Origin of the sequence: Syntrophomonas palmitatica JCM 14374, assembly GCF_001311885.1 — a bacterium.
Lineage (GTDB): Bacteria > Bacillota > Syntrophomonadia > Syntrophomonadales > Syntrophomonadaceae > Syntrophomonas_A > Syntrophomonas_A palmitatica.
In genome coordinates, this window is the sequence record NZ_BBCE01000014.1 from 1 (window position 1) to 57,671 (window position 57,671).

The following is a 57,671-nucleotide window of genomic DNA, read 5'->3' on the forward strand; positions in this document are numbered from 1 at the left end:
TGACACCCTGACACCTGGTTTTTGGCGTCCGGTTCCTTTAACCTGAACCAGATCAGGCAGCAGGCGGGCAGAAAAGACTCTAATCAACAATACAGTGATATAACTTATAATCCGCAAATTGTTATTGGCGATTTATAGAAACTATGGGGAGGAAAATAAAAACAATAGTAGAATAATATTTTTATAAGTATAAAAAAGGAGTGAAACTGTATAGTGAGGGGAATTTTTAAAAGAGCTGTGGTTTTGGGCCTGGTTCTAGCCTTAATGTTGTCTGCCTGTGCGGCGGCACTGGCGGTCGATCCTCCCAAAACTGACAGCCAGCTTCCCGCAGTAGTGCCGTTGTTTCCTGATGTAAAGGCTGCGGACGGCAATGCGGTATTCATTAATTATGCTGCCAAAAGGGATCTAATCAAAGGGTTTCCCGATGGAGGTTTCCATCCGGCGGAAGCTTTAACCAGAGCCCAGGCAGCCGTACTCCTGGTTAAAGCTGGAGGGATAAAAACCGGGACCAAGCAAACCACCACTTTTAAGGATGTGCCTGCTTCCCACTGGGCATTTGCCAGCATAGCGGCAGCCAGTGAAGCGGGTTATCTCAAGGGCTTTCCCGATGGGACTTTCAAGCCTGAGCAAAAACTCAGCCGTGCCCAGGGGATAAGCCTTTTTTTGCGCCTGTCCAAACAGAGAATGGATCAGGCTGAATTACCTGCCTTACTCGATATGAGTAAGGACCACTGGGCAGCGCCTTCGGTCGCTACGGCTCTAGAGGCTAAAATGATAGGGTTAAGTTCGGACAAGAAGAATTTCTATCCGGATGCTGATCTTAGCCGCGGGGATCTGGCTCGGGCTTTAGCCATACTGCTGACAAAAGACCCCGGTTTATACCAGACTCCTCTTAGCCCCAGCCTTAGTGTTAAAAGCGGGGATGTTAAAATAGGTTCTGCAAACGCCAGCGGGGCTGCGGTTCTAAAAACAGGTGACATTATAGATACTGGCGATAAAGGGGAGGCAGAAATAACTTTCCCGGACGGCAGCGGTTTATTATTGAAAAGCAATACTATACTTGTAATAAAGGAATCCAAAGGCCGGGCTTACATAAAGGCTGATGGAAATCCTGGAACCGCAGTGGAGAGCTTGAACGTAGAATTAAAACAAGGCAAAATCTTCGGCGCTCTGGCTTCCAGGATAAATGCTAATCCCGAAACCGCCAGGGCGGATGATCTTCGCGGTAAAATATCGTCTCTGGTAGCCAGCCTGGGAGACAGACTTGCCAGGATGCTGGCTGCCAATGATAAAGAAGCACCCTGGTACAAGACCGCTGAACAAAAAAAGGTTAAAGTCAAGGTGGATATGCCCTGGGGTATTGCCGCTATCAGAGGCAGCTTCTGGAGTAATACGGTCTCATCATCGTCATGTTCCACTTCTCTTTTGGAAGGCGATGCCAGCATGACAGCAGGAGGGGGCAGCCAGTCGCTGGCGCCTGGACAAGCCAGTACGGTAGGTTCAGCAGGCGGAACTCCCTCTGTTCCTACAGTAATGTCCGCTTCTGAAAAGAGCGCCTGGGCTCAAGAAAAGGGTTGGGTGCAGAGCCGTGCGGAAGCCATCCAGAACAACCAGGAATCCATTCAGACCCAGATAGCCCCGGGAGAAAAAGCCGCGATTCCAAGCACATCAATAGTTGAAACTGTAAATCAGGCTTTGAGTCAGGCTCAAACCGGAGCAGTGCCGACTACCCCCGCTTCGGGCGGAACCGGAGGCGGCGGCAGTTATACGCCTTACGTCAGTATCAGCGGATTAAGTGATGTTAGTATGTCTGTTTACAGCGCAACCTATCAGACCGTAAGTTTCACTACCAGCCCAACAGCGGATGTAGTAACTGCCGTATATGGCACTCCTGGCATTGTTTGCCTGGGAACACCGACAATTAACAGTTTGGATATATATCCCATCACAGCCGGAAAAACCACTGTAACGATAACTGCCAGCAAAACCGGCTATACCAACGGCAGCGGCACATTTAACGTAACTGTTTACAACCCATTGGGTCAAGTTACGGGCGTAGCCTGGCAGCCATCTCCCAACTGCCGTAAGATTTCCTGGAATACAGTCCCCAACGCTTCAGGTTATCTTGTCAAACTGTTGAAAGGGGCTGCGGTTGTATATCAGACCACCGTGGCTTCAAGTTCATGGGAAGCTGATTTTACCACCCAGATAAACAACGACATCATAGCCAACGGAGCTGGTGCCTATACGGCCAAAGTCACAGCTGTCGGCAGTATGACCGCACCTGACTATTATGGTAATGGACCTGAGTCTGCGGCCTCATCACCGCGCAGTTTCCTGGCTCAGGTAGGTACCCCGACCTGGACTTCAAGTAATCAAATTAGCTGGAACGATGTATCCAATGCCACCTGTTACACAGCCAGTCTATATCAGGATGGCGGGACAACAGCAATTGAAACCCAGAATATAAGCCCAGGCGTACAAACATGCACTTTCGCTGGAGTGAGCACCGGGCATACTTACACCGCTACTGTACAAGCAGTTGGTGATGGAACCAGCTATTTTGATGGACCGATATCAGCCCAATCGGGTGCAAAAACACTGCTGGGTCAGGTAACGGGCCTGAGTTGGTCCGGAACTAACTTGAACTGGACGGCATTAACAACTGCACCTTCCAGTTATGAGGTAAAGCTTTACAAGGTTGGCACTCCAGATACCCTATCAGGTACCTTCTCTACAAGCGGTACTACCAAAGACCTGAGCAGCAGTTTGACAGTTCCGGGAGAATACTATGCTACTGTTCAAGCTAAAGGGAACGGGTCCGATATGTCGATGGTCAAGTTTCAGCTGCTTCTACCCATATTATTGTTCTAGATAAAGTTGCCACACCAACATGGACGGCAAAAACCAGACAGTTGAACTGGGGGTCAGTTGCAGGCGCTTCTAGTTATCAAGTTGTACTAACGGGGCCTAGTGGAACAAAGACCTACAGCTTTGCTGGCAGTCCGCAATTTATACCTGACAGTGATATGTCTGCTGCCGGGGCTTATACTGCAACTGTTCAGGCTATAAGCAATAATCCCGCATACCTGAATGGCCCGGCTTCTGATAGTTCAACGCCAATGACAGTACTAAACAAAGTTGCTAAGCCCACCTGGACAACCGATACAGGTATTATTAACTGGGTGGATGTGGATAACGAAACGTCATATACGGTAACCTTACTGAAGGATGGAGCACCATTAGAAACTGTTACAAAAACTGCAGGAAGCATATCACATCCCTTTGGCGGTACTATTGCATTGAATGGAGCAGGCAATTATAGCGTAACTGTCCAGGCGATAAATTCTGGTACTGATTATATCGATGGCCTGGCTTCGGATGCATCTGAGGAAAGGACCGTGGTACAACTTGATTTAGGAGCAGATCCTTGGTGGGGAGGAATAACAGGACATGTTATTTACTGGAATAATATAGACAATGAAACAGGCTATCAGGTCATACTTAAAAAAGACGGTAATGTAGTTGAATGCCAAAACATCGAAAGTACTACTGCTTACTGGTATGATTTTGATTACCGAATGAATGGAGTAACCGGATCATTTACAGTTGATGTTAAAGCTTTAGGTAATGGAACAAATTATGCCAATAGCATTCCCAGGACATCAGCAGCACATGTTCATTAAAAAACAGTAAAACCAATTTTTTGCCCTCGCTTCGGCGGGGGCTTTTTTTTGGACAAATACACGGGAATGGTTTATGGCGCGAAAAGAAATTGGTGAAGTAGAATTTTTAAGCGGATTAAATCATCTTTTATATCTAATGGCTATATAATTTTAGATATTATGGTTGATATTGTAATTAAAATATAATACATTATATTTGATAGTAAATAGAAGTGTAAGTAATATATGTAAGATATAATCCGGGATAAGCTGATTAAGGCGAGAGGGGATATTATGATAGGGATAACCGGGTACTGGCGTGGAAAGAAACTAGGGAGATTAACCATGGTCATTTTGGCCTTGCTCATTCTGTTGGGCTCGTGTCCCATGCCCCTGCAAGCCGGCAGAATCTCCCTTCCCCACCCATCAATGCTAATGCCATACCAATAGTAAATACTACTCCTGCTGCAGGAGCTAATGCTGGTCCAGCAGGAAGTTCTGCTTCTACCCCTTTGCCTTTACCCGCCATATCCTTGTCCGCTGCAGATACACCCGGTTTTAGCACAGAAACCAATTCATTTTCATCTCCCTATTCCAGCCTTAATAATTCCGCTCCTCCCGATGCTACTACCGAGGCTAAAGTTGAAAGATTATTAGTTAATATGCCCCTGCTATTTATCGAAAATCAGGGTCAGACAGATAAACAAGTCTCCTACTACATACAGGGAAGACAGGGCAGTGTGTACTTCACTTCGCAGGGCATGACTATGACCTTTGTGAAAAAAACGGATTTTCCTGAGCAACCCGAACGGGGCTGCCCATTCGGAATAGACAAAACGGAAAACATTCCCCGAAGCTGGACCGTGAAGCTCGACTTCATAGACGCCTACCCTGGCGTAATTCCCCGGGGCCAGGAAAAGGCTGAAACCCAAATATCCTATTTCAAAGGTGAAAAAGATAAATGGAAAACCGGACTCCCCACTTATACCCGGCTGGTCTACGCGGACCTGTGGCCAGGCATCGATCTCGTATTTTACTGTGAAGGCAGTACCTTGAAATATGAATTCATTGTTCAGACAGGAGCCGACCCTGCGAATATCCGCCTGGCCTGGCGGGGCGCGGAACAGGTCAGTGTCAACCAAAAGGGCCAGATGGAAATTAAGACCCCCCTGGGCAGTTTCGCCGATGACGCCCCCCTTGCCTGGCAGGTAGAGTCAGGAAAGCGGTCTGCAGTTAAAGTCAGTTATTGCCTGAACCAAAGTCAACAAGATAATACCCAATGGGGATTCAATCTGAACACCTACGATACAAACAAGCAGCTTATTATTGACCCGGCAGTAATAGATTACTGTGGCTATATAGGTGGATCCGGAATGGACTGGGGTAGTGGTATAGCGGTGGACAGCTTAGGGCGGGCTTATGTAACGGGACGTACGGATGACGGTACAGGATTTCCCGTCAGCGCAGGAGCATTAGATGATAGCCATAATGGCAACCCAGATGTTTTTGTGGCCCGGGTAAATGTTAACGGTACGGCTTTTGAATACTGCGGCTTTATCGGCGGTTCACAATGTGAATGGGGCGAGAGAATTGCAGTGGACAGCATCGGGCGGGCCTATGTAATTGGACCTACGAATTCGACCCAAAATCTTGGTTTCCCTGTCAGCGGAGGTCTGTGTATTACTCATAAGGGTATGTATGATACTTTTGTTGCTCGAATAAATCCTGATGGTTCAGTATTAGAATATTGCGGTTATATCGGAGGCTCAAATTCAGACTGGGGTAAAGGTATCGCGGTTGATAGCACCGGGCAGGCATATGTAACAGGTTATACACAGTCAGCAGACTTTCCTGCCAGTGTTAGGGGGCTGGATAGCAGCTACAATGGAGGATGTGATGCCTTTGTTGCCCGGATAAACGCAAGTGGCACCGCGCTGGACTACTGTGGCTATATTGGCGGTTCAGGGGATGATATCGGACGAGGTATAGCTGTAGATAGTATCGGGCAGGCATATGTAACAGGAAATACAGAGTCTAACAGTGGATTTCCAATTGGTCTGGGAGCATTTGACAACAGCTATAACGGGAATCGGGATGCTTTTGTGGCAAAGGTCAATGTTAATGGTACCGCCCTAGATTATTGCAGTTATATCGGCGGTTCTCAGAATGATGAGGGTTTTGGCATCGCGGTAGATGGCAGCGGACGGGCTTATATAACAGGAGATACATGGTCAGCGGATTTTCCCTTTATAGTCGGGCCAAACGCCAGTTTTAATGGCGGAGTGCAGGTATTTGTTGCTCGCATAACTTCTGATGGAAGCAACTTAGAATATTGTGGCTATATAAATGAAATTACTGCCCGTAGTATTGTGATTGACAGCAATAACCGGGCATATATAACCGGCGGTTGTTACGCCTTTGTTGCACGGGTGAAGGATGATGGGAAGGCACTCGATTACCTCATATATATCATGGGCACCTCAGGAAACCATCACAGTCAAGGGATAGCATTAGACAACAGCGGTCGAATATATGTAGCAGGTTCTACCGACAATTATAACTTTCAACCCGTTGTGGGGCCCGATACCAGCTTTAATGGTGGACAATCTGATGCCTTCGTAGCACGGGTTTGTTTTCTAAGCAGCCAAAGTGATATTATATCCTTTACCCTTCCTCAGCAGACCGGGGCAGCGACCATAAATACTACTGCCCATACCGTAAACATCGAAGTGGCCTATGGCACTGACCGCAGCAGCTTGATACCTACGATTGGCATATCGGAAGCGGCGGTTATAGATTATACCTACGGAACACCCTTAAACTTTACCAATCCTGTTAATTTTACTATCACAGCCGAGGATGGCAGCATCCAGACCTGGACTGTCACCGTTACCGTTCATCCACCATCTACAAATGCTAACCTTTCCAACATTACTATTAGTGATGGCACGATTACACCAGGTTTTAACCCTGCTTATGCAAGCTACAATGTCAGTGTTCTTAATAGTGTAACTAGCATCAAAATAACCCCCACAGGGCAAGATTTTACAGCCAATATAAAGGTAAACGGCAATGATGTTGCAAGTGGTGCAGCCTATGGTCCGATCAATCTGAATGTGGGTAATAATCTCATAACAATCCTGGTAACAGCCGAGGATACAAGTATAACAAAAACCTATAATGTCACCGTCACCCGCGCGGCTTCAAACAACGCTTATTTATCCAAGCTTGATCTCAGCTCAGGCATACTGAATCCTGGATTTTCTGCTGGTCATTACAGCTATACTGCCAGTGTTGCTAATTTGGTCAGCAGTATAAACATAACCCCCACAACACAGAACAGTAACGCAATTGTAAAGATAAACGGCAATGCTGCCGTTAACGGGGCACCCTATGGACCTATCAACCTGGTGGTAGGGCCCAATACCCTAACGATTTTGATAACAGCCCAGGATACGATAACAACCAAAACCTATACCGTAACCGTTACCCGACTTCCTTCCAGCAATGCCGGCCTGTCAGGTTTGAGCCTAAGCAGCGGCATTTTGTCTCCGGGTTTTAATGCAGGAACTACTACATATACCGCCAGTGTGGACAACGATATAGCAAACGTAAGCATAACTCCCACTCTAGATGACAGCAACGCTTCAGTAAAAGTAAATGAGAGTATTGTCACCAGTGGCACTGCTTCCAATCCCATATACTTAAATGTGGGAGACAACATAATAACAGTTTTAATAACAGCCCAGGATATGACAACAACCAAAACCTATACCTTAACCGTTACCCGACTTCCTTCCAGCAATGCCGACCTGTCAGGTTTGAGCCTAAGCAGCGGCATACTGTCTCCCGGCTTTGACGCAGGAACTACTAACTACACCGCCGTAGTCGGCAATGAAATAACCAATCTGAATGTAACCTGTGTAACTGAGAGTGTTTATGCTACATTAACTATAAACGGCAACATCGCTTTTAGGGGTGTACCTTATGGCCCTGTCAATCTGGCAATAGGGGCCAATCCTATAACTATATCCGTAACCGCCCAGGATAATGTTACCACTAAGGGTTATACACTAACGGTTCATCGTGCTCCTTCCAGCAATGCCAGGCTTTCAGAACTGAGCCTCAGTCAGGGTGATCTGATTCCAGCGTTTGATCCTGCTGTTATGAACTATAGTGTAAATCTGCCTTACACCGCAGATCGACTCATCGTCACCCCCACCGTATCGGACAACGTATACGGAGCTGTGACTGTAAACAATCAGGCTACAGTCAGCGGAGTGCCTTTCGGGCCTATCAGCCTCAACCACGGTAGCAATATCATTGATATTAATGTAACCGCCCAGGATGGCAGCAGTCAGACCTATACCATAAATGCCAACCGCGCTATCAAACCTTTAAGCAATGCCGATCTGGCCAACTTAAGCCTCAGCCAGGGAAGATTGATCCCAACATTTGCCCCCGGTATAACTTCATACCGTGCCTATGTGACCCCAAATAATACAAGTATTAATATTACCGCTACCGTGGCCGAATCAGTTTATGCCAGAGTCACAATAGATAATACCCCTGCGATCAGCGGGTCAGCTTTTGGGCCAATAAATTTAAATATAGGTAACAATAATGTGGTTATTAGGGTTACCGCCCAGGATGGCAGCCTAAAAGACTATAACCTTATTGTTATCCGACTTAACAACAATAGCGATTCTTCACCCCAGGGTAATAACGGAGTTATAGATTCTAGAGGCGGCAGTGCAACTGGGTTAAATGTAATTGTAACCATACCTCCCGGTGCGGTGGAAGAACGTATAAGAGTAGAAATCAGCAGGGTTGTCGATACCAGTTGGCTCAAGCTTGTTGATGGGGCCAAAATAATCAGCGATGTTATGGAAATCGTTAAGGATAAAAGCTGCAATTTCAAGAAAAATGTAACCATCAGCATTAAATTTGATCCTAGTAGTGTAGATGAAAGCAAATATGATCTTAAAATATGTTATTATGATAACGATAAGCAAAGCTGGGTTCCTTTGGATAATAATATGATTGACAAAACCACTCAACAGGGCAGCGGTGAAATAAACCACTTAACTAAATTCGCCCTGATAGCCTTTCCGAGAACAGCCGCCGTCCCAACAATACAGCCATCGTTAGCAGTCTCTGCCAATAGTGAAGGCGTTGAACTAAATGATATTTCCGGGCACTGGGCAGAAAAGACAATTCAAGAACTAATAGACATGGAAATAATAAGCGGCTACCCGGACGGTAGTTTTAAACCTGACAAAATTATCAGCCGGGCCGAATTTGCGGTTATACTGGTGAAAGCTTTAAGATTGCAACCTTCTTCAGGTAAAACCTTTAAAGATTCCTATTTACACTGGGCCAAAGATTATATCAGCGCTGCTTATGCAGCAGGAATTATTAAAGGATTTAATGAGGATAACTTTGGTCCTGATGAAAACATCATTCGCGAAGAGATGGCGGTAATGATATTTAAAGCAGCCCAAATTGCCCCTGTCAGCGAAATTAAAAATTTCAAAAATCTTATCAAGATTTCAGGCTGGGCCAGGGAGGCCGTGGCTGCAGCTATTACTGCAGGCATAATAAAGGGTTATCCTGACGGGAGTTTTAGGCCCAAGGCCAAAACTACCCGGGCCGAAGCGGCCAGCATAATTATTAGGATAATAAAATAAAAAGTATTAGTACCCAAGTATAGCACCCAAAAACCATGAATCCCCTTTAGAAAGGGGATTTTTTCACGCAGGGCTTAACTGACAGGTTAATCATGTTTTGCATTTTGAGCACAGAAAGATTACAAAAAAACAGGGAATGCGGACCTGTAAAAGCAGGGAAAAACATCCTGGATAGCGAAATAAGGGTTAAAGTTTCTGATTTTTCTGGCAAGATGCCATATTGCCGGCAGGGAATACCGTAATAATTTATAGTGGGGGTTTGAGCAATGAATAAGGAGCAGACAATGGATTACCATGTTAATGCTATCAAAGACCTGGCCAGAACCCAGCCCCGTTCATTGGGTGCGGAAATCGAAAAGCTAGCCCGGGATAAACCTCTGCATACAGCCATTTATTATGAAGAACGTAAAATAAATTATCAGGAATTTAATAAGCTGGCCAATCGCTATGCTAATTATTTTTTCAACCAGGGCTTTAAGAAAGGTGATGTAGTAGCCCTGCTCATGCCAAACCGCCCCGAGTATTTGACAGCGGTGGTCGGCCTTAGCAAGTTGGGCGTGATCGTCGCGCTTATTAACAGCGAGGTGCGGGGCGAAGTTTTGGCGGCAGGAATCAATATGGTTGAGGCCAAGGCCGTTATCATGGGGCATGAATTCGTGGAACTATACCAGACCATAGCTGAGAGGATAAGGCTGCACTTCCCGGCCCGCCTTATGGTGGAAACGGAAGACCAGGCGGTTTTGCTACCCGAACATTATGAAGATTTGAATAAACTTTTAAAATCAGCTGCTGAGGATAATCCTCCTGTCACTGCTGATATTAACAGTGATGATATTCTGGCCATAATCTTTGCCGCAGGGACCTTCGGAGACCGCAAAGCGGTACCGGTCTTGCAGAAGAGATTTTTAAGCGTTGGACATAAAGCCGGCGCTTTTTGCCATATGAATGGTGATAGGGTCTTATATATGAGTCTGCCGCTGCATCTGAACAGCGGTTTCAATGTTTGTTTTGGCAGTATGGCAGTCAACGGCTGCAGTATGGTTATAAAGAAGCGTTTTTCGGTGCACCAGTTCTGGGATGACATCCGTAAGTACCAGGCTGATTACTTCGTAGGTGTGGGCGAAATGTGCCGCTATATTTACAGTTTGCCGGAGCTGCCGGGGATGCAGATAATCCGCTGGATACTGTAATTTGCAACGGCATGTGGGGCGGTCTGATTGAACCATTTCGCAAGCGTTTTAATTTGCGGCATGTTATAGAAATTTACGGTACTACTGAGGGAGTGGGGAGTTTTATAAACCATGAGGAAGTCTTGGACAAATGCGGCAACCTTACTTTGGGAGGCATGCGCCAGGGAGAAGTAGCCCGGTGCAATTTTGATACCGGTGAATTAATGCGCGATGATAATGGCCGCGTTTTAAAATGTGAACCAGGCCGCGTGGGGGTATTACTCTGTGAAATCAATGATTTGAATCCGTTTACGGGTTATATCAACGATGAAGAAGCCACTCAGGCTAAAATAGTCAAAAATGCCTTCCAGGATGGCGATGAATATTTTAATACCTATGATCTGGTTGAACTTGACGAGGGTGAATACATTTCCTTTGTGGATCGCCTGGGGGATGCCTACCGCTGGAAAGGCAAAACCGTGTCTGCCCATCAGGTAGCTGATGTTATTATGAAATATTTTGGTCCAATAGAAGATGCGACGGTTTACGGGGTGAAAATACCGGGATTTGAAGGTCGCTGCGGTATGGCGGCGATTAAGTTCCTCGAAGGAGAGAAGATGGAATGGCCCAAGTTTCTGCAATATTTGAACAACCGTATGCCTGAGCATGCCCGGCCCCTGTTTTTCCGTGTCATTGACCAGATCGAAGGGGATGAATTACTGGAGGACTGGAAAATGAACTTTAAGAAAGACGGTTTCTCGCCTGAAGTGGTCAAAGACCCTATGTTTTACCTGGACCCGGTGAAAAAAGCCATTATGCCTCTAACCCCGGAGGTATATAAAGACATCGTGGATAATAAGATTCAGTTTTAGAACATTATACACCTGTTGATTGAGCCGAAGACGGAAAGGAATGGTGTGAATGAAATTCGATAATATGGATGAACTGCTGGATATCACCCACGACTATCTTTTAAAAGTAAACCCTTTTTATCGGGAATTTCTCAAAGCCTATCGTTATTACAGCATATTGGACAGTATACAGCATTCTGATCAGGGTTGGTCGACAGTGAATAACGTAATCTATGAGAATCAAACCCTGCGTCTCAGGCATTTTCCCAACCGGCGGAAAAAAAGTGAGGAAAAAAGGCCGGTCCTGATTTTGCCTCCTCAAGCCGGACACCATTCTAATTTGGCTGACTATTCGGCGGCTCAAAGCCTGGTAAGGGTCTTTCACCAGTATGGTTATGATGTGTACGTTTGCCACTGGCTGTCAGCAACTCCTGAATATAAGGACCTGGGAATGAATGATTATATTCGCCTAACCGATGAGGCTGTAGACCAGATTCGTGAACGCACCGGGGTTTATAAAATACACATAGTGGGGCAGTGTCAGGGAGGATGGCAGTCGGCTATTTATACCTCCCTGCACCAGGATAAAATATCGACCCTGGTAACAGCCGCTGCGCCTATTGACCTTTATGCCGCTCCTTCGGAAATCGTGGACAATGCCCAGCTGCCGGATGAGTTTTTTGAGTTCCTGGTGGCCCGGGGCAATGGACTTATGAACGGCAAGTTCATTCTCTGGGGCTTTAAAAATATGCAGGCTGAGGAACATTATGTACGCAAATACTTCAGACTGTGGCAGATGATTAAGGACGGGGACGAAGACGCCATTAAGCGATTTATCCATTTTGAGAATTGGTATGAGTATACCCAGTATTTGCCGGGTCGTTTTTACCTGGATATAATCAAACACATATTTAAAGGCAATAAGCTTACCAAGCCGGGCAGTTTTTCTCTGGATGGCAAGCCCGTAGATTTGCGCAATATCACTTGCCCGGTTATCATTATGGCTGGCAAGAAAGATCATATTACCCCGCCGCCGCAGGCCTTTGCCCTGAAAAACCTGGTAAGCACACCGCCCGAGGATGTAGTGGAAATACTGACTGAAGGCGGGCATATAGGCACTTTGATGGGAACTGAAGCCCTGCGTGAAGATTGGACCGCGGTGAATGAGGTATTAAAGCTGGCTATATAATCCGCATATTGCATGAGAGCATTTGCGATATTTATCATATAATAGAACAATATTATTATACCGGTTATATACCGGTATTACTTTTGGGAAAATGAGTGATTCACCACAGATTTGCACAGATGTCCTTCACAAATGGACACAGATTCTAATTAAAAACTAAAACGCAATCATATTCTTTTCACTAAGAGCTTTGATAATACAGTACCTTTTTAGGTTGAATCATAAATAATTATCTGTGTACATCAGTGTTAAATCTGTGTTTATCTGTGGTTAATCGGGTCCCTAACTTTAAGGTTAATCTAAACTGGAGGATGGGTGTTTGCGCAGAATCAGGATGGTCATAGAATATGACGGCAGTAATTACCATGGGTTTCAAATCCAGCAAAATGCTCACACCATACAGGCTGAGCTGGAGAAAGCCATCCAAAATCTTACCGGCGAAAAAACCACCTTGATGTTTGCGGGGCGCACCGATGCTGGAGTACATGCCCTGGGGCAAGTAGCCGCCTTTGATACCAACTCCAGTATCCCCCCCGAGAAATGGCGTTTTGCCTTAAACAGTTTTTTGCCTCCGGATATTATAATAGTACATAGTGAAGAAGCTCGTCCCGATTTTCACCCCCGTTTTCATGCCGTGAAAAAACGGTACCGTTACTTGATTTACCGACAACGGGAAGGGGCCGTATTTTATCGCCGTTATGCCTATTGTAATGATGAAATTCTGGATCTGGCAGCAATGAATCAAGCCTGTCAGCATATTAAAGGGCTGCATGATTTCAGTTCTTTTTGTGCCAGTGGCTCTGCGACCAGGACGTTTGAACGCGAGGTCACAGAATGTTATGTAATCGAAGAAGATGGTTTTATTAAGCTGGAAATAGAAGCTAACGGCTTTCTATATAATATGGTGCGCATAGTCACCGGAACGCTTCTAAATGTGGGCCGGGGAATATATACTCCCCAACAAGTAGCCGATATAATCGCTGCCCGCGACCGCAACCGGGCCGGAGCCACCGCCCCCCCGCAAGGCCTCTACCTGGTGCACGTAACATATCCGGAAAATTAACCACAGATAAACACAGATTTTACACAGATACACACTGATGAATCCATAATCGACATAAAAAAGTAATTAAATTTAAAAGTGGTGCGCTATCAAAACGTGCAATGTCAGGAGAATGACTGCATTTATTTTTTAAAATAAAATCTGTGTCTATCTGTGAAATCATCTGTGTGCATCTGTGCTGAATCGTACTTTTAAATTTTTACCGGGGTTTTATTGACAAGCGGGCTGGATTTTGGCTATCATATAAAGGCAGTCTTTATACCTGTGCCTGTTTCCGCCCCGTTAACAGGTTGGTGACCAGGTAGAAAAGGCCATGATCGTTTAGCTACAGGAGGGGAAGACGTTGAAAAGCTATATGGCCAAGGCCGAGGAAGTCGACCGTAAATGGTATGTGGTAGATGCCTCAGATCAGACATTGGGTCGTCTGGCTTCCGAAGTAGCCGCCATCTTAAGAGGAAAACATAAACCCATCTATACCCCGCATGTTGATACCGGGGATTTCGTAATCGTTATCAATGCTGAGAAAATCAAGCTTACCGGCGATAAATTAAACCAAAAAATGTACCGCCATCACAGCGGCTATCCCGGTGGCCTGAAGGAAATGGATTATCGCACTTTGCTGCAGAAAAAGCCCGAAAAAGCTATTGAGCTTGCAGTAAAAGGAATGCTTCCACATAATCGCCTGGGGGACAAAATGTATCGTAAACTCAAGGTTTACAAGGGCAGCGAACATCCCCACCAGGCTCAAAAACCTGAAATTCGCGAGCTTAGAGGTTAAGGAGGGTCGATATGGCAGCCAAGGTACAATACTGGGGAACCGGAAGAAGAAAATGCGCTGTAGCCCGGGTTAGATTGGTACCGGGTAACGGCAAAATTATAATCAATAACCGCAATTTCGAAGAATTCTTTCCTAATCGCACCAGCCGCTTAATAGTTCAGCAGCCCCTGGAGCTTACCCAGACCATGGGACGTTTTGATGTCCTGTGCCGTGTACAGGGCGGAGGGGTATCCGGACAAGCCGGAGCGGTGCAAATGGGCATTGCCCGCGCGCTTACCAGGGCTAATCCTGATTTGAGGCCTTCACTCAGGAAAAACGGTTTCTTAACCCGCGACCCGCGTATGAAGGAAAGAAGAAAATACGGTCTGCACAAAGCCAGAAAAGCTCCGCAGTATTCCAAACGCTAAAATGCAACCAAAAACCTCCCAGACAGGGAGGTTTTTATTGTATAGGAAAGAATGGTTTACAAACAGCTGTGGATAAGTGTACTCGGGGCGTGCGTGGGCAGGGCAGAGGTCATCGTGAACGGCAGAACCGCCGCCCTGTCATGGCTGCAAAACCGGGGAAAGATTGCTTTGCTGTGCTCGCAACGACCCAATAAAAAATTACCTTCGGGAACAACCTTACTGTCCTTGCGAAAAGCGCTGCCATGCGGCAATCTAAAACTATAACCCTGATCGCCCGGAGGCGAATCGGTTCTTTGTATAGAAGAGTATGCTTCACAAAAGGCTATTGATGAGAGACTCGGCTTAATACTCCACGCGGTTGCGACCGTTATTTTTAGCCTGGTATAAAAGGCTGTCCGCCCGGCCGATGAGCTTGTCCAGCTTATCACCGTTATATTGGGCTGCACCAATACTGATGGTAACCTTTAAACCTTTTTGGCTAAATGACGCTTCCTGGACCTCCTTGCGAATCCTCTCCGCCACCTGCAGACCATCTTTAATATCAGTCATCGGCAAAATCACTAAAAACTCTTCTCCGCCATAGCGACCCACCATGTCGGTTTCTCGCAGATTGGATGCAATTATACGGGCCACGGATTTAAGCACGTGATCCCCAACCTGATGTCCCCACCTGTCATTAACGAGCTTAAAATGGTCAAGATCCAGCATCATCACCGTTAAGGGATGTTTATAACGCTTGGCCCGGCGCAGTTCCTGCTGCAAACATTGAAAAATATAGCGATGGTTGTATATCCCAGTAAGGTCGTCGGTTATGGTCTGCATCTTTAATTTCTGATTCAGTTCCTGCAGGCGCTGGTTTTTTTCCTCCAGTTCCTTTTCCATAAGACGGCGTTCAGTGATATCGGTAACCATAGTCAAAAGGTAGTCTTTGGTATCTATACGCAGTATATCTGCGGACATTAAGCCAATTATGATTTTTCCGTTTTTTGAACGGAAATTCACTTCGATGTCACGAATACTGCCTTTAGCCAGTAAAAGATTGAGGATAACATCCCTTTGTTTAGCATCCGCATATATACCCAGTTCTTCAGTGGTTCGGCCAATAACCTCTTCCCGTTCAAATTCCATGGTACGCAGGCAGCTTTCATTAATGTCTATGTATTTGCCTTCATCCAAAGTTGTTATCGTCATCATAGAGGCATTAATATTAAAAGCCCGGGAAAATTTTTGCTCCGATAACTGTAATTCCGATATATCCCGGCATATAACGAAAAAAACCTCTTCTCCATTCCAAAATCCTTTTTTATTCGCGCCTCGGTGGGAATGAGTTTTTTTCTATCTTTGCTGCGCATCATCATAGTAATGGTATTGCTGCCGCTTATCAGAGCTGATTTAAAGAATTTACAGCCATCTTCATTAAAATCCTCGGGATGAATAATTCTGATGTTCTGCCCGCGCAGTTCACCCGAACGATAGCCCAGAACTTGCAGGGCGGTGGCATTGACCTCAATAATATTACCTTCCAAATCAATTACAAATAAACTGGAATCAACCGTATTGAAGAAGGAACGCAGGTTGCTTCCTGCCCCAATAATGATTGCTCCAGCCGTTTACGGCGGTTTATATCGGTAAGGGTACCCATCATATGTGAAGGTTTTCCTTCAGCATCATATTTTATCACCATGCCGCGGTCGAGAATCCACTTATACGTGCCGTCCTTGCAGCATAAACGATGTTCATTATAGTACATTTTAGTTTCTCCGCTGAGGCAGCGATTAATATCGTCCAGGGCCTGCTGACGATCATCCGGATGCACCCGGTATTCCCACTCTGCCAAGCTATTGCTGATTTCATCTTCCGCGAAACCCAGGATATTCTTCCACTGCCGGGAATAAAACACTTTATTATCTTTGACATTCCAGTCCCACACCCCGTCTCCGCTGCCTTCCAGGGCATATTTCCAGCGGGCTTCGCTTTCGCGCAGTTCTTCCTCTACCTTTTTAAATTCGCTTATATCACTTAAAATAGCCACGATAAAACCAGGTTCGGGGCTGTAGGCCGCAATACGAAACCATTTTTGCAGACCATAGAAATATACTTCACAATTCTCTTTTTGTCCCCGCAAAGCAACATTGCCGCAACGGGAAAGCAGATCAGCATAAATTTCTCTAAAATTGGGAACCAAACGGCTTATCAACTGCCCTTTGACATCTGACCTTTTCCATCCGGTGAGCTTTTCGAAGGCGGGGTTAACGTCAATAAACTCATAATCTACAGGGTGGCCGTCTTCATTGGTGATTAAACGCTGATAGGCATAACCGGTATCGGTATTATCGAGAATAGTTCGGTAAAAAGAAGATGAGTGCGGCAAATTATCCCCTCCAAACAGTTTGCATGCGGGAATGGTTTGATTACATAATAAGGCAGGTAATTTTGCTATTTTTTTACCTATATTCATTATATAACGGCATAAAGTCTCGAACAATGACAAATTATTTCTCAGAAAATGAACAATTCAGGAGGGCGGGAGCATGACTGGAGGATGGCCTATGTCATAGTATATTTTTGTAAACGGTGGTTAGCAAATTATTGATGAAAGGATGATGGCCCTTTAAAGGCTTAATATAGCTTTTTATTGCTCCTTAAACCATTAGACCTTATCACCTTAAACTCAAAATGGTAAAAATAATTAATTATTAAAATAAATTCCTGTATCCGCCGTTCCAACTTATTCATTTAATAAGTCCTGCGTAAAGTGGAATAATAGGAATGTCTCCCGAAAATGATCATTTAGAGGAGGTGCCCAAGATGGCGAAAAAAGCCAAGAAAGATGACAAAATATTAGATGATGCGGCTAGAAGATTGGAAGATCAGCATGATAAACAAATGGGGACTGGTTCGCGTAAGGATAAGAAAGTTAAATCCTAGGCGGGCAGTGAAAACCATTATTCCCAATCGTTCAGCCAGCGCGAAGCCGCAGATAAAACTGCGGCTTCGTCGCAGCCGGGCAGCTTATCTTAAAGATATATTGTGAATCAAGAGGTGAAAAAATGGGGGCTAGGTTTTTCATAGTCAGTAATAATGGCTTTATTCTGCCGGTGGAATATAAAAATTATGAATCAGCCTGCGCCAACTGCGAGTCCAATGAAATGATATATATGGCGGATAGTATGGAATTGCTGGAACAGTGTTTGCAGCCGCCGGAAGATAGTGCTGAACAGTCGTTTTAATCAGGGCGTCTCCTGCATATATAGTATAGATTAACAAATGCAGGAGTGAGTAAATTGAAAAAAGGCAGAGTCTACGTTATATCACTGCGCCGCGCTGGCATTATAGCCAGTGCTTTAATGGTGATATATTTATTTTTTCTGGCCTGGGAAGAACCCGAAACCAGTGTATTATCATATGGAGTGGCCAGCAAGATCATTGTGGTAGACCCCGGACATGGGGGTGTGGATTCCGGCGCGTCGCGGGGGAATGCAGTGGAGGAAGAGATCACCCTGGCTATAGCCAAGCGTTTGACTGAATATCTGAGCCAGGCCGGGGCCATGGTTATACTGCTGCGAGAAAATGAAAGTGATCTGGCAGGAGATGAGTTTAGCGGCCGCATTAGAGACCGCAAACGCAAGGATATGAATACCCGGGTTCAGAAAGCCAATGAGGCGAATGCTGATTTATTCATAAGCATACATACTAATGCGGAAGCAGGAACCAGCTGGTCGGGCGCCCAGACATTCTATCTGGCCGGAGACGAAAAAAGCAAGCGGCTGGCAGCTTCCATCCAGGAGGAATTAAAGAGGGTATTGGGGAATACTAGAAGAAAATCGGCTGCCGGTAATTATTTTGTTTTGAAAAAAACCAAAATGCCGGCGGTAATAGTTGAGGTAGGTTTTATCTCTAATCCGGCTGAAGCTGTTAAGCTTAGACAACCGGGGTACCAATCCAAAATCGCATATGCCATTTTTATGGGCGCCGCTGCCTCTATACAGGAGGAAAAAACCAATACTAATGATAATAAACCTGGTAAGCCGTGAAAATAAGAGAGGTGTAAATAATGATAACTTATGGTGTATTATCGCCCCACCCGCCTTTGTTGATCCCGGATATCGGAGGATCGAGAATAAGAGAAGTGGAGACAAGCCGCCGGGGTATGCGGGAAATGTCACGCCAATTGGTGGAAAGCTGCCCTGAAACGATCATTTTCCTGACTCCTCACGGCAACGTATTCAGTGATGCCCTGTCAGCATTGGGGGAAAATCTTTTGCAAGGTGATTTTTCTAATTTCGGCAGCCGGGTAGGGACAAGCGTAACCAATGATTTGGAATTGCTGGCGGAAATCGAAAAACGCAGCAATGACGCGGGAACCAATTTTGTCACCATTAATAAAGAAATGGCTCGTAAGAATAACCTGCAATGGAATTTGGATCATGGCATATTAGTTCCGCTTTTTTACCTGCAGGAAGCCGGGTTATCTCAGGTGCAGGTGATTGCTGTAAGCATAGGCTTTCTTCCCATTTTAGAATTATATGCCTTCGGCCGCATTTTACGTGAAGCATCGGAAATTATGGGACGACGGGTAGCTATAGTGGCTTCAGGGGATATGTCACACCGCCTCAAAGACGAGAGACCGTATGATTATCACCCGGATGGAGCACGTTTTGATGCTGCGGTTAAAGACAATATAACCAGGGGAGATGTAACCTCCATTATAGAATTGCCGGAAAAACTGCGGGATAATGCCGGAGAGTGCGGCTATCGCTCCCTGGTTATCCTGCTGGGCGCTTTAGACGGCTGTGAGTTTAAGTCCCAGGTATTCAGTTATGAAGGACCATTCGGGGTGGGTTATTTAACCGCTGGTTTTTTGCCTGTGGGAGATAGGGATAGTCTCTTGCAGGAATTTAAGCGTCGTCAGCTTCAGGATATTTCCCGCCGCCGCCAGGAAGAAAGTCTGCCGGTGCGGTGGGCGCGTATGACGTTAGAAAACTACATAAAAACAGGACAAGTTCCTGCTGTACCTTATGAGGTGGAAAATTTACGCAAAAGTCAGGCGGGAGTATTTGTTTCTCTTAAGAAAAACGGACAGTTGAGAGGATGTATAGGCACAATTATGCCTGCTTATGGGGATTTGGCGGAAGAAATATCTCATAATGCGGTAGCGGCTGGAACCCAGGACCCCAGGTTTTCTCCGGTACAGATTGCTGAATTGCCCGAATTAGTATATTCAGTCGATATACTGGGCGAACCCGAACCGACCAGCCGGGAAGAACTGGACCCGCATCGCTATGGGGTAATTGTCAGTGCCGGCCGCAGGCGGGGATTATTACTGCCGGATTTGGAGGGTGTGGATACGGTCGAGGAGCAGATCTATATTGCCCTGCATAAGGCCGGAATAGATCCCAGCGAAAAATATAAGCTTGAACGTTTCGAGGTTAAAAGATACAAGTAGATAAAACGTCACAGATGAATACGGATTGTACAGTACACATATAATGTTTGCTGCGACCTTCGCAGTTTGAATCTGTGATCAAATGCGAAATCCGTTATAATTACCATGAAAAACATAATGTAGGGCTATCTTTTAGAATTAGAAACTGAAGAAATTGATATTCTGTAGTAGTTTTTCTTTTAATTAATCTGTGTTTGTTATTGGAGTATTAAAAATGGTGCAGCATGAAGCGTTGTATTATGAAAAAATCGATAAAGATGATGTGGAGTGCTGGTTATGCCCTCATCACTGCCGGATTCACGAGGGGCGGACAGGTTTGTGCGGCGTACGTCAAAACCGGGGGGGAAGACTATACGCTTTAAATTATGCAGAAGTGGTATCCATAGCCCTGGACCCCATCGAGAAAAAACCCCTTTACCATTTTTATCCGGGAACCAGTATCCTCTCCGCTGGCACTTTTGGCTGCAACCTCTTTTGCCCCTTTTGCCAGAACTACTCCCTGGCCCGGGGAACAGGCTCAGAATATCCTCGTCCCCAAACTTTGCCGATAAGCGGCGACAGACTGACACAAGAAGCGGTTAAGGCTCGCCCAGATGGCTCCATTGGATGTGCTTTTACCTATAATGAACCAACCATTTGGTACGAATATATAAAAGAAACCGCTGATAAATTGAAAAATCATGGACAAAAAGTGGTTCTGGTCAGCAATGGCTATATAGAAAACCAACCATTAAGAGAACTCCTGCCTTATATTGATGCTATGAATATCGATGTCAAAGCATTCAGCGAAGCCTTCTATCACAATCACTGCCGGGGAAAACTGGCTGCGGTTATGCAATCCGTGGAAACGGCTATGCAAAAAGTGCATGTGGAAATTACCACCCTGCTTATTCCCGGGGAAAACGACAGCAGGCAAGAAATATCCCAACTGGCCAAATGGCTGGCTTCTCTGGATAAAAATATGGTTTTGCATCTATCCCATTATCACCCGGCCTACAGATTTGACATAGAACCGACACCTCTCAGGAATATGCAGGCTGCCAGGGACGAAGCCTTAAAGCACTTGAATTTTGTTTACCTGGGCAATATAGGCCGGGAAAATGATACCCTGTGCCTTAACTGCGGCAAAGTTCTGATAGAACGCCAGGGATATTATACACGGATATGCGGCATTAAGGCGGGACAATGTGAGTATTGCCATAGTCCGGTAGACTATATCGTGAGTTAATCTGTGCTGATTAAATAACCTTCGCTTACTTGCCCAAGTTTAGTCATTAATAAAAGACAGGGAAGAGCCTGAGCTCTTCCCCCTCTATATGAAAGCCACCGGAAGAATAATTCCGGTATGCTGTCAAATTTATAATACCCACAATCCAGGATATGAATTCATCCGGCAATATGTTACCACCGGGTGGAAATAATTGATTTTTTTCGGGAAATAATAAAAAATAATATTCAGGAGGTGTTGTAATGTCCTACAAATATTTAATACTGGAGAAAGAAGACGGAATAGGAATTTTATTTATCAATCGCCCTCAAGCATTGAATGCCCTGAACACTGAGGTTCTGAAGGAATTAGGACAGGCAGCCGCGGATATTGCCGGTGATGATGAAATTAAGGTTTTAATTATTACCGGAGCAGGTGATAAAGCCTTTGTAGCCGGGGCCGATATCAAAGAAATGTCCGGTTTCACTGGAGTCGAAGGGCGAGAATTCGGGATTACCGGGAACTGGGCGTTCCGCCAGTTCGAAAAGATGGAAAAGCCAGTCATTGCAGCCATTAATGGATTTGCTCTCGGCGGCGGGTGTGAATTGGCTATGACGGCCGATATTCGTCTGGCATCGGAAAAAGCTAAATTCGGGCAGCCCGAGGTGGGCCTGGGGATTACTCCCGGTTTTGGCGGAACCCAGAGACTGCCGCGCCTGGTGGGCGAAGGCCGGGCTATGGAGCTGATTCTAAGTTCTAACCAGATAAATGCCGAAGAGGCTTACCGCATAGGCCTGGTAAACCATGTATACCCGGCGGAAAGCCTGATGGATGAAGCCAAAAAGCTGGCCCGCAAGATTATGAGCAATGCGCCCTTGGCAGTAAAATATGCCAAAGCGGCTATAAACAAGGGATTGCAAACAGATATTGAAACAGGGGTAGCCATTGAGGCGGACCTTTTTGGTCTGTGTTTTTCCACAGAAGATCAGAAATCAGGCATGAATGCGTTCTTGAACAAAGAGAAGGCTGTTTTTAAAGGGAAATAGAAAAACAGGAAAAAGGACTGATCTTCTTATAGAGGATTCAGTCCTTTTTTAATGTTTGAATATATTTTCTGATTAATTTAACTTGAAGGTATCGGTAATTTCTTTTAGTTTGCGGGCTATTTCATCCAGATTGCGGCTTATTTCGATAATCTTATGAACGGCTGCCAGCTGGTTCTGGCTAATGGCGGTTGATTCTTCGGCTGAAGCCGCGGATTCTTCTGTAACCGCCGAAATATTTTCGATGGCTCTGATAATTTCATCATTAGAGGCCATGACTTCCTCGAAGGTTGCCGACATATCCTGAATGGAATTGTCAATCTCATTGGCTCCTCTTTCAATATCATCAAATGCCTGCATACTTTCGTTTAAAAATTCGCCCTGCTCCCGCATAAGCCGGTCGGCAACTGAGACTTTATCGACAGCTCTGGCTACCTGAGCTTGAACCTGACTGATGATAGAAGATATGTTCTGGGTGGCGCGCCTGATTCTTCGGCCAGTTTGCGAACCTCCTCGGCTACCACGGCAAACCCGCGTCCGGCTTCGCCGCGCGCGCTGCTTCGATAGCCGCGTTGAGGGCCAGGAGGTTAGTCTGTTCAGCGATGTTGTTGATCAGGGTAATTATTTCCCCGATCTGCTCTGTATACTGGTTAAGTTCAGTCATGACCTGGAAAACCTGTTCCGCTGATACAATGGTTTCCCCCATTTTATCCTTTTGTTTGATCATGGTGTCAGTAACCCGCCGCACAATATTCTTAAAGTTTATTGATTGTTGAGCAATTTTTTCTGATTCAGTTCCGACATTCTGCATACCTATGCCTACTTGTCTGGTTAATTCCGTAGTTCTTTGCGCGTCTTCAGCCTGAGAAGCCGCCGCTCGGGCTACTTCGTCTGCGGTGGCGCTGACCTGTTCAGAGGCGGTGCCGGTTTGCTCGGCATTGATTAATAACTCTTGGGAAACTTCGGTAAGTTTATCTGAACCGGCAGAAATTTGATTCATGGTTTCACGCAGGCTCTGGCTCATTTCCCCGAATGAATTCAACAACAGGCCAAATTCTGAGGTTAAATTGCTGCTGATATTCTGACTCAGGTCACGATTGGCCATCTTGCGTATAAAACCTACCATTTCCGTTAGAGGATTAAAAAATTTGGCGCTGATAAACCAGAGAATGATTATGGAAAATACCAGCACGAGTGCGGTCAGAAGAGTAATTTTTACCAGCAGGCCGTTTACGGGACCATTTACTTCACTAACGGGAACCGCTACGCCCAAAGACCAGCCTGCCAGCTTTACCGGGGCGTAAGCCAGGTATTTTTCCACTCCGTTTAATGTATAAGTATCAAGCCCGCTTTCCATGGCGATCATCTTACGGGAAACTGCTGCCAGGCTGTCACTAATTTGCAAGGCGTTTTTCTTGAGCACAAAACTGCTGTCAGGATGCACCAGGAAGGTGCCGTCATTGCTGATTAAATAGGCATAGCCGCTTTGGCCCACCTTGATATCCTCCAGCATGCTGGTCATTTTAGCGCTCTTTATCGATGCGGCCAGTACGCCGGCAACCTTATCGTCCTGGTAGATAGGAACTGCTATGGGGATAACGATATTGCCGCTGACTTTGGAAACCAGGGGGATGTCCACGGCCTTTTTTCCTTGTATTGCGGTTTGAAAATAATTACGATCTTTAACATTTACTACCGCCCCGTTGTTTAAATAGGCTGTGCCGTCAGGACGAATGATAAACATATTCTCATAATCACTGGAAATAATATCCTGAAGTAATTCAACCGCGTCTTTTTGATTCATCGCGGTTATGTAATCTGATTTGCTTATGGTTGTCAGTTCATCCAAGCGCGCGCTGAGGAAGAAATTCACCTGCTCGCTGCCGGTTTTGGCCAGACTCATACATTCCTTTTGTATTTCAGATGTTAAAAGGCCGCGGCTGATATAAACGGAGGTGCCGTTTTGCGCCACAGCGCCAACAATAACTATTGACACGACCCATACTACTAATTTGAATCGCAGGCTTTCATAGAATTTCAAAACAATACCCCCTCAACACTTACTTATAAAAAACAATTCGATGAATTACCATATATTCCTTCAAGAATAAACAAAATTTTTGCAAGATTTTAGCCAAACTATAACCCGATAATTTTTCCCAATAAATATTCATTTGCCATAATACAGAAAATGTTATGCTTCAACAAATAAAAGGGACCCCAAACATTTATGGTTGCAAAAATATACACATGTATGTATAATTATGAATGTTCCAGTACATTTGATAAGGAGATGACTAAGGTGTATAAAGTCGGTATTGTTGGTGACGGGTATACTGCAGCCGAATTGTTGAGGCTTATGGCAGGGCATAATGAATTGGAGGCGGTCTGCATATTGTCCGCCGATAATGGGGGCAGAAGAATAGACCGTATCTATCCTCATCTCACCGGCTTTTGTGACCTGGTCTGTGAACCCAGTGAGATTGAACGGTTAAAAGGACGTTGTGACGCTGTTTTCCTGGCTTTGCCCCATGGGCTTTCAGTTCCGTTGGCTATTAAACTCCTGGAAGCGGGTATAAAATGCGTGGATCTGGGAGCCGATTTCCGCTTAAAGGATGCGGCGATATATAAAAAATATTATGAAAAGGAACACGAGGCTCCGGAGATGCTGGCTGAGGCTGTATACGGGCTGCCTGAACTCTACCGCGATAAAATAAAAACTGCCAGCCTGACAGCCAATCCCGGCTGCTATCCGACAGGAGCTATTTTACCGCTGGCGCCGCTTCTGGCTGCGGGGGTTGTGGAAACGCACGGAATTATCGTCGATTCCAAGAGCGGCGTCTCTGGCGCGGGGCGTACGCTAGAGAGAGCAGCCATTTCTGCGAGGTAAATGAAGGCATACGTGCTTATGGGGTTGGGACCCACCGCCATGGACCTGAGATCAGCCAGGAAATATCTTTTGCGGCCAAAACTGCGGTGGAGATGATTTTCACACCGCACCTGGCGCCTATGAATCGGGCCATTTTAACAACTATCTATGCTAGCCTGCGCCCCGGAATATCTGGCGGTCAGGTGAGAGAGACCCTGGAGGCTAGGTATAACCAGGAACCCTTTATACAGGTCTTGCCGGAAGGCGTTATGCCTCACAGCAAGTGGGTTTATGGCAGCAACCAGGTTCACATAGGAGTGTATGTTAATGAAGAAAGCAGGCGGGTTATACTAATTTCAGTTTTAGATAACCTTACCAAGGGAGCATCCGGGCAGGCTATACAGAATTTGAACCTGATGCTGGGGATAGAAGAAACCAAAGGACTGCTTTTCCCGGGGTTACATCCTTAATATTAAATAATTTACGGAGCAGGCGCGAGTAAGAAGTGGATTTTATGTCAACTGCGAGGCCTGAGTAATAAATGGGAGGTTGAATTTTAATGGAGAAGATGATTTTGATTGAAAATGGCGGTATAACCAGTGCCAAAGGCTTTATGGCCCAGGGTGTTTGTGCGGAAATAAAAAAGAAGGATAAAAAAGATATAGCTGTGGTTTATTCTGACCGGAGGGGCAGCGCCGCAGCCGTTTACACCACAAACAAGGTCAGGGCGGCTTGTATTGACGTCACCCAGGAGCATCTGGCAGACGGAATGGCTCGGGCTATTGTAGTAAATAGCGGTAATGCCAATGCCTGCAACGGGGCGCAGGGTTACAAAGACGCTCAGGCCATGACCCAGATATTGGCCGATGTAATGGGAATGGGAGTGAGTCCGGAAGATGTTATCGTAGCTTCTACAGGAGTGATCGGGGTACCTTTGCCCATGGAAAAGGTTGAAGGCGGAATCTATGAAGCGGTAATAACCATGAGCCGTGCCGGAGGGCATAATGCGGCTTTGGCCATTATGACCACCGACCTTAAATGCAAGGAGATAGCTGTAGAAATAGAAATACAGGGGAAACCGGTGCGTATTGGCGGCATGGCCAAGGGCTCAGGCATGATACATCCCAATATGGCCACGATGCTGGTTTTTATCACAACAGATGCTGCTATAGACAGCAAATGTTTACAAAAACTGGTAAAACAGTCGGCGGACCTGTCGTTTAATATGATCAGCGTTGATGGTGATACATCTACAAATGATATGCTGGCGGTTTTGTCAAACGGCCTGGCCGGTAACCCGATAATCGCAGATGAAGAATCAGATGATGCTAAGAAATTTGCCGAGGCACTGAATTATATAAATATCGAACTGGCAAAAATGATTGCCCGTGATGGGGAAGGGGCCAATCACCTCATTGAAGTGCGGGTCTTAAATGCGGCAGATAAAGAAACTGCCCGGGTGATTGCCCGTTCGGTCACGTCTTCGAATTTAACCAAAGCTGCAGTTTTTGGCCATGATCCCAACTGGGGACGTATTCTCTGCGCTGCCGGTTATTCAGGAGCTGAATTTGATCCTTCCCGCGTAGATGTCTATCTGGGGAAAACGCAAGTCGCTCAGAACGGAATGGGTCTGGCCTTTGATGAAAGGCAGGCAGTAGAGGAACTGCAGCAGGAAAACGTGGTAATTACCCTGGACCTGAAAGCCGGGGAGCATAGTGCCACCGCCTGGGGATGCGATCTGTCTTATGAATATATAAGCATAAATGCCGATTACCGGAGTTAGCACAGATAAACCTGATCTCATCGAGTTAATCTGGTGTATAATCCAGGCAATCCGCGCCCAATTTATGAGGAGGAACGAAAATGCTGAATCCGGCTATGCAAAAAGCTGAAATTCTGGTGGAGGCCTTACCTTATATTAAAGACTTTTACGGCAAGAGAGTAGTAATAAAATACGGCGGCGCAGCTATGACTGATTGTGATCTTAAAAACAAGGTCATGCAGGATATAGTCTTGATGAAATTTGTGGGCATGCACCCTATTGTTGTTCACGGAGGCGGGCCGGAAATCAACCAGATGCTGGCTCGTCTGAACATAAAAAGTGAATTTATAAACGGTTTACGGGTTACGGATCAGCCTACTATGGAAGTGGTGGAAATGGTCCTGGGAGGCAAGCTGAATAAGGAGATAGTTGCTGGTATAAATGCCAGCGGCGGCAGAGCCATCGGTTTATCCGGCAAAGACGACAGGCTTATCGAAGCTTCTTTCCTGGACCCCAGCGGGAAGATGGGCTTTGTGGGCGCTGTCAAGAAAATAAACCCCGCCATCATTGATGTCTTGATAGAAAACGGCTATATACCTGTTATCGCTCCCATTGGTATTGGGGACACAGGTGAAACCTATAATATAAATGCTGATCTGGTGGCTTCCGCAATTGCCGTAGCTATCAAAGCTGATAAATTGGTGCTGTTGACTGATGTCCCCGGACTGCTGCGCGACCCCGAAGACCCTGATTCATTAATTTCCGTCCTGCACCTGGACCAAATCGAAGGTTTGAACCAGGAAGGAATTATTGCCGGGGGTATGCTGCCCAAAGTCCAATGCTGCGCGGAATCAGTTCGAGGCGGAGTGGGGCGCACTCATATCATTGATGGCAGGCTGCCTCATTCCATACTTTTAGAGATATTTACCCGCCAGGGGATAGGCACCATGGTGGTAGACCACTGAGCTGCGGTTATTTTGCAGGCAGGTTAAGAAAGGATGATAAACAATGACCAATAACGATATAATGGCCAAGGGACAAGAATATGTGATGAATACGTACGGGCGCTTCGCCATAGCGCCGGTTAAAGGCAAAGGCTCCTATCTCTGGGATGCCAATGGCAAACAGTATCTTGATTTCGTGGGCGGCATTGCGGTATGCGCACTGGGGCACAGCCCGCAGCCCCTCATCAAAGCCCTGCAGGAACAGGCGCAGCAGCTCTGGCATGTTTCCAACCTGTATTGGATTCAGCCCCAGGCGGAATTAGCGGAGAAATTGGTCAAAGCTTCAGGATTGGATAAAGCCTTTTTTTGCAATAGCGGAGCCGAAGCCAACGAAGCCGCTATCAAGCTGGTGCGCAAGTATTTCTACCGCCGCCAGGAAGCTCATAAAAATGAAATTATAGTCTTCAACAATTCATTTCATGGCCGGACGCTGGCAACACTGACCGCCACCGGGCAAAAAAATACCAGGAAGGCTTTGCTCCCCTGCCGGAAGGATTTAAATATGCGGAATTCAATAACCTGACTTCTGTAGAGAAAGTCATCAGTGACGCCACCGCCGCTATACTGGTGGAACCCGTGCAGGGTGAAGGGGGAGTCAAACCGGCTGATCCCATGTTCCTGAGGGGTCTGCGGCAAATCTGCCAGCGGGAAGGATTGCTGCTGGTCTTTGATGAAGTTCAATGCGGCATGGGGCGCACCGGAACCCTCTTTGCTTATCAAGGTTATGATGTCAAACCTGATATAGTAACCATGGCTAAAGCCTGGGGGGAGGATTTCCCATAGGAGCCATGCTGGCCAGCGCAGAGGCTGCCAGCGGTTTTGCGCCCGGCGATCACGCCTCGACCTTCGGCGGCAATTATCTGGCTGCCGCCGTGGCCAATAAGGTAATAGATATCATGACGGCGGAAGACTTTTTCCCCCAGGTAAAACAAAACGGCGCCTTCCTGATGAAGGGGCTGCAAGCTATCAAGGACCCGCGCATAGTTAAGGTCAGGGGCAGCGGACTCATACTGGGGATGGAGTTCGACCAGGAAATTAAAACGCTGGTCGACATCTGTTTGGAAAAAGGCCTGCTGCTGGTGGGAGCAGGTCCGCAGGTACTGCGTTTTGTGCCGCCCTTAACCGTGAACCAGACTGAGATTAACCAGGCCTTGAACATTCTTAAAGAATCCCTGAAGGATTGGCGTTAAGGAACGTAAAACGCGAAACGCCTAAAGTTCAATCTTTAATATTCGGTCTTACCCCACAGTTAAAAAACCTGGGTTAATCAATGACTGTTTTTATATTATTCTGAAATAATCTGTGATAATCTGTGGCTATTAGAATTCATTTTAAGGAGTGGAGATTTGATGATGGAGCTAAAAGATACCTTGCGGGGGCGGGATTTTATATCGATCCATGATTTTACCGTTGACGAAATCGCTTATTTTCTGGAGGTGGGAGCCCAGCTTAAAAAAATGCAGAAGAGCGGCATAGCTCATCCCTACCTGGCCGGAAAAACCCTGGGTATGATATTTCAGAAGGCTTCTACCCGCACCAGAGTAGCCTTTGAAGTAGGGATGTACCAACTGGGCGGGCATGCGCTCTTCCTCAGCCCGCGCGATATACAGCTGGGCAGAGGCGAAACCATCAAGGATACCGCTCTGGTGCTTTCCCGCATGCTGGATGGGATTATGATACGTACGTTTGATCATGATGAGGTTCTGGAATTAGCGCATTGGGCATCTATTCCGGTTATAAACGGTCTGACCGACCTGCTGCATCCCACCCAGGTTATCGGCGACATGATGACTATAATGGAACATAAGGGCAAACTGCAGGGTTTGAAACTGGCCTTTATCGGTGACGGCAATAATGTGGCGCATGAACTGCTTTTCGGCGGAGCCAAGACCGGTATGGATGTAGTTATTGCTTCCCCGGCCGGTTTTGAACCTGATAAAAAAGTGATGGAACTAGCTCAAGCCGATGCACGGGAAACCGGCGCCCGTTTATGGGTGGTGGAGGACCCGGCCGAAGCGGTAGAAGGCGCTGACGCGGTATACACTGATGTATGGGCCAGTATGGGCCAGGAGGGTGTTGCCGAGGATAAGGAAAAGAACTTCTTGAAATACCAGCTTAACAGCAGCCTGTTGGCTCTGGCGAAAAAGGATGCGGTAGTTCTGCACTGCCTGCCTGCCAAACGGGGCAAGGAGATAACTGATGAGGTTATGGACGGACCGCAGTCGGTGGTGTTTGACGAATCAGAAAACCGTCTGCATGCCCATAAGGCCATAATGGCCCTGGTAATGTAAAACGTAAATATACGTTAACAAAGTAAATTTAATAGAAACGCAGATGTATGGGTAGTTTAATTGCACAGATATGTAAGGTGGAGTTTAGATGAAAGACTTTAATTGGACCATCCGTTTGGCCACGGAAGAAGATATAGAAAATATGCTGCTCCTGTGGGAGGACGTTAGTGAATTTATGTCCTCAGTTCCTGATACACCTGAATCGGTTAAAAAGTTTATGCAATACAATCTTAAAGGATGCCTGGTGGCCGTAAGCGGTACAGAACTGGTTGGCAGCGTCATGGCAGCCTATGACGGCTGGCGCGGCTGTATATACCACCTGGCGGTTAAACCCGAATATCAGGGACATGGCATCGGCAAAGCTTTGATGGAACAGGCTATGCAAGAATTTAAACGCCTCGGGGCTGTCAGGGTTTATCTGTATACCAAAGCAGGCAACAAGAATGCCCGGGAGTTTTATCGTCATCTTCGCTGGGTGGAGAGAGATGATATAATTGTTTTCAACTGGGATATAACCGGCGATTCGAACTGTTAATCAACAGGCAGGGGGAGCGTCTTTTGCCTGCATTATAAATGGGAGGTTTGATGTATGGATAAAGTGGTACTCGCATACTCGGGCGGTCTCGATACTTCAATAATTATTCCCTGGCTGAAAGAGAATTACGGTTATGAAGTTATCGCCTTTTGCGCCGACCTGGGACAGGGGGAAGAACTGGAACCAGTTAGAGAAAAAGCCTTGAAGTCGGGAGCATCAAAAGTATATATCGAAGACCTGCGCCAGGAATTTGTGACCGACTATATCTTCCCCGTACTTAAGATGGGCGCTATATACGAGAGAAAATACCTGCTGGGCACCTCATTTGCCCGCCCCCTTATTGCTAAGAAGATGGTGGAAATAGCCGCTAAAGAGGGTGCGGTAGCGGTTGCGCACGGAGCCACCGGCAAAGGTAATGACCAGGTGCGTTTCGAATTGACCACCCGGGCTTTTAATCCTGATCTTAAGATTATAGCCCCCTGGCGGGAATGGGATATCCGCTCCCGCGAAGACGCCATTGATTATGCTATGCAGCATGGCATAGAGATCCCGGTTACTAAAGAGAAAATCTACAGCCGCGACCGTAACATCTGGCATATCTCCCATGAGGGCGGGGAACTGGAAGACCCGGCCAATGAAGCCCTGGACCGCGTCTATGTTCTGACTGTACCGCCGGAAAAGGCGCCTGACCAGCCGACCTACCTGGAAATCGGTTTTGAACAGGGTCGGCCCATAGCCATCAACGGGAAAGAATACGGCCCGGTAGAACTATTGGAGGAATTAAACCGCCTGGGCGGAGCCAACGGGGTAGGTATAATCAGCATGGTGGAAAACCGTTTGGTAGGCATGAAGTCACGCGGAGTATATGAGACTCCCGGAGGCACCATACTCTATGCCGCTCACCAGGAACTGGAGCGCTTGACCCTGGATCGCCGCACCCTGCAGTTCAAAGAACAAATGGCCATAAAATACGCAGAATTAGTGTATGACGGCAACTGGTTCAGTAAACTGAAAATGGCTATGGATGCCTTCGTGGACGAGACTCAGAAGACGGTTACCGGCACCGTAAAGGTTAAACTATACAAGGGCAGCGTTACTGCCGTAGCCTCCTGGTCGCCCTATTCGCTCTACAATGAGGCCCTGGCGACATTCGGAGCCGATGAAATCTATAACCATAAAGACGCGGAAGGCTTTATAAAACTATTTGGGCTGCCGCTTACCGTGCAGGCCTTACTCAATCGCAGAATTGACGGCAAATAGAGTTAAAGATATAAAACAGGACTCTTGGCAGAGGGTCCTGTTTTTTTGCATTATCGGGTTGGAAAATATTTTTCCTTGTATTGAAAACAGGATATTTGGGCAGGTATTATGTAGTACATCGATCTAAAAATCATTTTGGGACAAGAGTTCTATTTGCATGTTTTGGTATATTGGTTATAATAAAACCACAGCATATTGTGGTCAAAAAAAAACATACCATATATATTGTGGTTTTGGGGGAGGCAGCACAGGGTGGAGTTCAGTGAAGTCAGGAAACGCGACGGGCGTATAGTACCATTTGAAAAAGATAAAATTACCCAGGCCATATGGAAAGCCGCCCAGGCAGTGGGCGGTTCCAACTTTCATATTGCCGAATTACTGGCGGATAAGGTGGTCGAAATAGCCGGATACCAGTACCTGGATGATTATGAAATACCCACAGTGGAAGATATTCAGGACCTGGTGGAAAAAGTTCTGGTTAAAAACGGTCATTACAGGACCGCCAAAGCCTACATACTTTACCGCAAGCAGCACGAGATAATCCGCGACAGCCGCCAGCTCATGCAGAACACGGACATCATCAAGAAATACCTGGATAAAAGCGACTGGCGGGTTAAAGAAAACTCCAACATGAATTTCAGCCTGCAAGGCATGAATTTTCATATCTCCTCCATCGTTACCAGCCAATACTGGCTGAACCAGATATACACCCCGCAGATGAAAGAAGCGCAGGAAAGCGGAGACTACCACATGCATGACCTGGGCATACTGGCAGTGTACTGTGTGGGCTGGGACTTGCAGGATTTGATCCGCGAAGGCTTCAAAGGCGCGCGCGGCAAGGTGGTCAGCAAACCGGCCAAACACTTCCGCACCATACTGGGTCAGATCGTAAACTTTTTCTACACCCTGCAGGGTGAAGCTGCTGGAGCTCAGGCCTTTTCAAATTTTGACACCCTCCTGGCTCCCTTTATTTACTACGATGGATTGACCTATGAACAGGTAAAACAAAGTTTGCAGGAATTCATATTTAACGTAAACGTGCCCACCGGGTGGTTTTCAAACGCCATTTACAAATATTACCATGGACTTGAAGGTACCCAGGCACATGAAGGATGAACCGGTAGTCCTGGGCGGGGAATTTATGGATAAATGCTATGGAGATTTCCAGGAACAGATGGACATGCTCAACCAGGCTTTTGCGGAAGTCATGATGGAAGGCGATGCTGAGGAACGGGTATTCACCTTCCCTATACCCACCTATAACATCACCCGGGAGTTTGAATGGGACAACCCCGCTTATGACAAGATCTGGGAGATGACAGCCCGTTACGGCATACCGGGCTTTGCCAATTATATTAACTCCGACATGGACCCTGAAGATGCCCGCAGCATGTGCTGCCGCCTACGCCTTGACAACCGCGAACTGAGAAAACGCGGCGGCGGGCTGTTTGGCTCCAATCCCCTGACAGGTTCTGTGGGGGTGGTAACCATCAATATGCCGCGCATAGGTTATCTGGCCAAAGACCGGGAGGATTATTTCCATCGCCTGGCCGATATCATGGATTTGGCGCGTGACAGCCTGGAGATAAAGAGAAAGATACTGGAGACCCTGACCGAAGCCGGGTTGTATCCTTATTCGCAATACTACCTGCGCGGCATAAAAAGATCGACGGGCCGCTACTGGATAAATCATTTTTCCACCATCGGCTGGTAGGCATGAACGAATCCTGCCTTAATTTTCTGGGTCAGGATATAGCCAGTGAAGAAGGCCATGCTTTTGCTATGGAAGTCCTGGAATTCATGCGCGACCGCATTCAGCAGTATCAGGAGGAATCCGGCAATCTATTCAATCTGGAAGCCACACCAGCCGAAGGCGTGAGCTACAGCTTGCCCCAGAAAGACCGAAAAATCTATCCCGATATCCTGGTAGCCAACAGCGAAGCCGTTAAAAACCAGGGCGCGGAACCCTATTACACAAATTCAACCTTCCTGCCGGTAGGGTATACCGATGATCTGTTTCTGGCCATGAAGCTGCAGGATCTTGCAGGGAATGTATACCGGAGGCACTACTTTTCATATATTCGTAGGCGAGGCGGTGCCTGATTTTAATTCCGTAAAGGCCTTGATTAAGAAAGCCTGTGAACAATTCAAGATGCCGTACTTCTATATTTCTCCCACTTTCAGCATCTGCCCGGAACATGGATATATCAGCGGCGAGCATGTTCTCTGTCCGAGCTGCGCTGGCGAAGGCAAGGAAACCTCCTGTGAGGTATATTCGCGGGTTGTGGGATACCTGCGTCCGGTGGACCAGTGGAACGAAGGCAAACAGGCCGAGTTCAGAAACCGTAAAACTTATAAGGTTGTATAGCAAGAAATGAAATTTGCCGCCATTTTGAAACAAAGTTTGACTGATTACCCCGGGCAGATAGCCGCCGTGCTGTTCACCCGGGGCTGTAATTTGCGCTGCCCTTTCTGCCACAACCCTCATCTCTTGATAAAACCGGGGCGAAGTGAAACGGTGACACAACTGCCGGATGAGGATGTTATCGATTTTCTGCACGAGCGCCGGGGCTTCCTCGACGCCGTAGTAATCAGCGGCGGTGAACCCAGCCTGCATCCTGATTTACCTTTATTTCTGCGCAAAGTAAAAGAAATGGATTACCTGATTAAACTCGATACCAATGGCACTAATCCGGTGATGCTCAACGAAATTCTGAGTGAAGGACTGCTCGATTACGTGGCCATGGACATAAAGGCCCCCCTGGAATTCAAATCTTACCAGGCAGCATGCGGAAAACTTGGTTCCGAAGATTTCTTCAATATACGCTCCTCTGTTCAACTATTGCTTCAGGCCTCTATAATGGTGGAGTTTCGCACACAGTAGTGCCCTGCCTGCACCAGCCTGAAGATATAGAAGCCATTGCCCGCTATATCGAAGGCGCACGTCTTTATACCCTGCAGCAGTTTAATCCCGAATGCACCCTGGAACCGGGCTACGGGAAAGTGGTTCCATATAGCCGCGAGGAGATACAGGCTGTAGCTGAAAAGTGTTCAAAATATGTGCAGAAGGTAAAGGTCCTGCAAGTATAAAATAAAAATATAATGTTTCGCTTAACGGTTCTTGTTCTGCGCCAAATAGTGCAGGCAAGAACCGTTTCTTTGTCTTTTGCAAAGGCGCCGAAAATTATTTGAGAAGTGAAAGGTATTTGAGGCTGTTTGTGTAGTACTATAGAGGAAAAGAACGGAAAGAGAAGGGAGAGGTGGAAAAAGCACATGCTCAAGAAGATTGCCGTGGCCGGGGGTTGTTTATTATTGGCAATGGGTTTGTGGTTTTTATATGACCATTTTCACTATTCGCCCCCAAATGAAAATGAAACAGCGATAAAAGCGGCTGCTATGGAGGCAATACGTCAGCAGGCCGATTTACTGTTAAATTCAGAATCGGACTGGAAACAACCAGGTATGAAAAAGGAAGCAACATCTCTTCAAATCCTTAAGGTGGGCAAGGTGCGCGGGAAAACCTATGTGGTCTTTAAAATGAATTTTCACACGAACATGTCACCGGAAATGATGGCGCAGATGGGAGGGCAAATTGATAGCAACCTGGAATGCTACCTGTTAGGGCTGCGTTTGGTGGAAAAACATTTAACCGGTCTCAAGTTCAAACCGGGCATGGAATTCGAAAGTTCTTACTTAAACACCGGACCGGCCGACTGCGGCCGCCATCCGGACGGTATTTTCTATGCCTATTTCAAAGACCCCGATGTAAAAACCATGGTATTGGAAACTGATCAGGGCCGCCGCTATACCGCGGCGGTAAAGAACCGAGTGGTTATATTGCCGGTCGCTCCAGGCCGCGATGAACTTTACCCGCGTTTTTTTGACGCGGATGGTGAGGAAATAATGCCCAGTTATAATTTGCGGCTGGCCTTTGTATCGGGCGACCAGAGATCGTATCAGCCTTACAGCAGCATAGCAGCCGAATGGTGGCCGGTTAAGGCCCTGGATATATTGAATTACGATGCGGATAATGTCGATGCGTTATGGGTTTTTCCTGACCAGATGAAAGACCTGCGCCAGCCCCAAACCGTAAAAAAAGTACGGGAACTACTGAACGACGGAGTTCAGGTGATCTTTGTGGGCTGGAAGGACCCCGGCGATATAGCCGTATGCTGGGAACATCACAGTTGGAAAGCGCCAATAAGATTGATTCCATAGAAGGGGTTTATGCCACGGCTGATAATGGAGTAATAAAGGTTGGCGCTGTCGGGCTGGAAGATGAAGGTTTCTCGCCCTTATTAAATAAAACCCTGCGCCTGCGTTATAAATTAAAGGATGAAGCAGTTAAAGAATCCCCGGAAAACAAAGCCCGGCCTAAATCAGGAGCAGGTCAGGCCAAAGGTTCGGCAGCCGTTGGCGCGGCCTTAACGCAAGCGGTTCCTGTGCAAAAAACTACAGCCGTTCAGGGGGTGTCGCCATGATTTGCCGCGGTTTCTATGGCATTAAGATATATAAACAGGATGGGGGATCAATTTTTAACCTGAAACCGTTTATACGCCTGCTTTTAATCTGCATGCTCGTAACAGTGGTTCTGGCAGGCTATAATAATACCGCCCAGGCGAACGGCGGGATAAGCATGAGGCCCAGGCCGGTCTGGCCGGTTATGCACGCAGCAACGAATATATTCCGATACAGGTCTTAATCGAGAACCAGGGCAAGCCGGTGAACGGCAGGCTGGAGTTAAAGTCGCTTAACGGGCAAAAAGTAATTCTCTATGAAAGACACATATCACTGGCAGGCGGAGCCAAGAAACGGGTTAACATGTACCTGCCGCGCGGAACCGGCAACCCCTACGCCGTTAGTTTTATGAGCGGAGACAAAAAACTGGCCGCTGCCAGGCTGCGGCTGACTATGCTGCCTGATTTGGAAGTAGCGGCGGGTATACTGGCGGCTGATCCGGCACCTCTTAAAAACCTGGAAAACATGAAATTCCCTATGCAGGGACAGCATCTCACCGCTCTTAATTTGAACGCGGAAGAAATCCCTGAACAAAGCCTCCTGCTCGACAATCTCGATGTGCTGATAATCAACGACTTTTCCACCCATCTGCTTTCCGCCCGGCAAATAGCGGCCATCGAAAAGTGGACTCAGAATGGCGGGTTGCTGGTTCTGACCGGAGGATTGGCCTGGCAGAAAACCTTGTCACCCTTGCCCCCGTCATTATTGCCGGTAAAAGTTACCGGCAGCATGAAAGCAAATAGTCTGCCGGGCATAGAAACCCTGGCGGGGGAGAAGACCAAGCCCGCAGGACCACTGGTAGTCAGCCGGGGTATGGTGGCAGATGGACAGGTAATATTATCTGATGACGGAAATCCGTTGATTGTGCAAAAACCTGTGGGATCAGGCGACATAGTATACCTGGCCTTCGACCCCGCTCAGCCGCCCTTGGACAGGTGGTCGGGCATGACTGCCCTGTGGAGCCAGCTGCTCTATAAAACAGATCCTCATCGTATAATCAGTGCGGCTGCCTCCAGGCAAGGCGGGTACCGCGATTACAACCTTTCTTGGAATCTGCGGAATTTCCCGGGTATAGACTTACCCACCCCTAAAATACTCACCGTGATCTTGTTGACTTATATACTGGTTTTAGGACCGGGCATATACCTGCTGTTAAAAAAAATCGACCGGCGCGACTGGGGATGGCTGGCCATTCCGGTTTTGGCTTTGCTGTTATTTTCCATAACTTATATCGCGGCCTTCAAAGGCAAAGATCGCGATGTTTTTACCAATGTCTTATCCCTGCTCAGTCTGCAGGAAGGTGGGGGAGCCTATAGTAATACGTATGTTGGAGCTTTTGCGCCTACCAAGACCCAGTACCGGGTAGGGCTGACCGGGGATCAGCTTATCAGCGTCAATAGCGAGGGGAACGAAAACCACCGCGTAACGATATATAGCTCCTCCTATGGACCAATGAGCAATTCCGAGCAGCCGACACAGATTATAGCCCGTGTGGAACAGGGAGATAATCCCGAGGTTGTCTTTGGAGAGTCCAGCCGCTGGTCTCAGCGTTACCTGCAGTGTGAAAGCATTCTTGAACGATGCGGCAACGTTAAAAGCAGCTTGATATGCCGCAATGGGAGAATAACCGGAACCATTACCAACAATACAGGTTATTCTTTAAGCGGCGCGGTTGTATTTAATAACTATTGCCGGCAGAGAATCGGCGCTTTTAAACCGGGACAGACCGTAACCCTTGATTTAACACCCCGTGCAGGCCATCAAAGTGCAGGGATGATAGGACGAGCCATAGAAACTATCCGATAGCCTGGCCTCGCAATATGAATTATGGGCAGATGAACCGCATCAGTAATTTAACCTCCCGCTTGCTGGAAATCGCATCTTACCGGGGAGAAATATCAAAATCACCGCTGATGCTGGCTGGCTATTCTTCTGAGGAACCCCATGAAAAGTTAATAACCACCAAGGGAGGCAAAACCTATTATTCGACTATTGTGCTGGCCCCGCTGCCCCTGCAAATGGTGACCAACGGACAGGTTGAGATACTGCCCGGCCTGATCCGGGGCTATATTACGGATTTTACCGGCCGCAATATATCCCCTGACCCTTGGGGCATGTATATCGATGCCGGTATGGTCACATTCCAGATGAACCTGCCCTTTGCCATTCAGGGTTTGCGAGTGGATGAAATGCGGCTCTATGTGGAGAACCAAGATTTTCGCCAGGCCATGCAAATGAAAATCAAGGTATTAAATCAGCAAACCGGGAACTGGGAGAATCTGAACTACAACGCTCAGGGAATTGCGCTGCAGCATGGGGAGAAATATATTTCCCGGGATGGGGCTGTCAAGATTCAGGTAGGAACAGATACGAATATGCAGCTTAACGGAGTTAGTATGAGTCTGCAGGGTAAATGTCCTGTAAGCCAATCGCCCGTTTCGACTGCTGCAGATTCACCGCTCAAAGGGGAGGAGGGATATAGATGCTAAAGGTCAAAAATCTTTGCAAAAAGTACGGTAAACTTGAAGCCGTGAATAACCTTTCATTTCACATCGAGGAAGGTTCCATATTCGGATTCGTTGGTCCCAATGGGGCTGGCAAAACCAGCACCATGAAGATCATAGCCACTCTCCTGCGCCCTACTTCCGGGCAGGTCCTGGTAGCCGGGGAAGATGTCAGCTTAAACCCCCGCCGGGTGCGGCAGCTGGTGGGCTATATGCCTGATTTCTTCGGTGTTTATGACGACCTTAAGGTGGATGAATACCTGGATTTCTATGCAGCCAGCTATGGTATTCCCCTGGAGCAGCGTAAGCGCATCAGTGCGGATCTGCTGGAACTTATGGATCTCAGCCATAAACGCGACGCCTATGTCGATTCCCTTTCCCGCGGTATGAAACAAAGGCTTTGCCTGGCGCGCAGTCTGGTACATGACCCGGCCTTGCTTATCCTGGACGAACCAGCTTCCGGGCTGGACCCGCGGGCCAGGGTGGAAATGCGCGAGATATTGAGAGAATTGAGGACCATGGGCAAAACCATAATGATAAGCTCGCACATATTGCCGGAACTGACTGAATTGTGCACCCATATAGGAATAATCGAAGCCGGACAGATGGCAGCCTGCGGAACGGTGGAGGAGATTATGCGCTTCAGCCAGCTGGGCAGCAGTCTTAAGATTACCGTTTTGGACCAGGTGGAGGAGACCCTGCGTTTACTGCAGGAACAGCCTTTCATCAATAAAGTGGATGTGATGGAGAAGACGGTGGAATTGCCGTTTAACGGGGATGAAGAAGAGATGAGCCGTATTTTGGCCTTGCTGGTAGGTCAGGGCATCCCGGTAGTTTCCTTTGCCCCCTCCCATAATAATTTGGAAGACATCTTTATGCAGGTGACGAAGGGGGTGGCGCAATAATGGATAAGCTGGTTATGAATCCCATCCTGGGCAAAGAACTGCGCTCTCGCATGCGCAGTTGGAAACTGCCTTTATTGATAAGCATTTATCTAAGCCTTCTAAGCCTGATTGCTCTGGCCTATTACTGGCTGCAGTCCAAGGCCCTGGCTTATGACGGCTTTAACCCTGATATTGGTCCCCAGATTTATGTGCTTTTGGCCACCTTTCAGCTGCTCTTGCTGGCCTTCGTGGTCCCGGCCCTGACTGCCGGGGTGATAAACGGCGAAAAAGAAAGACAGACCTTTGACCTTTTGCTGTGCACCCGGTTGTCGGCAGCGTCTATTGTATTAAATAAACTGCTGGCTTCAGTCAGCCTGGTAATCTTATTGATTATATCCTCACTGCCGGTATTCAGTATCGTTTATTTTTATGGCGGGGTGTTGATGGCTGATATAGGACGCGTCTTCCTCATTTACCTGGCCACGGCCATTACCCTGGGAGTAATCGGGATATTCTGTTCAAGCTTTTTTAAACGCACGCAGATATCCATGGTGGTCAGCTACTTGATCGTGTTTTTCCTGATAATCGGCACCTTGATTATCGCCATGTTTATGCGCAGCCTGGGTGACAACGAGGGGATTCGTTCTTACACCATGCCGTTCATTACCTATTTTAATCCCTTGATGGCGCTCTTTTCCATATTTCCCGGTCAGGGTCCGGGGATGGATATCCTGTATAACATAATCGGACAGGGAAGAGGCGCGACCATGATGGTAGCCGGCAACGGCATGGCTCTGTGGAAATACAATTTCATCGCGGATGGTGTGATAGCAGTATTGCTTCTCCTCATCACGATTATCAGCATCGACCCCGTAGGACGTTTTCAGTGGCTGAGACGATTGCGGCAAAAAAAGAAACCGGAGATATTACGTATGATCTTTCCGCAGCGCAATAAATTGGAGAATGAACCTCCGGAACCGCGGCTGAGGGAGGCCCTGAGACCAGCTCTGACCAGAGTGCGGCATCAGTCTTTTATAACCTGGCTGGAACGCGGATTATCAGCCGGGTTGTGCTTAGTTTTAATGTTTCTTGGCATAGCAGGGTCTGGCCCTGGTATGGTGTTTTAACCTGGTGCCTCTGGGCGGGAGGAGTGTGCCTCCTGCTCACGCTATTGATGGCGGTAATAAACCGCCCCGGCTGGTACAGTGCGGCGGTGTGGCTGGATGATGCCGGATTGCTTGAGCGGGCCGTTACCGCACTGGAAAACCGTGATAAAAGTGATGGAATAAGTCGTTTGCAGTACCAGGATGCCTTGCAGTATATAAAAAGATTCAATCCTCAGACCCAGCCCTACCGGTGGTCAAAAAAAAGACTGGGTTTATCAGCCGCTGCGGCGGCACTGGTCTTAATTATGGCGATTATACCGAATCCCCAGCAATTTGAAGCTGAACAACAGGAGATGGTGCGCCGGGAAGCCCTGCGGCAGAAGCACAAGATAGAAAAAGTACGTAAGAAAATGGAACAGGCCAATAAAGCAGCTCCGCTGGCCAAGCGTGAAGATACCATCAAGTCTCTGCAGGAACTGGAGAGGCAGCTGGAACGGGCGCGAAATCTGAATCAAGGCTTAAAGGCCGTGGCTCAAACTCAAGATCACCTTATGAAGCTGCAAACCCCCCGGGCAGTATCAGACACTCAGCACCTGGCTGCGGTTTTAAAACAACAGGAGATGACTGAGGCTCTGGGGCAAAAAATCGCGGCTGGTGATGTGCGGGGCAGCCGGGAAGCAAGTGAAAAGTTACTGGACAACGCGGCTGCCATGACCGCGCAGCAGAGGCAGGCGGCTGCTTCTGAACTGAGCCAACAGGCAGTTCATCTTACTCCGGCAGCAAGCCAACTGGTGCAGATGCTGGCCCGCGCAGTTCGCTCCGGCCAAGGGGCGGCAGCTTCACCTGCGGTGATAAACCAACTTTCTTCCGCTGCCGGACAGGCAGCCGGCATTTCTGCCCTGAACCAGGCGCTGGCCGTGTCAGCAGATGCCCGGCAGGCGTTGCTGAAAGCCGGAGCTGTTCCGGGCGCCCAGCTAGCTGTCAATGGCAGTTCCGGTGATGCGGAGGCAGTACCGGTACCATGCGCAACCGGACAAGAAGGTGGTTGCGGAAAAAACGACCGTGGCGCTTCTAATACATCTGGCCTTGGTACAACTGGCAGCCAGAACATCAGTCAGGGTAATGCAAATGGCGGCAGCGGACAGGGCAGCGGCGGAGGAGCTGGACAAGGCAGCGGCCAGGGCAGTAATAACCGGGGCAAAGAATCTTCACCGAATAGCGCTCCCGCTGCGAAAGGTCAACCGGCTGCTAAGTTTGGCAATTATGAGAAGATATATGATCCAGTTTTGTCAACAGCCAGGGGGAAAAATCACAGGTGCGGGGCCAGGCCGCAAGGGTCCGGAGCAAAGCATCGACACTGCTGAACCCTTGCCTATAAAGGGAAGCCAGCGCCCCTACAAGGAAGTAGTCGGTGAATACAGCCAGCAAGCCCGGGAAGCCCTGGACCGCAGTTTTATACCCCCGGGCATGGCGGAAATCGTAAGAGGATATTTTTCCTCATTGGAGGAATAAGAGTGTCAAGGGGACGGTTCTCTTGACACTCGTCAAGGACTTTCAGGAGGTTGAGACCATGCAGATGGAAAAATTTACAGTCCGGGCCGGGGAGATAGAGGCTGAGATAAGAAAAGTAATAGTAGGACAGCGGGACATAATCCGGCAGACCCTAATTGCTCTTTTGGCTGGTGGCAATGTACTCTTGGAGGGAGTACCGGGATTGGGTAAGACTTTACTGGTTAAAACCATTGGACAGGTATTAGATCTCGAATTTAAACGCATCCAGTTTACACCCGACCTGATGCCTGCCGATATCGCCGGGACCAGTATAATAGCGGAAGACTCTGCGGGACGCAAATCATTTCAGTTTCAGCCTGGACCGGTTTTCGCCAACATCATCCTGCTGATGAAATCAACCGCGCCACTCCTAAAACCCAGAGCGCTCTTTTGGAAGCCATGCAGGAAAAAAGCGTGACCGCCGGAGGCGAAACCCGCAAACTGCCGCGGCCCTTTTTTGTTCTGGCCACGCAGAATCCTTTGGAAATGGAGGGTACTTACCCTCTGCCTGAGGCTCAGCTGGACCGGTTTTTATTCAAATTGTTAGTTCAATTCCCCAGCGCCGCTGAGTTGGAAGGGATATTGCAGTCCACTACCGGTACGGAATCGGTTATACCGGCAGCACAGGCCGATGCGGATGAAGTCCTGCAGATGATGGAACTGGCGCGGGAAGTTCCGGTCGCCCAAAGGGTAGGACAGATGGCGGTGCGCCTGGTCATAGGAACCCACCCTGATTCGGAATTCGCGCCTGAAGGAGTGAAAAAATATGTACGCTGCGGGGCCTCTCCCCGCGCGGGCCAGGCCCTGATCTCAGCCGGAAAAGTCCGCGCTCTTTTGGAGGGCCGATATAACGTGGCTTTTGAAGATATCGCAGAATTGGCCCTGCCGGTTCTGCGTCATCGCATCCTGCTCAACTTCGAGGGCGAAGCCGAAGGAATCTCAACTGATGCCATCATCCGCGAACTGTGGCAGCACCTGTGGGAAAATCACAGACCGGCTTAAGGGAGGTTAGACACAGATAAACACTGACTTTTATGATTTTCACAGAAGTATATGCCAACCCCGTTATAACCTTGGTTTCAATCCATGGCCTAACTCGAAGATTAGAGATAACAGTCAGCGTTATAAATTAGTTCCAGCGTAGTCAACATTTCATTAATATCGTCTGTGTAAGTCATAGAAGTCTGTGGAATCGGTGTCTATTAAGGAATTATTATATGAATAAGGTTTTTGATCAAGAATTTATGCGGCGTCTGGAAAACCTGGAATTAGTAAGCCGGAAGCTGCGCCGGGGCAAGAACAGCGGGGAGAGGCGCTCCCTGCGCAAGGGCAGCGCCGTGGAATTTGCCGACTACCGCAATTACAGCGATGGCGATGATACCCGCTACATAGACTGGAACAGCTACGCCCGCAGTGAAAAACTATTTATAAAGCTGTTTATGGAAGAGCAGGACCTGCTCTTAAATATATTGATCGATACCAGCGCTTCCATGGATTGGGGAGAACCGCCCAAATCCCGTTTAGCCCTGCAATTGGCGGCTGCCCTGGGCTGGCTGGCCATATCCGCTTATGACCGGGTATCCGTGGCGGCCTGCAACGATCACCTGGTGAGTTGCCAGGCGCCCTTGCGAGGCAAAGGCGCCCGCTCTCAACTGTGGGATTATCTCGGTTCTTTATCATGGCAGGGTAAAACTGACCTTAACACAGCCATAAAGGAATTCGGTCCCTTCTGCCGGGGAGCGGGACTGACATTTGTTATATCCGATTTGCTTTCACCAGCCGGTTTCAAGCCCGGCTTGCAATACCTGCAGTACCTGGGCCAGGAAGTGGTATTGCTGCAGGTTTTGGCGCCTGATGAATTAAACCCGGTTCTGGGCGGTGATTACAGGCTGATTGATCACGAAACCCAGGAAATGCGGGAGACAACCGTTAATCCTGTTTTGCTGCAGGCTTACCAGCGCCGTTTGCGGGAGTTCACCGCAGACAGCCGCGATTTCTGCGTAGGCCGGGGGATGAGCTTTATGCAAATCAACAGTGCGGAATCATTTGCCGACGTCATACTACGCTACCTGCCGCAGGCAGGAATTCTGAAGTGATATACCGAATCGCCGGGAGGTTTAACGGTGCAGTTTTTAAACCGGGCCGGTCTATGGCTGGCTTCCATCATTCCGCTAATTATAATAATGTACCTGCTCAAACCCCGCTACCAGGAAAAGCTGGTCTCCAGCACCTGGTTATGGGAACAGGCGATCCGCGATATTGAAGCCAGCAGTCCCTGGCAGCGGCTGCGCCGCAACCTTCTTTTGATCCTGCAGTTACTGGCCGCCTTTTTGCTGGTTCTCGCGATAATTCGTCCCAGCCTGACCGTTCCCGGCACTACCGGGCGGCATCTCATCGTGGCTTTGGATTGCTCGCCCAGTATGAAAGCCGCCGATGTCAGTCCATCCCGTTTCAAGGCAGCTCAGCATGAAATCCTACAGCTTATCGATAGCATGGACGATAATGAAACGATGACTCTGATCGCTATGACCGACCAGCCACAGGTCCTGGCCTCCGCTGCCGAAGATAAGGTGGAGCTGCGCCAGGCGGTAAAAAACCTGAGAACCGGCAGCGCCAGAGCAGCCCTGGAACCGGTTGTGTCATTGGCGGCCGCTTTAAGTGAGCACGATCCCCAGGCAGAACTGGTTATTTTCAGTGACGGGAAAACCAGTGTTCTGGAACATAATATGACCTTGACGTGTCCGGTTAGTTTTAGACAAGTTGGTAAAAGTGACGATAACATGGGCATTGTTTTGCTGTCAACCCGCCGGGTGGGCGAAAATGTTTCCATCCTGGCCCGGGTGCAAAATTTCGCGGACAGTCCCCGGCAGAGCGATTTCACATTATGGGCGGACCAGAAACTATTCAGCGTCCGCAACATTATGCTGGCTGCGCATGAGTCCCGCGACCTCACTTGGATTAATGCGCCAGGTGATATTATAATCTGGCAGGCTGTTTTGCAGCGGCCGGATTGTTTCTTGGATGACAACCAGGCCTTTGCGGTCGCAGAGACCACCGCTTCCCGGCGGGTGCTGCTGGTAAGCGCCGGCAACGTTTTCCTGGAGAAATCAGTCAGCCTGGCACCAGGCATTCAGATGTTCAAAACCACTCCCCCCAATTATTCCAGCAGTATGAAGGACTATCAACTCTATATCTTTGACGGTTTTATCCCATATAACTTACCGCCGGGCGCCATCTTCATCTTAAATCCCCCTCCCGGTAACAGGTTTGTACCCGTAAAAGGAGATAACAAAAACGCTGCCAAGCTGCAGACCGCAGCTTCAGACGAAGTTTTGCGTTATGTGGATACACAAGGATGGCAGATTAATCGGAGCCGGTTTATAGACAATCTTGCCGGAACAAAAACATTATTGGAAAGCCGGGGCCGACCGCTCCTGCTTAAGGGTGAGCTGCAAGGCCGAAAAACGGCTGTCGCAGCTTTTGATCTGCATGACAGCAATATACCTTTGCAAGTCGGATTCCCTATTCTGATACAGAACCTGTGCTCATGGCTCTTGCCGCAGGAGGTATCCGCCCCTAGCCTGGATTCTTCCGGCAAAGGCTTTGATTTTATTCCCGGCGCGGATACGGAAAGTCTGTCTGTTATCAGTCCTTCAGGACAGGAACAAAACTATACCGCGCCTTTTCCCCGTCATTTTGATATTGGCGAACCCGGTTTGTACCGCATCATTAGCAAAAACGATAATAATAAAACTGAGTATTACCTGGCTAAAAACCAGGGTGACATTATGGAATCAGATATAAAGCCGCGGTCTTTGCTCTGGTCAGGAGCCAGCCGCGATAAGAACCAGCAGACCAAAGGCTTGAGCCAGAAGGACCTGTGGCCCTGGATAGCGGCCGCAGCGTTTTTGCTGCTGCTTCTGGAATGGGAGGTGTACCGCCGTGGCTATTAGATTTATTCATCCCTGGCTTTTGCTGCTCCTGCCCCTGGCGGTATACCCGCTATATCTCTGGTATCGGGACAACCGGCACATGGCCTTGTTCAGACGGCGGTTAATTTATAGCCTGCGGTTTTTGCTCCTGCTCTGCCTAATACTGGCCCTGGCGGGCACCCAGATAAACTACCGCGTCAACAAGCAAAGCGTGGTATTTGTAGTCGATCTTTCCGCCAGCTGTGAAAAAGAGAAGACCAAAGCCGAGAGCTTTATCCGTGAGGCGTTAAAGCATAAAAAGCCGGAGGATAAGGCAGCCATCGTTGTTTACGGGGGCAATACCCGAGTGGACCAGGCTATGGGAACGAGCAGCTTTAGCCGCCTGGAGAGCGTAGTGGAAAAAGACTACTCCAATGTGGAGGAAGCCCTGAAACTGGCAGGGGCAATATTACCCGGCGACACCCGCCGCCGTATCGTGTTATTATCGGACGGACGGGAAAACGACGGGGATGCTCGCCGGGAAACGGAAATGCTGTCTCGCCGGCAAGTGAGATTGGATGCCTGGCCTCTGGAAAGCCAGGCGGGTACGATGTCCGTATTGACAGCCTGCGCTCGCCCGCCAGGATGTTTGCGGGCGAGCGCATGACGCTTAAACTCAACATATACAGTAATTATGAAACTGCGGCTTTACTGCGCGTTTTCAGCAATCAAACCCCGCTGTGGGAAGAAAACATCCAGCTTCGGCGCGGGGAGAACCGCTTGACTTATCCTCTGACGATAGCTCAAGAAGGTTTCCATCATTACAGGGCCATGATTGAAGCGCCAAAGGACAGTGTTCCGGAAAATAACGAAGCTGCCGCCTATACCATGGTCAAAGGCCCGGCCCGCATATTGCTGGCGGAAGGGAAGCCGGGCGAGGGTATGGCTATCGTTTCTGCCCTGCAGTCTCTCAACCTTCCGGCTGATGTGATATCACCCGGAGAGTTTAGAACCGGATTGGCAGAACTCAAACGTTATGCCCTCTTAATACTCTGTAATGTTCCGGCTGAAGAACTGGAGACCGGAGTAATGGAAAGCATCCGGGCGGGGGTACGTGACCTGGGCATGGGCCTGATCATGGTGGGGGGCGAGGACAGCTTCGGACCCGGAGGATATCTGCATACACCGGTGGAACAGGCCTTGCCCGTACATATGGATCTGAAGGGCAAGAAAAAAATCCCCAGCCTGGGACTTATGCTGGTCATAGATAAATCAGGCAGCATGAGTGAAACTTCCGGCGGGGTATGCAAAGTAGAATTGGCTAAAGAAGCCGCGGCTCAGGCCGCTTCTGTTCTGGACGCTCGTGACCGTGTAGGGGTGATCGCTTTTGACGATACCGCCCAGTGGGTAGTAAAAACCCAGGCTGTACGCGACCTGGATGCGATTCAGGCTGATATCGGCACTATCCGCGCCGATGGAGGCACCAGCATATTTCCGGCTTTGGCCCTGGGCTACATCGGCATTAAAGATGTTCCCACCAAATATAAGCATGTTATATTGCTTACTGATGGCATGTCATCCAGCGAGGGCGACTACTTTTTCCTGGCCCGGCGCATGCAAAAAGCCGGCATAACACTGTCCACGGTGGCGGTTGGCAAGGATGCTGATACCCAGCTGCTCAGTTCGCTGGCCGAATGGGGGCAGGGACGCTATTATTACTGTGATGATATCCGCAGGGTTCCGCGCATATTTACCAAGGAAAGCATAAAAGCCCGGCGCGATTACCTGGTGGAAGAGGACTTCTATCCTGTTGTCAGCGAGTACAGCTCTCTCTTGCAGGGCATCGATGCCTGCCGCCTCTGCATGGATATGTCGGCGTCTCGCCCAAAAACAGCGGCCAGGTAGTTCTGGTCAGTGAACGCGGCGACCCTGTTTTGGCCCAGTGGCAATACGGTCTGGGCCGTGCGGTAGCCTACACCACCGATGCCGGAGGACGCTGGAGTGAACCCTGGGTCAGGTGGTCTGGATTCAACCGTTTATGGTCCAATATTATTTCCTGGTCTCTGCCTCGAACCGACAAGGAGGGGGACTTATCCCTGGAATTAAATATAACCGGAACCCATGGCAGGATACGGGTGGACAGCCGCAGCTACAACCCAAGCGAAAACCTGCGGGCAGTGGTAACCAAGCCCGATTTAACCCGCCAGGAGATTAATCTGCAGGCTAGTGCCCCCGGAACCTATGCCGCCAGCTTTAAGGCGCGCCAGCCGGGAGTCTATATGGCCAGTATTCTGCGCAGCGGTCACGAAAATGTAAGCGCCGCCAGCGGCGCCGCCGCTATTCCCTATTCCCCGGAATATCGTTACAGCGGGGCGGATATAAGTTTCCTGTCCGGGTTGACCCATGCCGGGGGAGGAACCCTCATTGACAAACCCGCAGATGCTTTTGCCGACAACCTGCCGCCCGCCTATGGAGGCATCGAACTCTGGCCCTGGTTTTTACTGGCCGCAGCCTTGCTCCTGCCTATGGATATCGCCGCACGTCGTCTGGTTTTTACGTGGCTGGATGTGCAGATGATGTGGAGAAGGTTGGCAAGGAAAGCTGCAGAGGATGAAAACGAAGCCGCGCCTACTATCAGCCGCCTGCGTTCACGCAAGGATGCGTTGGAAGAGGCCCGCGGGCAAAAATACCAACCTGTAATTAATCGGGATTCCGAAAACGCTGCTGCCAAAGATGCAAGCGGTTCTGATCATACTGCCGGTTATGCGGCGCCTTCCTCTTCACTTAAACAAAAGACCAAACCGCCCGCCGCCTCAAAACAGGAAAACATTTCCCGGCTCTTAGAGGCCCGCAGGAATAAACATGATTAAATCTGCGTGTTATTCATGTTTAACTTGCTATTAACATGACAGGCAGGACTGAAAAGGATATAATACATCTTAACGTAAAACTGAGTCCCAAAGCTTAGTTTTTATTAATTCCGGAAGGTGATACTGTGAAAATGTGGGGCGGCCGTTTCAGCCGTGAAAGCGATAAACTAACGGAAGACTTTAATGCCTCCGTATCATTTGACCAGCGCATGTTCAGGCAGGATATCGCCGGGAGCGTGGCCCATGCCCGTATGCTGGCCCGGCAGGGGATAATCAGCGAAGCCGAAAAGGATTTAATCATCAGGGGCCTGAGTGAAATACGCCAGGAACTGGAGGAAGGCAAACTCCAGTTTACCGTAGAAGCTGAAGACGTGCATATGAACATCGAAACCTTCCTGACCGCAAAAATAGGCGATGTGGGCAAGAAGCTGCACACTGCCCGCAGCCGCAACGACCAGGTGGCTTTGGACCTGCGCCTCTACCTGCGTGATGAAATATCAGCCGTACGTGATCTGCTGCTTAATGTGCAGGAAGTATTGCTGGGACTGGCCCGCGAACACACCACTACGATAATGCCGGGATATACCCATTTGCAGAAGGCCCAGCCTGTAACCCTGGCCCATCATCTCCTGGCTTACTTTGAGATGCTGCGCCGCGACCTGGGACGATTGGACGACTGCAAAAAGCGATTGGACAGCATGCCCTTGGGGTCTGGAGCCCTGGCTGGCACCGGTTTTCCCCTGGACCGTGATTATGTAAAAGAGGAACTGGGCTTTACCCAAATTACCCGCAACAGTCTGGATGCGGTCAGTGACCGCGATTTTGCCCTGGAATTCATGAGCTTCGCCAGCATCATGATGATGCATCTCTCCCGTTTTTCCGAGGAACTTATACTCTGGTCCACCGAAGAGTTTTCCTTTGTGGAACTGGATGATGCCTTCACCACCGGTTCAAGCATCATGCCCCAGAAGAAAAACCCTGATTTGGCTGAACTGGTGCGGGGCAAAACCGGCAGGGTATATGGCGATCTGATTACTCTGCTGGTAGTTATGAAATCCCTGCCTCTGGCATATAACAAGGACATGCAGGAAGATAAGGAGGCTCTGTTTGACGCGGTTGATACGGTGAAAAAGTGTCTCATGGTTTTCGCGCCTATGCTGCAGACCGCCAGTTTTAAAACCGCAGCAATGGCATCAGCCGCACGGGGCGGCTTTACCAATGCCACTGACCTGGCTGATTACCTGGTGCAGAAAGGCCTGCCCTTCCGAGACGCCCATGCGGTAGTAGGCAGGGCTGTTTTGTATTGTATTGAACATAAAATTGACTTGGAGCAGCTCGATTTATCTTTGTACCGTGATTTTTCCCAGTTAATCGACGAAGACATCTACCATTACCTGGATGTAAACCGCTGTGTGGAACGCCGCCGGGTGCCGGGCGGACCGGCTCCCGAAACTGCAGAAGCAGCTGCGGGAAGCTGAAGACTGGTTAAGGAGGATGCGTTAATGTTGAAAATAAGCAAGTTCAGCCAGATTAACGGCAAGGCTGATGAAGACGAAGTGCTGGCATGGGTCGACAGTTATTTTTATAACCTGATGAATATATTCAGTGCCTTTTTTGCCAAAATCGAAGTGGCGGAAACTATCAGCCGTATAGAGTGCATACCGTTTGACGAACTGGTCAGACAGGAACTGGAGGACGAGGGCGAGGAAACCATAGTCCTGGCCGTAAACCGCATTATGGAAATGGTCGCCATTGAAATGGAAATGATGCGCTCTTATTTAGACTAGGCGTAAAAACATGAGCCAGAATAAACAGAATATGATGGCAAAACATTACGGGTTGAATATAGTAAAACATGCGGCGGAAGCTGCTTTTGATAGCCAAACTATTCGAGAGAGGATTATTTATGGAAAAATGCAGTATGTGTTCCAAACAGTTTCCTGAGGCTACCATGAAAAAGATGGTGCAGATCATAGACAGAAAAGCCTATGCCCAGAATATTTGTCCGGCCTGCCAGCATTTGGCCGTAAACAACCCTAACTATTATTATGCAGCCACTAATTTTTCGCCCAATGATATCTCCCATAGTGAAGAATGGGCCAGGGTAATCGAAGAAGCTCACAGGTATCAGGTCCCGCCGCAGATATTGCACGAATTGATTAAGACCTTCGGTAAAACCAAAGAAAAAATGAAGAAGGGTTAACATGAATCAAGGGGACAACATTAATCAAGGGGACCATGAATCAAGGGGACGGTTCTCTTGACACCACACCCTTGACTCAAAACCCCTCCTTGACGCCTGCCCCTTATCCTGCTATCATCTATGTGTCAATTTCATAAGCCGATGTGGCTCAGTGGCAGAGCAGCTGATTCGTAATCAGCAGGTCGCGGTTCGAATCCGCCCATCGGCTCCACTTTAAAACCCATAACCACGCGCTTTGCGTGGTTTTCGTTTTTCCTGAGAAAATCCATTTTTACCCGGTCGTCGCCAAATCGTCGCCATAATTATGTAGAATTAGTTTGTTTAACATTAATAAAATAAATATGTTTTCTATATGGGTAAAGATGGCAACTATTTAGCCCCCTAACCGACTTGGACAAAGTATCTTAATCTTGTACCTTTTAAACAGGAGGGGGCAAAATGCAACGCAAAAAGTACTCACAAGAATTTAAGGATCAAATGGTTAAAGAAATTATTTTTAGTATATACCATCTATTGACATAATGATCCATTATTAATATAATTAAGCAAACTTGTGGGCGATTTTGTCCAGTAAGTTCCCAGTATCTTCTCAAATGTAGATGTGGAAGTAATACATGACATTGGGTATTGTATAATTCTGTATTTCTGCATTTGAGGAAATACAGAATTTTTATTTTGTAAAGGAGATGTGGGTTATGTCAGAATACCAATTAAAAGCAAAGTCATTTAAAAAGATGGAGGATCCGGTTAACAAAGAAGGTCATATTAAATATGTTTGTTACGTTAAGGCAAACAGCATACCTGATGATTTAGAAAATTGGATGTCTACAAATCCTAGAGAACAAAAAATGACTACTAACGTAGCCAAAAGTATTCAAGCAAGCCTGGAGGAAAAGCCGGATTTCCATGAACTGAACAGAGGAATACTTATGTCAGTTGAGGAAGTTACTTTTGATACAAAGGATGGGACGGTAACCATCGAAATGGATGATCCTGATAAACATGGAAATATTGACGGTGGACATACTTTACGAGCAGTGCTTAATGCGAAAAACAAAGGTACTCTTTCTAATGAGAGATATGTTTTTTTGAGTTTCTTACAGGAATTGAATCGCCGGTTGAACTTGCTGCAGCTCGAAATACGTCAGTGCAGGTTGATCTGAAATCAATTGAAGAACTAAGGGATAGTTTTGAAGTAATTAAAGAGGTTTTGAAGGATCAACCATTTGCAAATCGCGTAGCGTACAAAATGAATGAGGAATTTAATGGGAAAGTTACAATTGATGTAAGAGAAATTATCACCATCCTAAATATGTTTAATCAGGCCTTATATCCAATCAAATCCAAAGAAGGCGGGTTGTTAGAAACTCAACCAATCCAAAGTTACACAGGAAAAGAAGCGAGCTTGCGGAAATTTCTCAACCTAGGCAAGGATAATCGGGAACAGATAATTATTAACATGAAACCGATTATTGGCGATATTTTTAGATTGTGGGATTGTGTTGAACGGAATTTTGGTATTGTTGCACATAGATCTGGAAGAAGATATGGCACAAGAAAATATTCAAAATTTGATAACAATAATGTTGTAGGCAAGGCATTATTTTCAGAAGAAGATTTGAAATATATAGTTCCAAAGGGGATTATTTATCCAATAGTATCATCGTTTAGAGCTTTGATATATATAGATGAAAAAACAAATAAGTATTGCTGGAGAAAGGATCCATTGGAAGCGTGGGAAACTCTTGGGATGAAACTTGTCAATATAGTATTAGATGAGAAAAGCGATAATCCTGAAATGCTTGGCAAGAATAACAATCTATGGAGTAATCTGTTTAAAGAGGTGCTAATTTATGGTTATAATATCGGTTAAGACCCTAAGCGTATAAACATTATTAGGTAAAAACCGGATGGTATTAGTCTGAACCATTCGGTTTTTTGCCTAAAAATACTTAATTGAGTTTTTTACATACCAAAAAGCCCTGAAAAAATGGGGAATGTATAAGATAAAAAAAGGACTTCACCCCCATATTTGCCGAATTTATAAGGTGACTAAACAAATAAACCAAACAAACAGGAGGAGGAAGTCACCTATGAATATTCGGCAAGGATGCGTTTTTTCCTTTGAGGATGCAATAAAAATGCAACCTCGGTCTCGTTTAGAGGTAATTTTGGCTACCCTTGATTTTAAAGTAATCATTGAAGCTCTTTCTAAAGATGATAAAGAACAACATAAAGGGCCAAATGGATATTCTCTTGAGAGCAAACTTAATTCATTGATTGCCATGAGAGTTTACAACATGGACACTTTTACTGAACTAGTAGATCGTCTTACCCAAGACCCGGTTCTTAGATATCAATGTGGTTTCGAAGTATTTGGCAGAGTGCCCAGCATAGCTACTTTTAGCCGGTTCTATTGCCGATTGACTGAATCGGGAGCATTGCATGAGCTATTTAAGCAGTAAACCCCAGTATTATCTTATGGATGCCGGTTATGATCACAAGGCAATATATGAAATAGTCCGTAAGGATTACAAGGCTCAGGCCATAATACCGCTAAACCACCGGGGAGCCAAAGAGCCCCCAGAAGGTTTGGATTGGGATGCAACCCCCATATGTTCTGCGGGATACCGCATGGTATATTGGGGCGGCAGCAAGGGAGTCAACAAGTTCCGTTGCCCGCATATTATGGGCAAATGTGATTGTCCCTTTGGGTCGTCCTGGTGCTCAGACAGCAATTATGGGATGGTCATTAAAACCAGAGCCAGACAAGACCCCAGGCTATTTTGTACCCCGCACCGGGGCACTACTAACTGGCAAAGTCTATACAACAAGAGAACCTGTGTAGAACGATCCGCCAGCTCGTCCCCTCAGGACAGCTGCGCGCCCTCCGGAAATTACCCCTATCCCACTTCCGGCAATGCCCGGACCCGGTACCCGGTTGCTGGCACCGGGGATGGATGTGCCAGCCGGTTCCGGTCATAGCCTTCCGTTCAGTGCCCGGGACACCCTGCCCATCGCTGACGCAGATGCGTGCCTGGCTACATAGGAGCCTTAGCACAGGGGGCAGCGTGTCCTCGCTGATGGTTTTTTTCTTGTGTAGTTTAGTGGAGCGATTATGGTCCTCGTCGCATTAGTACCAGTAATAAGATATACTGGTTATTATTAGAACCACAATTTGCTTTATGTATGAATAGGAGTATACGTATGAAAGTAATTTATAAAATTACTTACCCCAACGGCAAAATTTATATTGGTAAAGACCTAACTGATAGTATCAATTATTTTGGGAGCGCAAACAGTGAATTAATTGCAAAAGACTTTACAAGAGAAGAGAGACGGGATTTTTCAATCCGAAAAGAAATATTGTGGGAGTCTGAGACTGCTACAGATAAAGAGGTTAGCCTGAAAGAGATTGAATATATCAGGTATTATGAATCGAATAATCCAAGTATTGGCTATAACCAATGGCCCAAATTGACTAACCTTGATAACTAAGTTGAATATGCGCCCTATTAAGAAGACGAATATCCGGGCTTGGTTCCGCTGCACTGCGGCCTGGACTGGTCCCGTCCCTGGGGCAGACATCCCTTTTTTGGCGACGGCATACCGGGGATGGGATATTGGGTTAGCCATCGCACTGATTATCATACCACCCCTGGTCCACCCGGTCAGACGGCCCGGTGTAAGCGGTAAAATAAAAGGGAGAAAAAATGGCCACTAAAAACGGAGAATATTTACCATAATGTTCCAAACCAGCTAAAATTGTAGGGCAAAAAACTACAATTTAGCAAGGAGAGGAACCGGGTGAAGGGGTGGCCGATGTATCAAGAATTACAGCAGTTAAAGGAGATGGGGCTTAACAAATCACAAGTTCAACGTAAGTTAAGCATAAATTGGAAAACAGTTGACCGTTACTGGGAGGTGATGCCGGACGAATTTGCTGAGATAAGGCGTAATAACAAAAGAACCAGAAAACTTAAAAAATACGAAGACCAAAATGTGAAATGGTTGCAGGAACATCCGGACATGTCATCAGCACAAATACATGATTGGCTGAAAGAGCATTATCCAGATTATCAGGGAAGGGAGCGAACGCTTAGACGATATGTGAGCACGTACCCAGCATAACATTAAAAAACCCATTATACAGCGCCAATACCAGGCAGTAGACGAGCTGTCCATGCTTATCAGGCCCAAATAGATTTAGGTTTTACTACCCTGGTAAATACACAGGGCCAAAAAGTAAAACTGACCGGATTCGGCTTTGTCCTTTCACACAGCCGCTACAAATATATTGAATGGGAAGACAAGCCACTTACCACAGCCAGGTTCATACATATGCATTATCAGGCATTTGAATTTATGGGAGGGGTGCCGGAAGAAATAGTATACGATCAGGACAGGCTCCTGGCCATTAATGAAAACTTTGGCGATGTCATATTCACGGCTGAATTTGAGATATTCCGGCAGCAGATGGGGTTTAAGGTATATCTGTGCCGCAAAAATGATCCGGAAACCAAGGGCAAAATTGAGGCGGTTATCAAATATGCCAAAAGCAATTACGCCAGGCACCGGATATTTGACAACATTCAAGCATTTAACCAGGGGTGTATAGAATGGTTAAACAGAACAGCCAACGCCAATATACATGGCACAACAAAAAGGGTACCGGCAGAAGTGTTTAAGGAAGAACAAAAACACTTAAAGCCGATACCGACGATAATTAATCAACCTGAAGAAATTGTAACAAGACAGGTGCGCAAAGACAATACCATATGGTACAACAGCAACCGGTATACTTTGCCCCTGGGTACTTATCAACCGGAAAGAGAAGTGATGATTAAAGAAGAACACGGTATATTAATGATTGAAACCGGCTGCCAGATGGCCAGCCATAAAATATCACTTGATAAAGGCAGGCTTATCAGCAACAACAATCACAAGCGGGACCATTCTGCCAGGATAGCAGAAATCTATCAAGATACCCTGGCCAGTATGGGAGGAAGCGAAATAGCAGCCGCTTTCCTGGATGGAATTCATAGAGAAAAACCCCGATATATTCGTGACCAGTATAATCATGTTATACGAACGATTACAAATTACTCTGCGGAAATAATATCCCAGGCATTAGATTATTGCGTGGAAAGGAGAATATTTAGCGCCGTAGAATTCAAAACCGCCCTGGAGTATTTTGCCGGGCAACAAAACAGCAGCCCGGTAGAATCTGTACATGATACATCTGTCATACCTCATGCCTATCGGATAAAAACTGAAGTCAGAAATATTGGCGAATACGCCGCTATTTATGGAGGTATGAGCATTGAACAAGGGAAGCCATTTGAGGAGTCTCAACCTTTCCTGGTGCAGAGATAACCTGGATCATGCCCTGCAAAGCGCAAGCAGTACCGATATATCCTATCTGGAATTCCTTAACCGGCTGCTGCGGGGAGAGATAAACTACCGGGAAAAAAGGGCCGAGGAGCGCCGGATGAAGATGGCAGGCTTTCCCTTTATCAAAACCATAAATGAATTCGATTTTGCCTTTCAGCGTTCCATTACCCGCAAACAACTCAATCAATTGCTGGATATGCAGTGGATTGAGAAGTTCTACAATCTGATTTTCCTTGGACCTCCGGGAGTCGGCAAAACCCATTTGGCTGCAGCCATCGGGCTTGAAGCTGTGAAGAAGGGGTACAAGGTAAGCTTTACCAATATGGATGATTTAATCAAACATCTTAAACTGGAAACCACTTCAGCCCGGAGCCGCCAGAGGGTAAAGCGGATCATGGCCTCAGATTTGGTAGTAATTGACGAGATAGGTTTTGTCCCAATTTCAAGGCAGGAAGCTAATCTGTTCTTTCAATTAATATCGGCACTTTATGAACAGACCGC

51 protein-coding genes, 1 tRNA gene and 7 pseudogenes (1 of these 59 running past the window's edge) are annotated in these 57,671 nt (G+C 47.4%); 53 read left to right on the forward strand and 6 right to left on the reverse strand.

The window, feature by feature from the left end; genetic code table 11:
• Positions 1-213: 213 nt before the first annotated feature.
• From JCM14374_RS08875 to JCM14374_RS08925, 10 genes are all read left to right on the forward strand, one after another.
• On the forward strand, positions 214-2,874 hold the full coding sequence (locus JCM14374_RS08875; RefSeq protein WP_054696219.1) for an S-layer homology domain-containing protein: 2,661 nt from the start codon (positions 214-216) through the stop codon (positions 2,872-2,874).
• Between the two features lie 155 nt (positions 2,875-3,029).
• Complete coding sequence (locus JCM14374_RS08880; protein ID WP_054696224.1) at positions 3,030-3,686, forward strand: hypothetical protein; 657 nt, start codon at positions 3,030-3,032, stop codon at positions 3,684-3,686.
• A 491-nt stretch (positions 3,687-4,177) separates the two neighbouring features.
• Positions 4,178-9,355, forward strand: a complete 5,178-nt coding sequence (locus JCM14374_RS08890; protein WP_083453989.1) for a cadherin-like beta sandwich domain-containing protein — start codon at positions 4,178-4,180, stop codon at positions 9,353-9,355.
• Between the two features lie 266 nt (positions 9,356-9,621).
• Complete coding sequence (locus tag JCM14374_RS15295) at positions 9,622-10,545, forward strand: AMP-binding protein (RefSeq protein ID WP_054696232.1); 924 nt, start codon at positions 9,622-9,624, stop codon at positions 10,543-10,545.
• Complete coding sequence (locus JCM14374_RS15300; protein WP_054696235.1) at positions 10,482-11,396, forward strand: acyl-CoA synthetase family protein; 915 nt, start codon at positions 10,482-10,484, stop codon at positions 11,394-11,396. The genes JCM14374_RS15295 and JCM14374_RS15300 overlap by 64 nt, the downstream gene beginning before the upstream one ends.
• Positions 11,397-11,445: 49 nt before the next feature.
• The gene (locus JCM14374_RS08905; RefSeq protein ID WP_054696238.1) at positions 11,446-12,564 is read left to right on the forward strand and encodes an alpha/beta fold hydrolase; all 1,119 of its coding nucleotides are present in this window, start codon (positions 11,446-11,448) and stop codon (positions 12,562-12,564) included.
• Positions 12,565-12,883: 319 nt separating this feature from the next.
• Positions 12,884-13,627, forward strand: coding sequence for a tRNA pseudouridine(38-40) synthase TruA (gene truA, locus JCM14374_RS08910; RefSeq protein ID WP_054696242.1), 744 nt, complete (start codon positions 12,884-12,886; stop codon positions 13,625-13,627).
• A 355-nt stretch (positions 13,628-13,982) separates the two neighbouring features.
• Entirely contained in the window at positions 13,983-14,405 is a 423-nt protein-coding gene (gene rplM / locus JCM14374_RS08915; RefSeq protein WP_054696416.1) for a 50S ribosomal protein L13, read from the forward strand.
• An 11-nt stretch (positions 14,406-14,416) separates the two neighbouring features.
• On the forward strand, positions 14,417-14,812 hold the full coding sequence (gene rpsI / locus JCM14374_RS08920) for a 30S ribosomal protein S9 (protein WP_054696245.1): 396 nt from the start codon (positions 14,417-14,419) through the stop codon (positions 14,810-14,812).
• 51 nt (positions 14,813-14,863) lie between these two features.
• The gene (locus JCM14374_RS08925) at positions 14,864-15,076 is read left to right on the forward strand and encodes a hypothetical protein (RefSeq protein WP_054696249.1); all 213 of its coding nucleotides are present in this window, start codon (positions 14,864-14,866) and stop codon (positions 15,074-15,076) included.
• A gap of 78 nt (positions 15,077-15,154) precedes the next feature.
• Here JCM14374_RS08925 and JCM14374_RS08930 read toward each other — a convergent pair whose 3' ends face one another.
• The 3 genes from JCM14374_RS08930 to JCM14374_RS08940 are packed head-to-tail and all read right to left on the reverse strand — an operon-like array spanning position 15,155 to position 17,183.
• A complete protein-coding gene (locus tag JCM14374_RS08930) occupies positions 15,155-16,006 on the reverse strand; it encodes a sensor domain-containing diguanylate cyclase (protein WP_054696252.1) in 852 nt (283 codons plus the stop codon).
• Positions 16,003-16,338 carry a PAS domain-containing protein gene (locus tag JCM14374_RS08935; protein ID WP_054696255.1) on the reverse strand — a complete coding sequence of 112 codons (336 nt, stop codon included), beginning with the start codon at positions 16,336-16,338 and terminating at the stop codon, positions 16,003-16,005. Before JCM14374_RS08935 ends, JCM14374_RS08930 begins: the two co-directional genes overlap by 4 nt.
• Positions 16,339-16,343: 5 nt before the next feature.
• On the reverse strand, positions 16,344-17,183 hold the full coding sequence (locus JCM14374_RS08940) for a PAS domain-containing protein (protein WP_054696258.1): 840 nt from the start codon (positions 17,181-17,183) through the stop codon (positions 16,344-16,346).
• A gap of 679 nt (positions 17,184-17,862) precedes the next feature.
• Here JCM14374_RS08940 and JCM14374_RS08945 point away from each other — a divergent pair.
• The 5 genes from JCM14374_RS08945 (at position 17,863) to JCM14374_RS08965 (ending at position 22,511) form a co-directional block, all read left to right on the forward strand.
• Positions 17,863-18,042, forward strand: coding sequence for a hypothetical protein (locus JCM14374_RS08945; RefSeq protein ID WP_054696261.1), 180 nt, complete (start codon positions 17,863-17,865; stop codon positions 18,040-18,042).
• A 54-nt stretch (positions 18,043-18,096) separates the two neighbouring features.
• A complete protein-coding gene (locus JCM14374_RS08950; RefSeq protein ID WP_242848933.1) occupies positions 18,097-18,846 on the forward strand; it encodes an N-acetylmuramoyl-L-alanine amidase in 750 nt (249 codons plus the stop codon).
• 20 nt (positions 18,847-18,866) lie between these two features.
• Positions 18,867-20,258, forward strand: coding sequence for an AmmeMemoRadiSam system protein A (amrA, locus tag JCM14374_RS08955; protein ID WP_054696263.1), 1,392 nt, complete (start codon positions 18,867-18,869; stop codon positions 20,256-20,258).
• Positions 20,259-20,472: 214 nt separating this feature from the next.
• Positions 20,473-21,486, forward strand: a complete 1,014-nt coding sequence (gene amrS, locus JCM14374_RS08960; protein WP_054696266.1) for an AmmeMemoRadiSam system radical SAM enzyme — start codon at positions 20,473-20,475, stop codon at positions 21,484-21,486.
• A 242-nt stretch (positions 21,487-21,728) separates the two neighbouring features.
• Positions 21,729-22,511, forward strand: a complete 783-nt coding sequence (locus JCM14374_RS08965) for a short-chain-enoyl-CoA hydratase (RefSeq protein WP_054696269.1) — start codon at positions 21,729-21,731, stop codon at positions 22,509-22,511.
• A gap of 72 nt (positions 22,512-22,583) precedes the next feature.
• Here the strand turns inward: JCM14374_RS08965 and JCM14374_RS14080 are convergent, their stop codons facing one another.
• From JCM14374_RS14080 to JCM14374_RS15970, 3 genes and pseudogenes are all read right to left on the reverse strand, one after another.
• Positions 22,584-22,901, reverse strand: coding sequence for a hypothetical protein (locus JCM14374_RS14080; protein ID WP_054696271.1), 318 nt, complete (start codon positions 22,899-22,901; stop codon positions 22,584-22,586).
• A 98-nt stretch (positions 22,902-22,999) separates the two neighbouring features.
• Positions 23,000-23,634: pseudogene (locus JCM14374_RS15965) on the reverse strand (methyl-accepting chemotaxis protein); the annotation flags it as partial.
• Between the two features lie 111 nt (positions 23,635-23,745).
• A pseudogene (locus JCM14374_RS15970) lies at positions 23,746-24,504 on the reverse strand (PDC sensor domain-containing protein); the annotation flags it as partial.
• 363 nt (positions 24,505-24,867) lie between these two features.
• Here JCM14374_RS15970 and argC point away from each other — a divergent pair.
• The 38 genes and pseudogenes from argC to istB form a co-directional block, all read left to right on the forward strand.
• A pseudogene (argC, locus tag JCM14374_RS14735) lies at positions 24,868-25,173 on the forward strand (N-acetyl-gamma-glutamyl-phosphate reductase); the annotation flags it as partial.
• Between the two features lie 80 nt (positions 25,174-25,253).
• Positions 25,254-25,847 (forward strand): Asd/ArgC dimerization domain-containing protein, encoded by a 594-nt coding sequence (locus JCM14374_RS14740; protein ID WP_242848939.1) that lies wholly within the window; start codon positions 25,254-25,256, stop codon positions 25,845-25,847.
• Between the two features lie 89 nt (positions 25,848-25,936).
• Positions 25,937-27,160 (forward strand): bifunctional glutamate N-acetyltransferase/amino-acid acetyltransferase ArgJ, encoded by a 1,224-nt coding sequence (gene argJ / locus JCM14374_RS08985; RefSeq protein WP_054696277.1) that lies wholly within the window; start codon positions 25,937-25,939, stop codon positions 27,158-27,160.
• An 80-nt stretch (positions 27,161-27,240) separates the two neighbouring features.
• Positions 27,241-28,104: an acetylglutamate kinase gene (gene argB / locus JCM14374_RS08990; RefSeq protein WP_054696280.1), complete on the forward strand. Its 864-nt coding sequence runs from the start codon at positions 27,241-27,243 to the stop codon at positions 28,102-28,104.
• A 43-nt stretch (positions 28,105-28,147) separates the two neighbouring features.
• Positions 28,148-29,333: pseudogene (locus JCM14374_RS08995) on the forward strand (aspartate aminotransferase family protein).
• A 159-nt stretch (positions 29,334-29,492) separates the two neighbouring features.
• The gene (gene argF / locus JCM14374_RS09000; RefSeq protein ID WP_054696283.1) at positions 29,493-30,434 is read left to right on the forward strand and encodes an ornithine carbamoyltransferase; all 942 of its coding nucleotides are present in this window, start codon (positions 29,493-29,495) and stop codon (positions 30,432-30,434) included.
• Positions 30,435-30,522: 88 nt separating this feature from the next.
• The gene (locus JCM14374_RS09005) at positions 30,523-30,969 is read left to right on the forward strand and encodes a GNAT family N-acetyltransferase (RefSeq protein ID WP_054696286.1); all 447 of its coding nucleotides are present in this window, start codon (positions 30,523-30,525) and stop codon (positions 30,967-30,969) included.
• A 54-nt stretch (positions 30,970-31,023) separates the two neighbouring features.
• Positions 31,024-32,229, forward strand: a complete 1,206-nt coding sequence (locus tag JCM14374_RS09010) for an argininosuccinate synthase (protein WP_054696289.1) — start codon at positions 31,024-31,026, stop codon at positions 32,227-32,229.
• A gap of 252 nt (positions 32,230-32,481) precedes the next feature.
• Positions 32,482-34,597 (forward strand): annotated as a pseudogene (locus JCM14374_RS09015) (ribonucleoside triphosphate reductase).
• Between the two features lie 24 nt (positions 34,598-34,621).
• Positions 34,622-35,113: an anaerobic ribonucleoside-triphosphate reductase activating protein gene (locus JCM14374_RS09020; RefSeq protein WP_207641613.1), complete on the forward strand. Its 492-nt coding sequence runs from the start codon at positions 34,622-34,624 to the stop codon at positions 35,111-35,113.
• A complete protein-coding gene (locus JCM14374_RS09025) occupies positions 35,113-35,319 on the forward strand; it encodes a radical SAM protein (RefSeq protein WP_054696295.1) in 207 nt (68 codons plus the stop codon). The genes JCM14374_RS09020 and JCM14374_RS09025 overlap by 1 nt, the downstream gene beginning before the upstream one ends.
• A gap of 126 nt (positions 35,320-35,445) precedes the next feature.
• On the forward strand, positions 35,446-36,447 hold the full coding sequence (locus JCM14374_RS09030) for a hypothetical protein (protein ID WP_207641614.1): 1,002 nt from the start codon (positions 35,446-35,448) through the stop codon (positions 36,445-36,447).
• A complete protein-coding gene (locus tag JCM14374_RS09035) occupies positions 36,417-36,710 on the forward strand; it encodes a hypothetical protein (RefSeq protein WP_054696301.1) in 294 nt (97 codons plus the stop codon). The genes JCM14374_RS09030 and JCM14374_RS09035 overlap by 31 nt, the downstream gene beginning before the upstream one ends.
• Complete coding sequence (locus JCM14374_RS09040) at positions 36,707-36,931, forward strand: hypothetical protein (RefSeq protein ID WP_054696304.1); 225 nt, start codon at positions 36,707-36,709, stop codon at positions 36,929-36,931. The genes JCM14374_RS09035 and JCM14374_RS09040 overlap by 4 nt, the downstream gene beginning before the upstream one ends.
• On the forward strand, positions 36,919-38,553 hold the full coding sequence (locus tag JCM14374_RS09045) for a DUF8726 domain-containing protein (RefSeq protein WP_500797395.1): 1,635 nt from the start codon (positions 36,919-36,921) through the stop codon (positions 38,551-38,553). Before JCM14374_RS09040 ends, JCM14374_RS09045 begins: the two co-directional genes overlap by 13 nt.
• Before the next feature lie 29 nt (positions 38,554-38,582).
• Positions 38,583-39,236: a DUF8815 domain-containing protein gene (locus JCM14374_RS09050; RefSeq protein WP_207641615.1), complete on the forward strand. Its 654-nt coding sequence runs from the start codon at positions 38,583-38,585 to the stop codon at positions 39,234-39,236.
• Complete coding sequence (locus JCM14374_RS09055) at positions 39,230-40,156, forward strand: ABC transporter ATP-binding protein (protein WP_054696313.1); 927 nt, start codon at positions 39,230-39,232, stop codon at positions 40,154-40,156. Before JCM14374_RS09050 ends, JCM14374_RS09055 begins: the two co-directional genes overlap by 7 nt.
• The gene (locus tag JCM14374_RS09060; protein WP_054696316.1) at positions 40,156-41,262 is read left to right on the forward strand and encodes an ABC transporter permease; all 1,107 of its coding nucleotides are present in this window, start codon (positions 40,156-40,158) and stop codon (positions 41,260-41,262) included. The genes JCM14374_RS09055 and JCM14374_RS09060 overlap by 1 nt, the downstream gene beginning before the upstream one ends.
• Positions 41,263-41,309: 47 nt before the next feature.
• Positions 41,310-42,605 (forward strand): coiled-coil domain-containing protein, encoded by a 1,296-nt coding sequence (locus JCM14374_RS09065; RefSeq protein WP_054696319.1) that lies wholly within the window; start codon positions 41,310-41,312, stop codon positions 42,603-42,605.
• A gap of 4 nt (positions 42,606-42,609) precedes the next feature.
• A complete protein-coding gene (locus tag JCM14374_RS13580; RefSeq protein WP_157049057.1) occupies positions 42,610-42,753 on the forward strand; it encodes a DUF8809 domain-containing protein in 144 nt (47 codons plus the stop codon).
• Between the two features lie 235 nt (positions 42,754-42,988).
• Positions 42,989-43,794: pseudogene (locus tag JCM14374_RS09070) on the forward strand (AAA family ATPase); the annotation flags it as partial.
• Between the two features lie 215 nt (positions 43,795-44,009).
• Positions 44,010-44,888 (forward strand): DUF58 domain-containing protein, encoded by an 879-nt coding sequence (locus JCM14374_RS09075; protein ID WP_054696322.1) that lies wholly within the window; start codon positions 44,010-44,012, stop codon positions 44,886-44,888.
• A gap of 27 nt (positions 44,889-44,915) precedes the next feature.
• A complete protein-coding gene (locus JCM14374_RS09080; protein WP_054696325.1) occupies positions 44,916-46,745 on the forward strand; it encodes a vWA domain-containing protein in 1,830 nt (609 codons plus the stop codon).
• Positions 46,735-47,370 carry a vWA domain-containing protein gene (locus JCM14374_RS09085; RefSeq protein WP_054696329.1) on the forward strand — a complete coding sequence of 212 codons (636 nt, stop codon included), beginning with the start codon at positions 46,735-46,737 and terminating at the stop codon, positions 47,368-47,370. The genes JCM14374_RS09080 and JCM14374_RS09085 overlap by 11 nt, the downstream gene beginning before the upstream one ends.
• On the forward strand, positions 47,367-48,608 hold the full coding sequence (locus tag JCM14374_RS09090; RefSeq protein ID WP_054696332.1) for a vWA domain-containing protein: 1,242 nt from the start codon (positions 47,367-47,369) through the stop codon (positions 48,606-48,608). The genes JCM14374_RS09085 and JCM14374_RS09090 overlap by 4 nt, the downstream gene beginning before the upstream one ends.
• Positions 48,609-48,610: 2 nt before the next feature.
• Positions 48,611-49,573 (forward strand): glutamine amidotransferase, encoded by a 963-nt coding sequence (locus JCM14374_RS09095; protein WP_242848940.1) that lies wholly within the window; start codon positions 48,611-48,613, stop codon positions 49,571-49,573.
• A gap of 125 nt (positions 49,574-49,698) precedes the next feature.
• The gene (gene argH / locus JCM14374_RS09100) at positions 49,699-51,051 is read left to right on the forward strand and encodes an argininosuccinate lyase (protein WP_054696338.1); all 1,353 of its coding nucleotides are present in this window, start codon (positions 49,699-49,701) and stop codon (positions 51,049-51,051) included.
• 24 nt (positions 51,052-51,075) lie between these two features.
• Positions 51,076-51,360, forward strand: a complete 285-nt coding sequence (locus tag JCM14374_RS09105) for a hypothetical protein (protein ID WP_054696341.1) — start codon at positions 51,076-51,078, stop codon at positions 51,358-51,360.
• A 119-nt stretch (positions 51,361-51,479) separates the two neighbouring features.
• Positions 51,480-51,776 carry a hypothetical protein gene (locus JCM14374_RS09110; RefSeq protein WP_054696344.1) on the forward strand — a complete coding sequence of 99 codons (297 nt, stop codon included), beginning with the start codon at positions 51,480-51,482 and terminating at the stop codon, positions 51,774-51,776.
• A gap of 137 nt (positions 51,777-51,913) precedes the next feature.
• Positions 51,914-51,987 (forward strand) — tRNA-Thr (locus JCM14374_RS09115).
• A 484-nt stretch (positions 51,988-52,471) separates the two neighbouring features.
• On the forward strand, positions 52,472-52,939 hold the full coding sequence (locus JCM14374_RS15310) for an AIPR family protein (protein ID WP_054696347.1): 468 nt from the start codon (positions 52,472-52,474) through the stop codon (positions 52,937-52,939).
• Positions 52,924-53,649 carry a hypothetical protein gene (locus JCM14374_RS09125; RefSeq protein WP_054696353.1) on the forward strand — a complete coding sequence of 242 codons (726 nt, stop codon included), beginning with the start codon at positions 52,924-52,926 and terminating at the stop codon, positions 53,647-53,649. Before JCM14374_RS15310 ends, JCM14374_RS09125 begins: the two co-directional genes overlap by 16 nt.
• 268 nt (positions 53,650-53,917) lie before the next feature.
• A complete protein-coding gene (locus JCM14374_RS16085) occupies positions 53,918-54,241 on the forward strand; it encodes a transposase (RefSeq protein ID WP_242848934.1) in 324 nt (107 codons plus the stop codon).
• Positions 54,234-54,629 (forward strand): annotated as a pseudogene (locus JCM14374_RS14750) (transposase); the annotation flags it as partial. The gene JCM14374_RS16085 and the pseudogene JCM14374_RS14750, both read left to right, overlap by 8 nt.
• Before the next feature lie 354 nt (positions 54,630-54,983).
• Positions 54,984-55,274 carry a GIY-YIG nuclease family protein gene (locus JCM14374_RS09140; RefSeq protein WP_054696362.1) on the forward strand — a complete coding sequence of 97 codons (291 nt, stop codon included), beginning with the start codon at positions 54,984-54,986 and terminating at the stop codon, positions 55,272-55,274.
• A 309-nt stretch (positions 55,275-55,583) separates the two neighbouring features.
• Positions 55,584-55,907, forward strand: coding sequence for an integrase (locus JCM14374_RS09145; protein ID WP_174876283.1), 324 nt, complete (start codon positions 55,584-55,586; stop codon positions 55,905-55,907).
• Between the two features lie 210 nt (positions 55,908-56,117).
• Positions 56,118-57,152: a transposase gene (locus tag JCM14374_RS09150; RefSeq protein ID WP_054696365.1), complete on the forward strand. Its 1,035-nt coding sequence runs from the start codon at positions 56,118-56,120 to the stop codon at positions 57,150-57,152.
• A protein-coding gene (istB, locus tag JCM14374_RS09155; RefSeq protein ID WP_054696368.1) for an IS21-like element helper ATPase IstB crosses the window boundary here: on the forward strand, positions 57,100-57,671 show its 5' portion. The gene runs 166 nt beyond the window's last position; only the first 572 of its 738 coding nucleotides appear in the window; the start codon lies at positions 57,100-57,102; its stop codon lies off the right edge, out of view. Before JCM14374_RS09150 ends, istB begins: the two co-directional genes overlap by 53 nt.

What these genes read in the sequence shown, in the direction of transcription:
- JCM14374_RS08880 (WP_054696224.1), top strand. Translation starts at nt 3,030, where the DNA reads ATGTCTGCTGCCGGGGCTTATACTGCAACTGTTCAGGCTATAAGCAAT.
- JCM14374_RS15295 (WP_054696232.1), top strand. Translation starts at nt 9,622, where the DNA reads ATGAATAAGGAGCAGACAATGGATTACCATGTTAATGCTATCAAAGAC.
- JCM14374_RS08905 (WP_054696238.1), top strand. Translation starts at nt 11,446, where the DNA reads ATGAAATTCGATAATATGGATGAACTGCTGGATATCACCCACGACTAT.
- rplM (WP_054696416.1), top strand. Translation starts at nt 13,983, where the DNA reads ATGGCCAAGGCCGAGGAAGTCGACCGTAAATGGTATGTGGTAGATGCC.
- rpsI (WP_054696245.1), top strand. Translation starts at nt 14,417, where the DNA reads ATGGCAGCCAAGGTACAATACTGGGGAACCGGAAGAAGAAAATGCGCT.
- JCM14374_RS08925 (WP_054696249.1), top strand. Translation starts at nt 14,864, where the DNA reads ATGGTTTACAAACAGCTGTGGATAAGTGTACTCGGGGCGTGCGTGGGC.
- JCM14374_RS08930 (WP_054696252.1), bottom strand. Translation starts at nt 16,006, where the DNA reads ATGATGACGATAACAACTTTGGATGAAGGCAAATACATAGACATTAAT.
- JCM14374_RS08945 (WP_054696261.1), top strand. Translation starts at nt 17,863, where the DNA reads ATGGGGGCTAGGTTTTTCATAGTCAGTAATAATGGCTTTATTCTGCCG.
- amrA (WP_054696263.1), top strand. Translation starts at nt 18,867, where the DNA reads ATGATAACTTATGGTGTATTATCGCCCCACCCGCCTTTGTTGATCCCG.
- amrS (WP_054696266.1), top strand. Translation starts at nt 20,473, where the DNA reads ATGGTGCAGCATGAAGCGTTGTATTATGAAAAAATCGATAAAGATGAT.
- JCM14374_RS08965 (WP_054696269.1), top strand. Translation starts at nt 21,729, where the DNA reads ATGTCCTACAAATATTTAATACTGGAGAAAGAAGACGGAATAGGAATT.
- JCM14374_RS14080 (WP_054696271.1), bottom strand. Translation starts at nt 22,901, where the DNA reads ATGCGGGAGCAGGGCGAATTTTTAAACGAAAGTATGCAGGCATTTGAT.
- argJ (WP_054696277.1), top strand. Translation starts at nt 25,937, where the DNA reads ATGGAGAAGATGATTTTGATTGAAAATGGCGGTATAACCAGTGCCAAA.
- argB (WP_054696280.1), top strand. Translation starts at nt 27,241, where the DNA reads ATGCTGAATCCGGCTATGCAAAAAGCTGAAATTCTGGTGGAGGCCTTA.
- argF (WP_054696283.1), top strand. Translation starts at nt 29,493, where the DNA reads ATGATGGAGCTAAAAGATACCTTGCGGGGGCGGGATTTTATATCGATC.
- JCM14374_RS09005 (WP_054696286.1), top strand. Translation starts at nt 30,523, where the DNA reads ATGAAAGACTTTAATTGGACCATCCGTTTGGCCACGGAAGAAGATATA.
- JCM14374_RS09010 (WP_054696289.1), top strand. Translation starts at nt 31,024, where the DNA reads ATGGATAAAGTGGTACTCGCATACTCGGGCGGTCTCGATACTTCAATA.
- JCM14374_RS09040 (WP_054696304.1), top strand. Translation starts at nt 36,707, where the DNA reads ATGATTTGCCGCGGTTTCTATGGCATTAAGATATATAAACAGGATGGG.
- JCM14374_RS09050 (WP_207641615.1), top strand. Translation starts at nt 38,583, where the DNA reads ATGAACCGCATCAGTAATTTAACCTCCCGCTTGCTGGAAATCGCATCT.
- JCM14374_RS09055 (WP_054696313.1), top strand. Translation starts at nt 39,230, where the DNA reads ATGCTAAAGGTCAAAAATCTTTGCAAAAAGTACGGTAAACTTGAAGCC.
- JCM14374_RS09060 (WP_054696316.1), top strand. Translation starts at nt 40,156, where the DNA reads ATGGATAAGCTGGTTATGAATCCCATCCTGGGCAAAGAACTGCGCTCT.
- JCM14374_RS09065 (WP_054696319.1), top strand. Translation starts at nt 41,310, where the DNA reads ATGGCGGTAATAAACCGCCCCGGCTGGTACAGTGCGGCGGTGTGGCTG.
- JCM14374_RS09075 (WP_054696322.1), top strand. Translation starts at nt 44,010, where the DNA reads ATGAATAAGGTTTTTGATCAAGAATTTATGCGGCGTCTGGAAAACCTG.
- JCM14374_RS09090 (WP_054696332.1), top strand. Translation starts at nt 47,367, where the DNA reads ATGACGCTTAAACTCAACATATACAGTAATTATGAAACTGCGGCTTTA.
- JCM14374_RS09105 (WP_054696341.1), top strand. Translation starts at nt 51,076, where the DNA reads ATGTTGAAAATAAGCAAGTTCAGCCAGATTAACGGCAAGGCTGATGAA.
- JCM14374_RS09110 (WP_054696344.1), top strand. Translation starts at nt 51,480, where the DNA reads ATGGAAAAATGCAGTATGTGTTCCAAACAGTTTCCTGAGGCTACCATG.
- JCM14374_RS15310 (WP_054696347.1), top strand. Translation starts at nt 52,472, where the DNA reads ATGTCAGAATACCAATTAAAAGCAAAGTCATTTAAAAAGATGGAGGAT.
- JCM14374_RS16085 (WP_242848934.1), top strand. Translation starts at nt 53,918, where the DNA reads ATGCAACCTCGGTCTCGTTTAGAGGTAATTTTGGCTACCCTTGATTTT.
- JCM14374_RS09140 (WP_054696362.1), top strand. Translation starts at nt 54,984, where the DNA reads ATGAAAGTAATTTATAAAATTACTTACCCCAACGGCAAAATTTATATT.
- JCM14374_RS09150 (WP_054696365.1), top strand. Translation starts at nt 56,118, where the DNA reads ATGCATTATCAGGCATTTGAATTTATGGGAGGGGTGCCGGAAGAAATA.